Raw genomic sequence first — 51,192 nt, 5'->3', positions numbered from 1 at the left:
CTGTGAGGCGCATGCAGCCCGCCGACGACGCCGATCACACCGTCGATATGCCTCAATCCGCAAAAAGCTGCAGCCGACGGCACCAGATGCACCATGACATAACCGGGCAGCGCCGGCCCTGGAGTAAGATCGACGACACGTCCACGCCTGACGATCCGACCCCGTTCGACCAGCGGCAGATAGGCACTTATTTTTTCTTCCGCCAGTCGCTCATACACAGACTTTTCCCGCCGCTCGGCTGTGTGCACCACATACCAGTGCGCCTGTCCGGGCTGATTCGCCGAGGCCATCGACAGCATCGTCGCCTTGATGCGAGTGAGATTCGCCGCCCGCTCAAGCGCAGGGAAAGCCCGCGCCAGATCGACCTTGTCGCCCATCGTGATCTTACGCTGCATCGTCATCGCCCTTGCTCCGTTCCTTGAGGTAGTCCGAAATTGTCTCGGCAAACGCATCGACGGCATCGCGCACCGCGAGGTCGAGCCCATCGGCGTCGTTGGCGATCGCCGGAAAGTAGATCCATTCGGGCAGGCTGCCATTGTCCGGAAATGGCCAGTTGCGGCGCTTGTGCTCGCGCCGCCATGCCTGCATCAGGTCGCTGTCCCGATGCACCTGGGCAAAGCCGCTGGCCGCTGTTTCCAGGGTCAGTGGGCAGATCCAGCCTTGCCGGCTGCGCGCCCGCTCGTGCATCGTGTTGACGGAGGGATAGCCCATCTTGCGCCGCTTCTCGGCTATCACGCCATCGAGCGTCAGCTGGCCGGCATCGATCATGTGCTTTTCCGTCGCCGTCACCGCGCTGATCGGCCCTGTGACACCGATCAGCAACTCCGCCAGACGGCTCGCGCCCCACAGCTTGCCGAAGGCCGCCGCCATCGCATTCTTCGGCTTCGCCGCCTCCTGCATCGCCGGCACATCGCGCCAGAGCTTTTCGCCAAAATAGGTCGAGGGCGCCGGCGTGTGGTCCTTGCGCTGCGCCTTGAGCAGCGCCAGCCAGGCCGGAAAGCGTTCCGCCGCCTCGCCGCGCTCCAGCGCCGAGAGCTTGAACCAAGCGGTCATCGCCGGCTTCTTCGGCATGCCGTCGAACCCCGGCCAGTCCTTCACCAGCTTCCAGAAAGCCGCCTCGATCTTTTTCGGATCTTCCGCTTCCTCGCCCGCGCCCTCTCTCAAATTTACAGGTTCTCTTACTGGTTCCCTTACAGGGTTACTGTCCGGATTCCGGACTCGGCTATCGTCATTTTCCGGACACGGCTTTTCGTCATTTTCGGACACGGCGTCGGCGAAGCCGTGTCCGGTTTCCGGACACGGCTTTTGCGCCTTTTTCACCGCAAAATCAGGCTCGAACGGAAAGTGGTATTTCGTCCGCTCCTGCTGCCTGGAACCCGCCCTGCGGCTCTGGATGCGCAGGATCAGGCCGGAGCCCTCCAATGCGTCCAGATGCACGTTCAAGGTCGAGCGGGACATTTCGCAATCATTGGCAAGCGTGTCCTGGGAGGGAAAGCAGCCATGGTCGGGATGGAAGCGGTCGCAGAGGTGCCACAGCACGATCTTCGTCGCCGGCTTCATGCCGCGCTGCTTGATTGCCCAGTTGGTCGCATCGAAGCTCATTATGCCGCCTCCCGCCGTTCCACCAGGTGGTCGCAGTTCGCGGCAATGATCGCCGCCATGACCGGAGGCGATACGCTGTTGCCGACGCAGGAGACCTGGACCGATTTCGGGAATGGCAGCCATATCGGCCCACCATTGTGCCCGATGGCCGGCTCGGCCCAGACCCCGTCGATGACATAGTCTCCCGGAAAGCCTTGCGCGTTGTAGAGCTCCCGGGGCGTGAGCATCCGCATGCCGATATCAACGACGACAAAAACCTGCCCGCCGATCGTCAGCGTCACGAATTCGCGCTCGTCCCAGAAGCCGTGTGACCTTAGGAAGGCCGCGACCTGCCGCGCCCGGTCGGACTGGCTATCCGTGAACGGCGGAGCAACTATCGCCGCCTCGACATGGCCGAACCGGTCCTTGACAGTCACGGTATGGCCCGGCTCGTCATATCGGGAGCCATCACCGGTCCCGTAGTATTTCTGCAGGTAGGGCGCGACCAGCTGGGATTTGCCCGCGCCATCGGCCATGACAGTCGCGGACGGCTGATCGATGGCGTGCCCGGTAGAGGTGCCGAACTGGCGGGCGACGAAAGCCGAAACAAGACCCTGCTGGCTGCCGCTCTGTGTGACCGTCGAGAGAGGCTCGTCCGCGCCGCGCCCGGGATTGACCCCGCCTTCGCGCCGGCTGTCATTGTTGTGCTGGGCAAGGAAGGCCACCGCGGCGCAGGTATCAGCCTTGGCCGTCACCGTCGCGAGCGGCTCATCGCCGCCCCGAGGCCTGCTCTGCCCTGCCCGGCCGCCGCAGCCGATCAGCGTCGGCACGATGACCGCGTTCTGGTCTTTCTGGCTGGCGGTGATCGTGTGGTGCGGATCTTCGACGCTGTGCACCGAGCCGCCGTGTTGCGCGGCGGTCAGCACCGGCGCGACGATGGTGAGGCCAGCGCCACCGGCGGTGATCGTATGTGTCGGCTCGTCCGCGCCGTTGAACGGCTTTCCGGCGTTCCGCATGGTCATCAGATGCGGTGCGACGACCGCATGACGGTTTTCAGTCGTCACAACCCGCACAGGCTCGACCAGCGGAGCCGTTCGATCCTGCCCCCCTTTGCCCTTGCCGTAGAAGGCCGACAGGTGAGGCGCAACCAGAGCCTTCTCGCCACGGTTGGCGCCCGTGATCGTCCGGAACGGATCGGCCAGATCCTCTTCCCGCGCACCATGGGTGAGGTTGACAATAAACGGCCGCTCCGCATCGAGCACATAGCGCTTCATGCCGCGCGCAACACGCGACATCGTCGCATCCGCCAGCGGCCGTACGGCGCGCAACCCGTATTTTTCCATAATGTCGGCCGACGTGTCGAAGATCGACGGGCAAGCCAGCGACCAGTCGATGCACTCGGCCGCGGTGCGCCAGGGCAGCTTGCGGCCCGCCATCACGTCAGGATCGTCCGGCTTGCCATGCGTCGGTTCCGGCCAGACGATGGGCAGTCCGTCTCGGCGGGCAATGACGAACAGCCGCTTGCGGATTGTCGGCGCGCCATAATCGCAGGCGCGCAGTTCGCGCTTCTGGAGCTTGTATCCGTGCTTGCGCATGGCCTTGCACCATTTCTGATAGGTCTCGCCCTTGCGCTCCGGATCGGGCACCAGCCCCTTGTCCGTCTCGATCAGCGGCCCCCAGTCCTGCCACTCCTCGACGTTCTCCATCGTGATCACGTCCGGCTTTGCGCGCTCGGCCCACAACACGACGATCCAGGCGAGATCGCGGATATTCCGCTCAACCGGCTTGCCGCCCTTCGCCTTGCTGAAATGTTTGCAATCGGGACTGAAATGGGCGAGCCCGACATGGCGGCCCTTCACATAGTCGAGCGGATCGACCTGGTAGATGTTTTCCGAGACATGCAGCGTCTCCAGATGATTGGCCGCATGCAGCGCCAGCGCCGCGGCATTGTGGTTGATGGCGAGATCCGGCGAGCGGCCGAGCGCCATCTCGATGCCGGTGGACGCGCCGCCGCCGCCTGCAAAGCTGTCGACGATGAGCGGAAGGCCGCGGCTGTGCAACGAGACAGCCGGAGGAGCAGGAAAATCATCCAGAAAATTCGTTCTATACATGGCGCAATTCCCCCTGCCCCGCGCCTTCGCGCGCAATGATCGCAAGCCCAATCCGTGCATGTTCCCGGGCAAGGCGTGTTGTGATTGGAATGGAGCCGTCCGGCCGGCGCACCGCCGCCGAGGCTGCGACCTCCGCATTGAGAGCGGCAGTGCCTTCGCGAAACCCGACCGCTGCAAGCAGCTTGCCGATCACGACCTGGTCGCGCGAAAGCACATATTCGGGTGCGCGCAAGAGCCAGCGTGCCCGCGCAACGTGATCGGGCGCATCCGCCAGCTGTTCGATGATGGGCAGCATGTCGCTCACTCGGCCGCCTCCGCCATCTCGACCGGCTGGTATCGCTTCCAGTCGACGCGTCTGATCAGCGTCTGCGCGCCATAGCCGCCGTCCTCCTGCCGTTCCCAGACAAACCACGCCGTGTTCATCGAACTGCCGGCTTCCGGCCCGTCCCAGCCATCGCGGTGCATCATTGGAAGCCGGCGGGCAAACCAGTGGATGCGCGCTGGCGGATGTTCGTCGAGCGCGAAATTGCGATCGTCGTTTTCCGTGCCGCCGTAGAAATTGACGTTGAGCAGCAGCGCCATCTTGCGCGGCCGGTGGACACGCAGCGCATGCGCGACAAACCGGTTGAGCAGCGCTCCGTAGGGTGGATTGGTGATGATGGCACCGACAGCGGGAACATCGTCCGGCTGGCTTTCCAGAAAATCCCGGACCTGCTGCACTTCGCCGAACTGGTCGGACGTGGCGTAATCGACGAGGTCGGAAATGATGAGCTGATGCCCCGCGGCCTCAAGGATCCGCGAGATCGCCCCGCGTCCGCAGGCCGGCTCCCAGATAATCGGGGCGAACTCCTCCAGGGCCAGCAGCGTGTGGACCGCCTCGGCCGGCGTCTCGTAAAGATTGTGGCCGCGTTCTTCCTTTGTGGCGGTCTTGGTGCCGATCGAGGCGCGCAGATTGGCGCGGCTCGGTTCAAGTCCCGCCTCTATCCGCGCCGCGATGGCCCGCTCGACCAGGCCCGGCGCCTTTTCCTCGGCTTCGGCATAACGCCGGGCATCGTGAATTTCCTTCGCTGAAAGCCCCGCCTCCGCGAGCGTGAAAACATTCTCATCTGGAATGTTTTTCGGGCGACCACGACCTGCTGCCCTGCCCTCGGCCTGCGCCTTCTCCCATTCCGCCGCGATCCGGATCTTTGCCCTCGTCTCGATAAGCAGGGCATCCCCCTGCAGCTGGCGTGATTTTGCAACAAGCCGCTTGCCCGCAGCGCCGAATTCCGCCGCATAGCCGGCCTGGGCCTTCGCCTCGCGATAGGCACCGGAGGCCAGCAACCGCGCCGCGATCACATCGCCTTCGTCGAGCAAGGCCCGCGCCCGCTCCACCGTCGCCGCCAGGTCCGAGGAATCCCGGCGCTCGACGGGAAGGTCGGCCGGCGCATCAGTTGGAGCCTCGACTGGCCCAGCGTCCTGCCTTGGCCCTGCAAGCACGATCAGCGCCGCAGCGGTCGCCACCTTCTGCGCCCGTTCGGTCGGATACCAGATCGCGCCGTCCTTCGGATCGCGCGTCAGCATCCCCTTTCCGTTCAGTTTTCGCGCCGCCGCCTGCTCCGGTTCGGTTTCGGAACGGAATGACCCGTTCACGCAGGCCGATTGCAGGACATGCGCCTGCCGTTCTCCCAGCTGTCCGCTCATGCCGCACCCCGCAGTCGCGCCAGATAGGCGCGCCCCTTGGCGGAAATCGAAAGGCAGCGGCTGTCGGAGGGGTCGGCCGTGACCAGACCCTGGCGCAGGCATATCCGGGCCGCCGGCAGGTCATCGGCAATCCCGAGGAAAGACCGCCCGCCCGCAGCCTCTATTCCGCGCAGGAAGACGCGGCCGCGCCCGTCGAGGCGCACGTCGAGCGTCGAGGGAAAGACTTGCGGCGCAGAGATGCACCCCGGCATAGTGAGGTGACAGGTCATCAGTCGCGCACCATCCGAAGGGCGGCGGTCGCCCCGCCATCGGCCGCGATCTTCGTCAGCGTCGTCTTGACGTCGGGGATCTTGCGCTCCAGCGCCTCAAGGTCGCGCAGCGAACGCATAGCTTCTGCCGGTGTCACCACCAGGTCGGAAGCCGCAGAGGCAACGCCCGCCGAAAACTCGGCGCTGCGCATGGCGAGCTCCGCACTGTCGCGCAGAATGCAATGCCCGTTGGCCGGTCGCTCGGAAGGATCGGTCAGCGCGCAGCCGTGCAGCTCGGCCATGGCGCGCGTCACAACCGGGTCGCCGCATTCGGCTTCCAGGCGAATGATCGCCGTGATCGGCAAAAGCTCGGTGTCGGTCGTCGAGTTGCAGCGGCCGATCTGGCTTTTCGAGATCGAGGCGAGATCCGCGCTCGCCTCGATCCCGCCATTGAGCTTGATCAGCATCCGGTTTGCGGCCTTCAGCCGGTGAAACCAGGCATTCGTCATCGTATCGGACATGGACTGTCTCCCGCGCAGGCGCGCAAAAATGCTTTCCCGATCCGGGAAATCCGGTCGGGGTTTCCCGTAGTGGGAATGTCATCGAACTGCGAAAAGTCAGGGCATCAGATCACGGGGGACCTTGAGCCAATGCGAAACCGAAAATCAGATTGGCCCCGGCGGGGAGGAGGATCGCCGGGGCCAGCCGGCAAGGCCCGTGAAGGGAGGAGGTTTCACGGCTTCTCTGCCTTGCAGGGGAAAAACGGGAGGCGGTCATTCGGCCGCCTCCGAAACCAAGGCGACGAGTTCAGCCAGCCGGTCATCATCGGCGCCCATCGAAACCGAAACCGGCCGCACAACCTCTGCAGGCCATTCAGCGCCAGTTGGCCAATTCTCCGAAAGCCAGATGATTCCGCGCTCAAGTCGTCTAACACCGACGTCTTTGCCACTGCGTACCGCCGCGATCCGCTTTCCGTCATTGAAAATTTTCGACGACAACGTTGTTTCCGCAAGGCCAGTCGCCGAGCAGAACGCGTCCGATAGCATGAGCAGATCATCAATCATGACAGCTTTATGTGGTACATGTACCGAATTGTCAACGGTCCATGTACCCATCGCGCCATCATCCCCACTACGGTATATTTACCGCATGGACACCAGAATGACAGAAAACACGTTAGATCAAATCCTTAACCGCGTTAAGCGGCGCCTTGATGTTTTGGGAATATCCGAACATGCGGCCGAGCAATCCTCAGGAGCTAAGATCGGCACGATCCGCAACTGGCGTCGCGGAGCTATGCCGCGCATCGAGACATTGAAGGTTATAGCTCCCGCTTTGAAAACCACTCCGCAATGGCTGGCGTACGAGTCTGGCCCAGAAGATGAACATCAGGCAGCTCTCATCGCCACCCCGCGTCTAGTGCCGAAGATTTCATGGGTCAGTGCTGGCGCTTTTGCTTCGACAGACGCTGTATTGGAAACCGACGATTTCGACACTATCGCAGTCAACGGCCTGCCCGAGGGCGGCAAATATGCAGCGCTCGAAGTGATAGGCGATTCGATGGACAGGATCTCGCCGCCCGAGTCGGTGATTATTGTGAACCTGCGAGACAAGCGCCTCGTGACGAACGCCTGCTACATCATCCAGGACGGTGAAGGCGGAGCAACCTACAAAAGGTATAGGCAAAGCCCTGACCGGTTTGAACCGGTATCGACGAATGCGAAACACGAGCCAATTTTTCCGGAGAACGACTCCATGCCAGAGATTTTCGGCAGGGTCGTGCGGTCCTACATCGACATGTAGGACCGACAAGGTCGGCTATCAGCCGAGCACTAGGCGGAAACGGTCTCTTCGATGATTATCTTGCGGCCACGCGTGAGCAGCACAAAAAGACCAAGTATCACATCCCCCGCTGCCCATAGAAAAATCAGCATTCCAGACCCGATTGTACCACCAATCGCCTTCCCCGCTGCTTCTGCGTCACTCGCAGATGTCGTCGAGGCCAAGCTTGACCAGTAGGCAAGCAACCACCAGACCATCAGCAGGTTGAACAAAATAAACAGGATCAGGAAGATCCATCCGAAGAAACCGCGCTTGCGCGTTTCGCGGCGAACTATGGTTGCCATGTGACCCTCTACTTCAAACCGAACTGAGCTTTGCTCATCATTCGGCCGTTCTGAAACATCACGTTCATGTTTCCGCCGAAAGAGTTTCCGGTCCACATCAACATCACTGTCTTGAAACCCGCCATTTCGGTGCTGCTCAGTTCCTCGCCGTGACAACCGAGCACCGACACCACCTGGGAATAACTACTGTCGGATTGGAGCGCATCATATTGGGCCTTGGACACCCTGCATGACGTCTCGGCCACCGCCGGCAAAGCCCAGACGATGCCCAGCCCAAGCGCAAACGCTGCTTTAACTTTCGTTCTCATTGAAGTTCCCCCGCCCGTAACGATTGCAAGACGATATGCCCGCAATCCTTAAAGGACAATGACCTGATTCTGCTGGTGATTCGGTGAGGTTACCGAACAGCCTGCGGTCTTAATTCGGTACATATACCGATTTTGCCTTGACTAGGTACATATACCGAATTATCTTTGCCACACCTCCCAAAGGTGGCGCGGACAGGTTTCATGCGTACCGCGCCGCCGGGAGGATCTTTCAATCCTCACGGGAGACCGGACATGAACAAGTTTGAAAACGCCACACCCCGCCAGATCAGGGAGGCCATGGCCGAAGGCATGCGCCGCCAGGGCGACGGCTGCACCGCGCATCACCTGAAGCTGCTCGGCTTCAGCCAGGCGCAGCTCGACGCCCACGGCGATGCGGCCAGGGAATTGGCCGTGGCGAAAGCCGACGCCATCACCCGGGCCCGCGTCCCCGCCCGCAAGGCAGCCTGACACATGGATACGCGCTCCCCGATCCCCTCTGCGCCCCCGTCACGGGATCGGGGCGCCAACCCGGCTCTGCCCGCCCATCCCGCTCTGGCCGAAGTCACCACCATCGTCGATGCGGCGCTTGTCCGCGCCCATCGCGTCGGTTCCGTCATCGGCGCTCTCGTTGCGTCCGGCGTCTACATCATCGTCGAGATCGCGAGGGCCCTGTCATGACCCTCACGGATCTCGAAACACGGGCGGGCGTCACCGATCGCGCCGCCTTCTGGCTCCCCTATTCCGAACACCGCGACGGTTTCGACCTTGCCATCGACGAGCTGCGCCGCCGCGCCGGCCTCCCTGCGCTGAAACGCAACCTTCCAGCGCCGATCACGGGTCACAACCTCGCACGCCTGCAGGCCCGCCAGAATCGCTCCCTGCTCGCCATCGTCCTTTTTGGAATGCTGATGGCCCTGTTCATGGGGCTACTCCTGGCGCCCATCGGTCTCCATCGCCAGGCCGCCTTCCATTTCGCGGAGGCGCGCGTCTGATGAGCCAGTCTGTCACCGTCTTTGAAGCCGCAGCCCTTGCCGATTGCCGCCGCGATGGCACCGGCGGATACCGTGCCGGCACCTTTGCCGAAATTACCAGCCGCCACGGCGTCGAGCTCGATCGCCTCTGCGAACTCTGGGACGCCGAGCGCCGGCGCCGGCCGGCCGTGCCCAGCAACGTCATCCAGATGAAGGAAGCCCGCTGATGGGAAAGCCCAGATTGACCGGCACCCTGCCGCACGAATCCGTCATCTATCGCGAAGTCCAGCGCGGCGCCCGCGCCTCCGAACTGTCCGGAATGTTCAACGTGCCGGTAAAGGTGATGCAGGGTTTTATCGACTGCCGCCGCAACCGCTGGGCGGAAAGCCCGCCGCGCCTGCTGGAAAGCGACGACCGCAAGGTGGTGATCGAGGTCGAGGATTATCGCGACCACGCCTATCGCCGCGTCCGCATTTCGCTTCCGCGCAACAGCCTCTATGCGCCGGCCAACGAGGTGCGCCCATGAACCCGGCCGCAATCCGCCCCATCATGCCGTTCCGCGTCCACTTCGACGACGCCAGCATCACGCCTCTGGATATCGACGCATGCGATGCCGAGGAGGCCCGCAAGATCGCCAAACAGCGCCGCCCCGGCAAGCCGATCAACAAGATCAAGATCGTCCGGGAGAAAATCTGATGGCTGATGTCACCGTTGAAACCGGCGGGCTGACCGTTGTCCAGCAGCAGATCGCCCATGCGATCATGGCGCTTCTGGAAGGTTTTGAATTCACCGACGCGCTCACGGCCATCCTCGCCGTGCTGGCAGGCTGCATTGACGAGGGGTCCGAGGACGCCCGAGAGGCTGTTGCCCTTGCCGAAGCGCTCGGCGATGCCCTGGCCGATCTCGTCGGAAAGGCCGGCTGACATGCAGGAGCCAGCCGTCAGTGCCAACCAGAAACGCCTCGACGCCATCCGCAACCGCGCCGGTCTTGCCGCGAAGGATTGGGGGATCATGGCCGGCGAGCGCGGCCTGACGCTGACGGCGAACGGAGACGAAGGCCAGGAAGACGTGTCCGTCCTGCTCGACGACGCCAGCATCTTCAATCGCGAATTCGCCATCGCTGCGCCTGAGGATCTGCTCTGGCTGCTGGATCGATACACAAGCCTTGCCGACCGGTTCCGGCGCGTCATGGAAAAGCAGGAGCGCGACCGCCCGAAGCCGAAGCAATACGCGGCCGAATGCGCGATGAAGTGCAACGACCGCGCATTTCTCGACTTCCTGTTCACCTGCCACGGCGTCGATGTGGCGGACAAGGAACGCATCATTTCGCGCGTCCGCACCATGCTGCGCATCCAATCCCGCGCCGAACTGGACACCGACGAAGCCGCCGCATCCCGCTGGCGCCAACTCGTTAACGATTTTGAGAACTGGAGGAAGGCACGATGAACGAAACCCAATACCAGGGCACGGTCGCCATGACCGATCTTTCCGCCCACCACGTCACCCTGCCGTTGCGTGCCTCCGAAACCGACCTCGGCGTCATCGTAGATGCCACCGGCGCAGACATCATCACCATCGATGTCAACAACACCCGCCCCGACGACCAGGTCAGGGCACTGGCGCTTATCTTCGCCGATGCCATCAACTTTGCCGGCACACCCGCACCCCCACACCATGTGGAAATCCGCGTTGCTCAGCTTGAGGCCATACTCGCCGCCGAAGAGGCGCGCAGTGAGGAACTGCTGAAGCGTCTCGACAAGGCCCGCGAAGGTAAAGAGCCCGACTTTTGCTATGATCCCGACGAATGGGAGTTTACCTCCGACTGGGAAGATCGCGACCAGGTGCACGGTCATGGTGAGGCCCTCCATTCCGGCAAGGTCATGCAGGTTGCCACGCTCATTCGCGGCCCACGCAAATGGGTAGCGGAGGTTCCCGTAACTTGGACCGAAGCTGGCGATCCGGACGAAACTGAAATTCGCTGGTTCGACAGCGAGGAAGCCGCACTTGCCGCATTTGTAGCCCCGGCGTCGGAGGGCTCCGATGCCTGATATCACTCACGAGGATCATTGCAGCCGTTCGGGCGGCATACCCCAGGCCAAGCAAACCGAATTTACACGGCGAGCCGTTGGCCTTCTGGTCACAGCTTTCAGGACGGGTGTCTATAACCTGCCCGTGCTCTGGAAGCGCGTGGACTGGCGTTACGGCAATGGCGTGTCCTTTGTCCTTGGAAACCGGCCTGCGCTGGCTTCATGGGACTTTAATCAGCTCACCCGGCTGGTTATCGGCGCGCATGACGAGTGCATCCGCATTGAGGTCGAGCCTCACGGGTTCGGCTATCTTCGGATCAACATGTGGCCGCGCAAAGGCCGTGACGGGGCGGTGCACGAGCGTCACCCTTCCATCGAGCAAGCGATCACCGACTATCGTAACGATAACCCAGCCCCTGCGCCGAATGTGCTGCTGCGCACTCTGCGCCGCATCGCTGGCCAATCGCTGTCCTCCGAAATTGGCGATGGCCTGGTCGCCAACGATATCGAGGGCACGCACGATGCGATGATCCTTGAGGCCCGCGCCGCCCTCGCCGGGACGGAGGCCGACCATGGTTGATCCTTTCAACGCCGCTGACCCGTTTGACGCCACGGCCGAGCGCATCCGCACGATGCTGTGCGAGGCGGTGATTGCAGTCATCAACACTGCCGACTACAGCCGCCTGTCCCCGGAGAAGCAAATCGAGGCCGTAATTTGCGGCATCACGACTGGTCTGTTGTCGATCGCCTTTGCATGCATCGAGCCAGCCGGCCGCGACGACATCACCGCCTTTATCAAATCCTATATCGACCAGGCTCGCATTCAGGTCGAGGGTATCCAGTTTGCCGGAGGATCGACCCAATGAGCGACCATATTCACCGCTGCCCGATCTGCGCCGAGCCGCTCACGGCCGACGACATTTGCGCCTCCGATATCGAGATGAGCACTTGCCATGCCGCGTGCCTGGAGGGGTCTCCGGTTGTCGATCTGGACACAGGCGAGGAGACCGGCGGCAAGGTCGATACCTACCGTTACAGCGATGTCATGGACCCGCCCGCCCCCCAGGTAGATACGGAGGTGCTCCCGTGAACCTTACCCCTGACGAATTGGTCGCAATTCATGCCGAGCAGCGCGCCAAAGAGCGATACGCTATCAAACTCTCAGAAATCGATCGCGAGCAGATGGTTGATCAGGTGAAAAGCGCGCGCGGCCTCTTTTTCAAAAAGAAGGACGGTTCCAGCAAGGTTTCCATTTGGTTGGTTTGGTGGACCGCAGCGGCCCGGATCGTGCCGATATATTACAAATCTGGTCGTGTACTCACTGTGTTGCCGACTGATGCCTTCTTTGGCCCACCAGAGGCCACGCCAACGAACCAAGCGAAAAAGCTGACGTTTGACATCGAGAGCTATGCCACTCAGGAGACCGCCGTATATGCGGACTGGCTGCGAGGTGGCAACACAACTGGCGGACTGTCCGATCACGCGTTGGCCGGCCTTCAGTCGCACATTGCGCGCATCGTCCAGCACGTTCTATCGGTCGCGCCAGCGCCTGCAGACAGTCTGGAGGGCGGCCGATGACGACCGCCCTAACACTGTCTAGTTTCTCGGCAGATCCTCGGGATACAACACAGAGGCAAGTCGATCGAGCTCGGGCTGTATCACTTGCTGCCCGCTCTCTGTCAGTTGCCACTTCCCGTCGACCTTGTGGGCGTAGCCATCAGTGGCAAGCTCTTCCGGAGCCCATGACGGATGACGATGATGAATTTCTAATAGCTCATTCAGAAGGTTCATTTGCAGGCCTTTCTTTGTTAGCTGCGAATCAACCCTACAGCCGAATGGTTGGCACGAAATGTGTTCAAAAAGTGCACGCGTGGGCGGAGGGCTCTACCGATGGCTGACCTCCAGGCTCCGGCTGAGACGCCGATGATAACCCTCGTCAGGGCACTTGCCCGCCGGCAGGCACGGCTTGACGCCATGCCCCCGCCCGCCGCTAATGACGCGTCGAGAACGGAAGAGTCGAGAAAGCAATGAAACGTGCTGCGATTTACGCCCGGTATTCCACGGATCTGCAAAACGACCAGTCGGTCGAGGACCAGGTTCGTATCTGCCGCGTCCACGCCGAAAGGCTGGGCGCCGTAGTGGTCGCGGAATATTCCGATCGGGCGAAATCCGGCGCATCCATGTTCGGCCGCCCCGGCCTTTCAAATCTTATGCAGTCGGCCGAGCACTCTGCCTTTGACATCGTCATATCCGAGGCGACGGACCGCCTTTCGCGCGATATCGGCGATCTCGCGCACATCCATAAGAACCTGACCTTCCGATCCGTCGAGATCAACTGCGTCAACGGCGGTCGGATCGAGACTCTGCAAGTCGGCATGTATGGCGTGATCGGCCAGATGCAGCGCGAGGAAGGTGCGAAAAAGGTCCGCCGTGGAATGGTTGGCGTGGTGCGCTCCGGTCGCAGTGCCGGCGGCCGCGCCTATGGCTATCGGCCCCTGCCCGGCCAACCGGGGGCCCTGTTCATCGTCGAGGCCGAAGCGGCCGTCATCCGCCGGATCTTCCGCCTCTACGCATCGGGCACGGCCCCGCGGACGATTGCAGCCAGCCTGAATGCGGAAAACATCCCGGCGCCACGAGGGCCAAAATGGAATTCGTCGACGATCAACGGCAATGGTCAGCGCGGAAATGGCATCCTGCGCAATCCGCTCTACAATGGAGAATTCATCTGGAACCGCGTTCGCATGGTCAAGGACCCGTCGACCGGCCGCCGGATATCCCGCATCAATGACGACGATGCCTTCGAGCGGCGTGAGGCGCCGGAGCTCCGCATCGTCGATGCCGATCTCTTTGCGGCAGTCCAGCGCCGCAAGGAACTCACCGGCGGCGCTCAGAAGGTCAAGATGGCACGGTCACGCCGGCTTTTGTCCGGCTTGCTTCGCTGCGGTTGCTGCAACGGCGGCATGGCGCTAGTCGGGCCGGATCGTTCCGGAAATCGCATCCAATGCAGCACGTTTCGCGAATCCGGAAGTTGCGACAACACGCGTCGCTACTACATCGAACGGATCGAGGCTCAGGTGGTCGACAGCCTGAGGCTGCAATTCGCCGACACGCGCATCATCGAAGCTTATGTCGACGAATACAAAGCAGAACGGCGGCGCATCGCAAACGATGGCCGCCGGAACAGAGCTGCGATGGAGAAACAATACGCCGAGGCAAGGGACGGCGTCGCCAAGCTGGTCGAGAAGATTTCCAAGGGACTGATCGAAGATGAAGAAGCCGCCTTCCTCCTCACGCCGCTGCGCGCCGAGCGAGACAAGTTGAAGCGCAAGCTGGAAGCCCAGGACAAGCCATCAAACGTCATCGAACTTCATCCGCGAGCGATCACCCGCTTCCGCGAGAACATCGAGAGCCTGTCGCAGATCGTCGCCATGAAGGAAGGGGAGCCGGACGCCGATATCGTCAGCGCTTTCCGCGAGCTTGTCGCGGCCGTCATCGTCTACAAGACAGGGAAGGGAGAGCCCTACGCCTTGCAGGTCAAGGGCCATCTGACCAGCTTGCTCAATTCGGGAATTGTCGGTGATAGCAGTGGTAGCGGGAGAGGGACTCGAACCCCCGACACGCGGATTATGATTCCGCTGCTCTAACCACCTGAGCTACCCCGCCATCGGACTTCGACACCGGCCTTGGCCGCCGTCTTTGTCATCGGTGGGCGGCTTATAAGGTGCGGTTCATGCCGGTGTCAAGCCGAGCCGTTTCAAAAAGCCGCAAGTTTTCCAAAGCCGGTGAACAAGGAGGGGGATGCGCGCCACATGGCGCCCTGCCCTTGCCTGTTCAGGCCGCGACGATGCCGTGCAGCAGATCCTTCAGCGCCGCTTCGGCCGCAGCTTCCCGTTCGGAGCGCAGGATGAAGCCGCCGCCATAGACGCGGGCATCCTCGCCGATGCCGGAATAGAGAGCACAGGCCTGGCCGGGCGCCACGCCCGCCTCGCCTTCCAGGAGTTCGACCGAGATGCCGGAAGCATCGGCGCGCAGGATGGCCGGCGCTGGCTGACGGGTGGAGCGAACCTTGGCAAAACAGGCAAAGCCATCCTTCGCCACATCATGGATATCGCCATCGCCCAGCCAGTTGACGTCGCGCAGATGGACGCGGCGGGTTTCCAGCGCCTCCTTCGGACCGACGATGACGCGGCGCGAACGGGCGTCGAGATGGACGACATAGAGCGGCTCACCGGTGGCGACACCGATGCCGCGGCGCTGGCCGATCGTATAGTGCAGGATGCCGTCATGGCTGCCGAGCACGCGACCGTCGAGATGGACGATATCGCCCGCCAGCGACGCATTCGGCTTCAGCTTGTTGATGATATCGGCATATTTGCCCTGTGGCACGAAACAGATGTCCTGGCTATCGGCCTTCTTGGCGACGACAAGGCCCATGTCTTCGGCAAGCTGCCGGGTTTCCGCCTTGGTCAAATTGCCGAGCGGGAACCGCAGATAATCGATCTGGTCCTGCGTCGTCGCAAAGAGGAAATAACTCTGGTCGCGATCGGCATCGGTCGGGCGGAACAGCGCGCGGCGGCCGGGTACGCCAGCTTGAGGATTGGCCTTCGAGCGAATGTAATGGCCGGTCGCCAGCGCATCAGCGCCGAGATCGCGTGCGGTCGCCAAAAGGTCGGCGAACTTGACGGTCTGGTTGCAGGCAACGCAGGGGATCGGCGTTTCGCCCGCGACATAGCTTTCGGCAAAGGGATTGATCACGGTTTCGCGGAAGCGCTGCTCGTAGTCGAGCACGTAGTGCGGAATGCCCAGCACTTCGCAGACCCGGCGGGCATCGTCAATGTCCTGACCGGCGCAGCAGGAGCCGGCGCGGTGCACCGCGGCGCCATGATCGTAGAGCTGCAGGGTGATACCGAGGACATCGTAGCCCTCGCGTTTCAGGATACCGGCCACGACGGAAGAATCGACTCCGCCGGACATGGCAACGACGACGCGCGTATCTTCGGGCTTGCGATCAAAATCGAGACTGTTCACGGCATCCAATCCGGCATTCCGGTCCATCGGCGGGTTTTCGAGCATTTCGGCGCGACCATACCCTGTTTCCTGCAAACGGCCAACGCCGCAGCGATGCGGGCAAGCTTTTAGTGGGCGCCGCAAGGCCGCTATATAGAAAGTTGCATGGATGGGGACAAGAGCATCGTCAAAGCCGCGTTAAGATCGAAAATCGGGTTCAGATCAGCTTCATGCGCATGGCGCGGGCGATCGCCTGCATGCGGTTGACGGAATCGAGCTTGCGGGTCGCGGTCTTGAAATAGCTGGAGACCGTATAGACGGAAATACCGAGAATGATGGCGATCTCGTCGCTGCTCTTGCCAGCCGCCGCCCAGCGAAGACATTCGATTTCGCGGGTCGACAGCTTGTCTCGGGCGGACGAGCCGACCTCGAAGGTCCGCTCCAGCGTTTCGAAAAGCTGCAGCAAGGTGAAATAAAGGTCCGTGGTCTCTGCCCTCTCGGGCTCGGAGCGTGGACCGGAGAGGAGAATGGCGAAAGCCTCGCCGTAGGTGGTATGGAGCATCATCGCAAAGGTGTTGCGCATCGGATAATCGGCAAACAGCCCGGCGACGGCGCCACCGGAGACATCGTTGGCCGGTCCGCTCAGCAAGGCCGCCGTCTCGCCAAAGATCGGAAGCTTGGTATGGCACAGCCGCTCCACCAGCGTGCTGGCATGGAAGATGGTCGCCGTATCATACTGGCGCACCAGCTCGGACGGCCAGCTCGACAACACCAGGCGTTCGGCAAAACGCTGCTGCTCACCGAAAGGGATTCGCGCGATCATGAAGTGAGTGAAGCCGAACTGCGCCGTGCACTGGCGCATCAGATGAAGGACCTCGTACTCCGTCTGGACTGTCGAACTGGTCATACCGGAAAGAAAATCAGCATAAGCCTCGCTTCGCAAGGCCAGCTTGTCAGGGTCTTTCATATTTTTGATCACCAAATTGCCGGATCGGAAATTCCGGATCCTCAAAAAATTCTCATCCCGGAATTTTTTTCGGAAGCACCACGCTTAAATCTGCCATCACCCAAACTCCGAGAGTGCCCGAAAGGACGCAATCGAAGCAAAATGGCCGTGGCTTTGAAATAAAGTGGCGCAACGAGAGCATTCCGGAGCACCAATATGATGCTTATGCTCAATTACAGCGCGGATATAGCAACAGTTTTAGGAAAATTGAATCGTTATATTTGCATGGCTCCTATGCAGGCGCCCGCTCTACCATATCGGCAGTTGCAAAAATACGCACGGGATCAGGATGAGCCTCGCTCGGGACGATCTCGATGATGAAAAAGCCGCGGAATCGTCCGATGGTTCGTGCACATCCCGAAGTCTCTCAAATTATGAGCAAATTGTTACCGCGCGCTTAGGCAAATGTTAAATGTGGCAGGCTAAGTTGAGCGCACATGGTCTTGAGTATGTGTAGAGAGTCCAATGACCGAAATGATACGACCCCGCGTGAAATATGTCATCGGACCCGATGGCAGCCCTTTGACAATTGCAGATTTGCCCCCGGCCAATACCCGCCGCTGGGTTATCCGCCGCAAGGCTGAAGTCGTCGCCGCCGTTCGTGGCGGGCTTTTGAGCCTGGAAGAAGCCTGTGAACGCTATACCCTGACGGTCGAAGAATTCCTGTCCTGGCAGTCATCCATCAGCGACCACGGCCTTGCCGGTCTTCGCACGACCCGTATCCAGCAGTACCGCCACTAATCCGATTTCAGATTTGCAAGATCTTGCGCGGCCGCATTCAATGCGGCCGCAACCGCATCTGCAGAAGCCCGGTCAGGATCGCCGATCCCGCGTAGAACCACAGGCCCGGCTGCGTGAACGCCTCGGCCATGCCACTGGTCTTGGCCGCGAAGATGACCAGCGCCACCAGCATCACATCCATCATCGACCATTTTCCAAGGATCGGCAGAAGACGCGAAATCATGGTGTTCGCGGTGGCATCGTCCGCCGGCGCGGTCGCTTCGAAGGCGATGCCGATGAGTTTTGTAAGCGGAAACACCACCGAAAAAAGTCCGACGATGACCGCGAGAAGCGCATTGTCCTTCTCCCACAACGCCGACACGATCCCCAGAAGCGAGGGAGTCTCGTTGAAGAAGATGAGTTTCTCGAACCTGACGAGGGGCAGGACCAGGCCGAGCGCCAGGAAAAACGTGGAAAGGACCAGGAAAATCGGGGTGACGAGACGCATGAATCATGTCTTCTGTTGCAAGGCAGAACTACATACCACCTTCCCGGATGTTGCACAGTGATGGCGCATGTCCACAATGAAACAACAGACCCGCGCCGGCGGATGGAGAGATGCGATGAAGATCGAAAATTTGGAAACCGGTTCACACGGCCGCTACAGCGCTTCGCTCGAGGGCCATACCGGTGAAATGACCTATTCCCGGACATCGCCGCTGTTGATCATCATCGATCACACCAGCGTCCCGGATGCGCTGCGCGGAAAGGGAGTCGGCCAGGCGCTGGCCGCGCATGCCATCGAGGAAGCCCGCAAGGGGGGCTGGAAGATCATTCCACTCTGCCCGTTCATGCGGGCCCAGGCCCAGCGCCATCCCGACTGGCAGGATGTCATTCAAGCCTGACCACTCAAACGCACAAGGCCCATCTCACGGACTTGAGACAAAGTCCGTGAGATGGGCCTTTTGGCTTTTCGCAATTCCCAAACGCGCCTAGGCGCGCATGCGAATGCTGCTGTCACGCTCTTCGAGCGCCGCGGCCTTGGCGAATTCCGCCTGAACCTCTTCCAGCGCCAGTTCCGCCGCATCCTGTTGAATCTTCAGCTCCCGAACCGAGACCTGCAGATTGTCGGCCCGCTGCCGGGCAGCCTTGGCAAACGTCGGATAGGCGAAGTGGGCGGGATCGGAAATCCCAGACTTCTTTTCTTCGAACGTGATCTGGTTTTCCAATTCCTTGGTCATCCGCTCAAATTCGGACATCATCAGTTGAAGCTGGCTCAACTGACGCTGTTTCTCCTTCACCTGAAATTCCTTCAGGCGAACAAGGCTCTCACGTGACTTCATACGCAATACTCCCGTGATGCGAGACCCCGGTTACTGATTTGACCCGTCCAACCGACCTTACGGCGTCGGAAAATGAAAAAAATTACAGCGATCTTAACAAAATCCTACCGCTGGTAACCTTTCGTTTACGGGCATCGTTAATCATAGGGACGATCATTTAAGGGTCAGTAAATGCCGGACGTTAAATTTGAGGTTCGTCATAGGTTGAGTCAAATGAGTCAGATAACGGAATTTCTTAATGTTTTTCATTAAGGATTTCATTCCGGATTCATCTGTAAAAACAGAGGGCTGCTAAAAATATTTAACATTTCCGATACACCTTGCCAGAGTGAATCAGAATTTGTTAACCATTTCGTGGCAGCCTCCAAATCAGGCAACGACTGGATCCGTATCGCGTAAGGGGGCCATCAACACCTTTCGGCGGCGGAAAAGGGGACAATTATGCGGGTTCTACTCATCGAAGACGACAGCGCGACAGCGCAGAGCATCGAATTGATGCTCAAGTCGGAAAGCTTTAACGTTTATACCACCGATCTCGGTGAAGAGGGCGTCGATCTCGGCAAACTCTATGACTACGACATCATTCTGCTCGATCTCAACCTGCCCGACATGTCCGGCTATGAAGTCTTGAGAACGCTGCGCCTGTCCAAGGTCAAGACACCGATCCTCATCCTGTCCGGCATGGCCGGCATCGAGGACAAGGTTCGCGGCCTGGGCTTCGGCGCCGACGACTACATGACCAAGCCGTTCCACAAGGACGAACTGGTTGCCCGCATCCACGCCATCGTGCGCCGTTCCAAGGGACATGCGCAATCGGTCATCTCGACCGGCGAACTGATCGTCAACCTCGATGCCAAGACCGTCGAAGTCGGTGGCCAGCGTGTTCACCTGACGGGCAAGGAATACCAGATGCTGGAGCTGCTCTCGCTCCGCAAGGGCACGACCCTCACCAAGGAAATGTTCCTCAACCACCTCTATGGCGGCATGGACGAGCCCGAACTGAAGATCATCGACGTCTTCATCTGCAAGCTTCGCAAGAAGCTGGCCAATGCTGCCGGCGGCGCCAACTACATCGAAACCGTCTGGGGTCGCGGCTATGTGCTGCGCGAGCCGGAAGGCGATCTCGCGGAAAGCGCCTGATCCAGCTTCGGCATTCCAGCCGCTGGTGTTCCTCCATCCCGCATAATGCAGGGATGCCACGGCCGATACCGCCGAGAAATTTCGTCAAAGCCCGCCGATGTTGGCGGGCTTTCGCGTTTTCAGCCTATGCCCTGCCCTTCGTGTTCACGTCCGGTTTGACGGAACCTTGCCTTGGAACGCGAAAAAGCCGCGGCCCGGGAGGCAGCGGCTCATTGGTGAAATCCGGATGGGTATCGTGGGATCAGGCGGCGATCGACAGGGCGCCGAAGACGCTGGTCAGGATCTTGCGATCGAACGGCTTGAGCAGAAAGTCGTCGGCGCCGGCGCGCTTGCCGGCCATCATCTTCTTCAGGTCCGCTTCGACGACGCAATAATAGATGCGCACGGTCTTGCCGTTGGGCAGATTGCGAATGTTGGCGATGAGTTCGAGCGCGCCGTCGAGACCGGCATCGACGATGATGATGTTGGGGAGCTCGGCCTCGCAGCGCACCAGCGCTTCCAGGCCGTTGGCCGCCTCGGACACCAGAAAATTCAGCCCGGAGAGGATGCGCTTTCCGACCTTGCGTACGACATCTGAATCATCGGCAATCATCAAGCGTTGCATCCGAGGCTCCTTCTCTATACCTAGGCGGGAATTCACCCCCTATCAACAACCGTATGCCGGTTTGGCAAAGATTCAGTTACCGAGGGAACGAAAAATCGAATTATCTCCAGCTCAGGCCTCAGACATCTTCGCCGTAAAGAGAATTTCCTCGGACGTGGAGCTGACCTCCACTTCCATGCCGGCCTCTTCCGCGAGCAGCACGGTATAGTACGGCTGGATGGTGTGGGCATCGACCGCCTCTTCCAGCGTGCCGGACAGAAGCTCGACCAGCCTCGGCGGAACCCGCATCATCCGGCCCTTGCAGACCAGCTTGAAGACCGCGTCATATTCCGGGTTTTCCAGGATGACCTCGATCGAACCGCCGCGCGGGATGGCGCCGTAGGCGATCAGGAAGAGGTTGAGCAGCAGCTTGACGCGGTTCTTGGCGATGATGACGCGCGGACCGGTCCAGGTCACTTCGGTCTTCTTTTCGACCGATGCGAAGTCCTTGGCGGCCTTTTCGGCCTCGCCGGTATCGATCGAGGCGCCGACCGAACCGGACGCACCGAATGCCAGGCGGGCAAATTTCAGCCGGACCGAAGCGTTCAGTGCGCTGGTGCGGATCAGGTCCATCGCGTCGGCATCGGCGCCGCCCTCGTCCAGCAGTTCAAGTCCGTTGTTGATGGCGCCGACCGGCGAAATGACGTCGTGGCATACGCGGCTGCACAGAAGCGCTGCGAGATCGGGACCGGTCAAGGTCAGGTTCGGGTTCTTTCCCATGGTCGTTTCCTCAATAGCCTTTCATCCGGCTTCGGCTCATCCAGCGATATCAGGCAGCGTGCCGCGATCTTTGCCCAGCCTGCTGTAGCCCGCGAACATTGCGCGGACATAGCGTCAAGGCGAAGATCATAATGACACCACATTTGGTAAACCGATTGTTAAGATGATCGGTTCAAATTGCTCACAATCAGCCCAACCCGTGACAATCTGGTACGGGACAGGAAAACAGCCCGCGGACATCCATCCCGGCCGCTCCTGACTTTACGGAGACAAGTATGCAGCGGATTGCCTCAGCCGTGAAAACCACCTGCCTGCAAGCGTTCGTCATTGTTCTGGCCGCCCTCGGCCTGATGTCCAGCGCAAGCGCGCAGAGCGCCAACGGTACGCAGTACTCAATGCAGGAAATCGTCGACGCCGGCCACGGCTTTTTCGGATCGACATCCGGCGGCCTTGCCAAGGTCGTGGAGCGGGCTTTCCAGAATTACGGCCTGCCGAACGGCTATATCCTCGGGCAGGAGGGCTCCGGTGCCTTCGTGGCCGGCCTCACCTATGGCGAGGGCGACCTCTATACCAAGAACGCAGGCCAGCACAACGTGTTCTGGCAGGGCCCTTCGCTCGGCATCGACTGGGGAGGCCAGGGCAGCCGGACGATGATGCTGGTCTATAATCTGCCGTCCGTTCCTGCCCTGTACAAACGTTTCGGCGGTGTCTCCGGTTCGGCCTATGTGGTGGCCGGTATCGGCATGACGGTTCTGACCGACGAGCAAATCGTGCTGGTGCCGATCCGCACGGGCATCGGTGCACGGCTGGGCATCAATGTCGGCTATCTCAAGCTCACCCAGCAGCCGACCTGGAACCCTTTCTGATCGGGAAACGCCGCGTTATTCTGCTTCCAGGCCTTTTCGATGCCGCCGCGTCTTGCAAAAAAACCGCGTTCGCGAATACTTGAAGCATCTCCGCCGTCGGGCGGATGGAACCGAACCCCGACCAGAGCATGCCGCGTGCTTGGAAGTGAAATGGCCAGTCCGTGATTGAATTCGCACTTTTGTTTGCCCTGGGCTTCCTGACGGCGGTGATCCTTGGCCTGCTGGTCGCGCCCGCCGTGTACAAGCGCATCACGCGGTTCGCCGAGGACCGCCTCAAGGCAACCATGCCGCTGTCGCCGCAGGAAGTGCGCGCGCAGAAGGATGCCGCCCGCGCCGGTTATGCCGCCGAGAACGCCCGCACCAGCCAGGCGCTGAAACGCGAGCGCGACAAGAATGTCCATCTCCTTGTGCAGAACGGCGCGATCCAGAAGGAAGCGCAACGCGTCGCCGGCGAAAACGCCGATCTCCACACACAGTTGGCGGATATGAATGTCGAGGCCGCCGACCTGCGTTCCGCGGCACGCCAGCAGGAGCTGAATATCGAGCGCTTGAAGGCGACGCTGGCCGATCTCGAGCGCGACAATGTCAAGAAGGGCATCGACATCAAGACGCTGACGCGGCAGTTGGATCACGTCTCCGCCGAGACCGACAGCCTCCGGATCGATGTCGCTGCCTATGACGCGGAAGCGGAGAACCTGAAAAGCCGCATGGCCGGCCTGCGTGACGAACGCGAAAAACTGCGCGAGGAACTGAAGGCCGAAAACGCCAAGGGTCGGGAACTGGAAGCACGGCTTGCCCGCGACGGAACCCGCATTCGCCAGCTGGACGCCAAGCTTGGCAGGGAAATCGCCAGCAATGCCGACAAGGACAGTTTCCTCGAACGCCGGGCAGCTGAGATCGAGCGCCTGAAGGCCAAGATCAAGGAATCCGGCATGGACCTGCGCGACGCATCCAGGGCCTTGCGCGCCGCCGGACTGACAGTACCGACCCGTAGGGACAAGAAGCCGGCGCCGACCGACAGCTCGGCAGAACAGCAAGCAGCAACCGTGACACCCGACAGCACGAAGACAGACGAAACGAAAATACAGGCGGCGACTGTCGACCTGACGGTGCCGACCGAATATGTGCGCAATCGCGCCGCCGTCCTTGCCGACCGGCTGACCCATTCGACAAATGACGTGCATGATGATGCTATCCGCGAGGAGATTGCCGATATCGCCGCGACCATGGTGATGCTGACGGCAGCCCACGAAGGTTCTGGATCACCGATCCCCGCATTGCTGAAAATGGCGAAGGAGGCCAATGGTGGCGCCGGCATGAGCCTCGCCAGGCGCAGCCGCGACATGCTGCCGCCCGACCAGCGATAGGCGCTTGGCCGCTCAGATGTGCCCGTTGATCATCGCCACCTGATGCAGGGCGATGCCCGTCGCCGTCGCCACATTCAGGCTGTCGAGCCCGGGCTTCTGGCGAATGCGGGCGGTGCGGATCGACGACATTATATGCTGCGGCAGCCCCTCGCCTTCCGTGCCGACCAGTAGCGCCGTGCGCGGCGCCGGCGGAATGTCATGAAGATCGGTCTCGCCGCGCGGCGACAGGCCCCAGATCGCGAAGCCTTCGGCCTGCAGCCGCCCGACCAGCGCCGTCACAGAGCCCTCGCGGACGAAGGGAACCGAGAGCACGGAGCCGACCGAAACGCGGATCGCCTTGCGATACATCGGATCGCAACTGGTCTCGTCCATCAGCACTGCATCGACGCCGAAGGCGGCGGCATTGCGGAACATCGATCCCATATTGTCATGATTGGAGATGCCGCAGGCGGCAAGCACCAGGCTCTTTTCGGGCAGGCCGCCGACAAGTTCCTCCATTCGCGGCGCCTGATCCCGGCTCCCCAGCGCCAGCACGCCGCGATGCATGTTGAACCCCGCAATGGCGTCGAAGACCGCTGCACTGGCGACATAGACGGGAACGGAGGCCGGAAAATCCGCCAGGATGGCCGCAACGCCCTCGACGCGGTTTTCAAGCAGCAGGATCGCCTCCGCCCGGATACCCTGCCCTGCCCCATCCGCAGTCGCCAGCATGCGCAGCACGACGGTCCCTTCCGCGATAAAAAGACCGTGGCGTCCCGTCAGATCCCGCTCCCTGATCGAGACGAGACCCGCGATGCGCGGATCGGCTGGATCATCGATGCGGATGAGATCGCTCGCCACCGGGCAGACGTCTCAGTTCGTCTTGACGGCTACGTCGGCGACGACGCGGCCGGCGGCGATATCAAAGACGATCGCCTTGCGCTGGCCGCCGGCAATCGAACCGTAGAACAGGATCTGGCCGCCCGACAGGGCGACATCCGAGACCTCGAAACCGGCGGGCAGCGCGGCCGTTGCCGTCAAAGGTGCATCACTCGGCACTGCAACGGCAGTCGCTTGTGCCATCTCCGCCTTGCCTGGACGCGTTAGCTTGTAGACAATCGCCGAAAGCACGACCATAAGCATCACAACCATCACACCGGCCGAGACCATCTGCAGCTTGATCATCTTGCGGCGCACGTTCTCGATCACCGGATCGAGCGGCTTGTCTTCCTGTTCGACTGGCTTCTGATGAGACATGGCTGGCTTACCCGCGGAATGGAATGAGAATGAACGACCCCTTTAAACAAGCCCCGGCGATTAGGAAAGTCCTCACGGCAAATGAGGATGCGGCCGGTCGCATGGATGCGTTCCTGACTGAAGCACTCGGCGGCGAGTTTTCCCGTAACCGGATCAAGAGCCTGATCGAGCAGGGCGAGGTCTCCGTCAACGGCAAGATCGTCAAGGAAGGCAAGAAGAAGGTCCAGCCGGGTGATGTCTTCGAGATCGGCATGCCCGAACCTGAGGATCCAGAACCCAAGGGCGAGGACATTCCCCTCGACGTGCTCTACGAGGACGACGACGTCATCGTTCTCGTCAAGCCGCCGGGCCTTGTCGTGCATCCGGGCGCCGGCAACTGGACGGGCACGCTGGTCAACGCGCTGATTCACCATTGCGGCGACAGCCTCTCGGGCATCGGCGGCGTCAAGCGGCCCGGCATCGTCCACCGCTTGGACAAGGATACCAGCGGCGTCATGGTCGTTGCCAAGAACGATATCGCCCATCGCCACCTCTCCGACCAGTTCGCTGATCACGGCCGCACCGGTCCGCTGGAGCGCGCCTATATGGCGATCGTCTGGGGCCGCCCTCGTGGCCTCAAAGGCACGATCGACGCGCCGCTTGGCCGCGCCGGCGACCGGATCAAACGCGCCGTCAAGCGTGAGGGCGACGACGATGCGCGCGAGGCGATCACCCATTACCAGGTCATCGAGCGTTATCATGAAAAGCCGGATTCGACGGCGCTTGCCGCCATGGTCCGCTGCAACCTCGAAACCGGCCGCACCCACCAGATTCGCGTCCACATGGCCCATATCGGCCATCCACTGATCGGCGACACGGATTATGGTGCAGCCTTCCGGACCAAGGCCAATCTGCTGCCGGACGAAGCCAAGGCCGTCGTCAACCGGTTCCCACGGCAGGCCCTGCATGCCTTCATGCTGGCCTTCGAACATCCAGCGACCGGCGAGACCATGCATTTCGAGTCCCCCGTGCCGGCCGACATGCAGGAACTCGTCGAGGCGTTGCGTCGCGGCGACTGAAGCAGCATGGCGGACCGGCGCAAGCCCTGAGGGCCGATACCGCTGTTCGTATCGTTCAATCTTCTCTCCCGGGGGATGGCGGAGGCGACCACTTTGTACACCGCCGCAAATTCGGGAATTCCATGCATCCTTTCTTCGCCTTGTGCGTTGTGGAAGACAGGCAAGAGGAGAAAACCGATGATTGATGCTGCGCAGATCAGAGAACATGCCGAAATTATCAGCGCTGACGGTCTTCATGTCGGCACGGTCGATCACGTCGAAGGCGACCGGATCAAGCTGACCAGGAAGGACAGCGGTGCCGGTCACCAGGGCCACCATCATTTCATCGCTCTCGAGCTCGTGGCAAGCGTCGATGGCAATCGCGTGCGGCTGAGCGCCAACGGCGACGTCGCCGTCATGTTCGAGGAGGAAGGCGACGGATCGCCTCTTCACTAACTGCGACAAAAGCGGCACAAGTCCTGAACAGCGTTCTCCGCCCTTGATATTTCTTGGGCGGACACGATTTACAGATTGCAACCCAACCGAAGCAATTGCTTCTCCGGTCTCACTGAAGCGTGAAACCGGAATTCTTGAATCATGCTTTCGCCGCACTTATCTATGAGCATGTGGGGTCGGACAGACCCACATGCCCGGCCTGCCAGAAGGAAGCCGGAACGCGAAAGGGGGGTGCATCATGGCCCGCAGTACGTTGCCGTCTATTACCGCCGGAGAAGGCGGTCTCAATCGTTATCTCGACGAAATCCGCAAATTTCCCATGCTCGAACCGCAGGAAGAGTACATGCTCGCCAAGCGCTATCAGGAGCATGACGACCGCAAGGCGGCTCACCGACTCGTCACCAGCCATCTGCGCCTCGTGGCGAAGATCGCCATGGGCTATCGCGGTTACGGCCTGCCGATCGGCGAGGTCGTATCCGAGGGCAATGTCGGTCTTATGCAGGCCGTCAAGAAATTCGACCCGGAACGCGGTTTCCGTCTGGCGACCTATGCCATGTGGTGGATCAAGGCCTCGATCCAGGAATATATCCTGCGCTCGTGGTCGCTGGTCAAAATGGGCACGACCGCCAACCAGAAGCGGTTGTTCTTCAACCTGCGCCGGCTGAAGGGCAAGATTCAGGCTCTCGATGAGGGTGACCTGAAGCCCGAACAGGTCACGCAGATCGCAACCACCCTGAAGGTCTCGGAAGCCGAGGTCATTTCGATGAACCAGCGCCTGTCGGGCGATGCCTCGCTGAATGCGCCGATCAAGGCGGGCGAGGGCGAATCCGGCCAGTGGCAGGATTGGCTCGTTGATGATCACGACAGCCAGGAAGATATCCTGATCGAACAGGACGAACTGGAAAACCGACGCAGCCTTCTGTCGAATGCGATGAAGGTGCTGAACGACCGCGAACGCCGTATCTTCGAGGCGCGCCGTTTGACCGAGGATCCGGTGACGCTGGAAGACCTGTCGAGCGAATTCGACATCAGCCGCGAGCGGGTTCGTCAGATCGAGGTGCGCGCCTTCGAGAAGGTTCAGGATGCGGTCCGAAAGGCTGCCCAGGATCGCCTTAACGCGTTGCGCGTCGTTGAAGACGCCTGACGGCTGACCGCATCGGTTCTCACTAAAAAACCCGGCTGGATCGCTCCAGCCGGGTTTTTCGTGTCTGTTCCGGATTACTGAACGGCCGGCGTCGGCTTTGCTACAAGGCTCCAGGCCTGCATCGCCTTGGCGAAGGCTTCCGTTCCCGCCGGTCCCTTTTCAAGCGTCAGAAGCGCACGGCGGCCGTTGCGATAGGTCAGCGGAATGTCGATCCAACTGCGCGTGCGCAGGAGATCGGTATTGGTCGCCACCGCTTCCGGGAAGTCGTTGAGCGCGATCATGTGGAAGTCTTCGGTGATCTTGGCCGGGACAGCGATCAGCGCATCGCCGCGATCCTGCTCGTTCCGCTTCATCGCGACGCGTTGGACGCTGTCGATGCTGCCGCCTTCGAAATTTTCAGGCAGCGAGAAGACGAATTCGATGACATGGCTGGCTGGCAGCGACGCGTCTGCATTACGCTTGATCGTCATCAAGGCCGTCAGGCCGCGCTCGGGCACGTTGATCTGCGCCTGGATGGTCGGCTCCGGCTTTGCGTCGTCGCCCGGGGATTCCTCCTTCACCGACCAGACGACATTGCCTTCGATCGCCGTTGGAGCCGACTGGCCGAGCCGCTCCTCGTAAAGGAACATCTTCTGGGCACCGGCAGGGATCTGCTGGGTTGCCGGATCGGCCGTCGTCTGCTGACCCGGAACGGGCTGCACCGGCTGGCCATCGGCCGGCTGCGTGCCGGTCGCCTGACCGTCGGGTATCGCTGGCGTGACCTGTGCCGTCTCCTGGGGCGGCGTGCCGGCTTCAGTCTGGGCGGCGACCGACTTGCCTTCCTCGGCCGTGCTTTCGCCGGCCGGCACCGCAGCCGGACCTTCATCGATCTCCGTGCCGTTCTGCTGGAGGCGCTGCGTGAACTTGGTGCTGCTGTCGGCCGATGCCGCTTCGTTGGTCGCAGGCGTCTGCGTATCTGTCTGCGCCGGGTTCGAAACTTCCTTCGTGCCTTCGGCGGGCGTGGACGTGCCCGGCGTCGTCTGGATCGGAGCCTGCGACGTGACCGACGCGATCGTCTCCGTGACCCACGCATTCACGACCGTCTGGTTCTGCCAGTAGGCATAGGCGCCGCCGCCGAGAACGAGGACAAGACCGGCAGCCAGTCCAAGGGCCTTCAGGTTGAGGCGTGAACGCTTCGGCTCTACACGGTAGGACACCGGACGTGCCGGCACTTCCATTTCATCCTGGAGGGTCGCGGCTGTCTCGGCTCTTGTCATCTGTGCGGCAGCGCTAACCGCAGCATCGGCCCCGGCACCGGCAGCGGGCGCAGCGTTGCGGCCATGTTCCAGCAGTTCGTCTATATCGCCCCAGCCGTCATGGGCCGGCGCCGGTTTGTCCTGTTCCGGTTCAACCGCGGCAGCCGTCTTCTCGACAGGCCAGGACCAGTCGGAAATGGCCGGCTCGGAGCCTTCGACGGCCGCAGCCGGCGTTGCCTGCGCAAAGGGATCGCTGTCATCCCAAGCCCAGGAATGCGAGGGATCGCCCGGCGCGTGCTCCTTGCCCTCGGCATCGCTGCTGAGCGGCGTGATGGTTTCGACCGGTTCGTAATTGCTGAGGTCGGGTATCTCGTCGACGATCGCAGCGGAATCGACAGGCTCTTCCCTGACAGTTTCCGTATGGGCCGTGACAGCAACCGGATCGCTCCATTCCGGCAGTTCCCATTCCGATGCTGCCGACGGCATGAGCTTGGTTTCGACCGTCTCCCGGGCCGGCTCCTCGACAGGGTCCGGCGCGATCGATTCCGGTTCGGCTGGTTCGCGAGCAGCGTCGTCCTGGGCGGCTTCGTTGGCTGTCTCGACGACAGGTTCAGGATGATGGGCGACCTCCGGCTCGGCAACCACCTCGTGGTGTTGCTCTTCCGGTGCAGCATCATGTTCAGGCTCGGGCTCGGGCTGGGGTTCGTCAACATATGCCTGTTCAGGCTCGACGACCGCATCGGCCGCGACGTCATGCTGCGTATGATCTGCAGCCTCTTCGACAACAACCGGCTCGGACGCTTCCTCCGACGTATCGACGGCCGGTTCCTGGTATTGTTCGACGGATTCGTGACGCTCGACCGGCCCGGGCTGAGGCTCTTCCACCGGCTGCTCTTCGCCAACCGGGATTTCCTCGGCGACCGGAACTTCCTCGGCGACCGGAGCCCCTTCCTCAACGGGCGCCGCTTCCGGCTCAGCCGACGCATACTCCTCGGCAGCAACGGCCTCGACGGCCGAATCGACCGGCGGTTCGTCGAGAGCCGGCAACGCCTCGGCGTTATCGCTCTCGACTTCGTTGATCGCCGCCTCCAGCTTGACCATCTGGCGTTCGATCATTTCGTCCGACGGACGCGGCTTCATGTTTTCAAGCTGACGGCGAACGGCACCACGAGCCTTATCATAGACCTTGGCCCGCATCTCGGGAACATTTTCCGAGAGACCATCAACGGTCCTTCGAATAACAGCGACAAAATCTGCCATCAGAACTTTCTCATACCATCAGCGCGCGCACGCCAAACTGCCTAGTCTCAAGGTAGAAGACTAGTCCTCAAACGGGTCCGTCACAAGTATCGTGTCATCACGCTCCGGGCTGGTCGAAAGCAGGGCCACCGGCGCACCGATCAGTTCTTCGACCTGGCGGACATATTTGATCGCCTGCGCCGGCAGATCGGCCCAACTGCGGGCACCGACGGTCGACTCTTTCCAGCCCTCGAGCGTGATGTAGACCGGCTTCGCCTGGGCCTGCTGGGCCTGGCTCGCCGGCAGGTGATCGATCTCGACACCGTCGAGCGTATAGCCGACGCAGATCTTCAGTTCGTCGAGGCCATCGAGTACGTCGAGCTTGGTGAGCGCGATGCCGGTAATGCCGTTGGTCGCAACCGACTGGCGCACCAGCGCCGCGTCGAACCAGCCGCAACGGCGCTTGCGGCCCGTGACGGTGCCGAATTCATGGCCTTTTTCGCCGAGGAACTGGCCGATTTCGTCAAACAGTTCGGTCGGGAACGGACCTTCGCCGACGCGGGTCGTGTAGGCCTTGGTGATGCCGAGAATATAGCCGAGCGCACCCGGACCCATGCCGGAACCGGCCGCAGCCTGGCCGGCCACCGTGTTGGACGATGTAACGAAAGGATAGGTGCCGTGATCGATGTCCAGCAACGTGCCCTGCGCGCCTTCGAACAGGATGCGCGCGCCCTTGCGGCGCTGGCGGTCGAGCAGAAGCCAGATCGTCTCCATGAACGGCAGCACACGGGCGGCGACCGAGGACAGTTCCTCCATGATCGCCTCGTGGCTGACTTCGGCTTCGCCCAGGCCACGTCGCAGCGCGTTGTGATGCGTGAGCAATCGATCGACCTTGGCCGGCAGCGTATCGAGGTCTGCCAGGTCCATGACGCGGATGGCGCGGCGGCCGACCTTGTCTTCATAGGCCGGACCGATGCCGCGGCGGGTCGTACCGATCTTGGTGCCGCTGTTGGAGGCCGCGTCCTCGCGAATACCGTCAAGCTCGCGATGCAGCGACAGGATCAGCGTGGCATTATCGGCGATACGCAGGTTTTCCGGAGTAATAGTGACGCCCTGCTTGTCGAGCTTCTCGATCTCGGCGATCAGTGCATGCGGATCGATGACCACGCCATTGCCGATCACGGCCAGCTTGCCCGGACGCACGACGCCCGACGGCAGGAGAGAGAGCTTGTAGCTGGTGCCGTCGATCACGAGGGTGTGGCCGGCATTGTGGCCGCCCTGGAAGCGCACGACGATATCGGCACGCTCGGAGAGCCAGTCGACAATCTTGCCCTTGCCTTCATCACCCCATTGCGATCCGACCACCACGACATTCGTCATTTCAGATTTCCTGTTTCCTTGGCGCCAGTCATGCGCTGTCTTCAAACCCGCGCATCTATACTGTTTTGTTTTTTGGAAAGCGACCCTGTTTAGACCGGGTTTCCGGGTTTTTGCATGGGAAATGCCGCGTTTAAGCGGCAACAATGAGGTGGATCGGTGATTAAACAAGACAAGCGTTGAAGAGTCTCCCTCCCTTGAACGGGTCTGGGGCACGGACTATTCGGGACGCAGGTGCCTGATGGCGCAAGCCTGAGGGCATTCGGGAATAGCCGAAAGTCTCATGGGGTGTCCGCTGGACCATGTTCCCGGTAGTCCGATATAATATCCATTGCCATCTGCGCTTCAGATTGATTCAATGCGGTTCACGATGCGATGCCACGACGAATTGATGGGACCGCAAGAAACCATCTTCATCATCGGCTCAAGTGCCTCGCCCAGGAATGCAATCCCCGTGAACTTACAAGCCTACGTCATTCTCTGCATCACCACACTGATCTGGGGCGGCAACTCGGTCGCCGGCAAGATGGCCGTCGGCCATGTCAGCCCGATGATGCTGACCAGCCTGCGCTGGGTCGTCGCCTGCGTCGTGCTGTTGATCTTCGCCGCACCCCAGGTGCGCCGCGACTGGCCGGGCATCCGCAAGAACTGGCTGCTGCTGTTCGGCTATGGCATCGTCGGCTTCACGGCCTTCAACGCCTTTCTCTATTCGGCCCTGCAATATACCAGCGCCATCAATGCCGTCATCGAACAGGCCGGTATCCCGATGGTGATCTTCGTCATGAATTATGTGCTGTTCCGTACGGCGTTTTCAATGGCGCAGATCGCCGGTTTCACGCTGACGCTGTTCGGTGTGGCGCTGACTGCCTCGCATGGCGATCTCACGACGCTGCTGTCGCTGCAGCTCAACCAGGGCGATGTGCTGATGATATTCGCGGTGCTGGTCTATGCCGGCTACACCGTGGCGTTGCGCTTCAAGCCCAACATCCACTGGAAAAGCCTGATCGCCATTTCCGCCTTCGGCGCGCTGGTCAGCAGCCTGCCGCTGGTCGGCTGGGAGATGGCAACGGACCGGGTCATCTGGCCGGATGCGGAAGGCTGGGTGATCGTCGCCTATGCCGGCCTCTTGCCATCGCTGGTGTCGCAGATTCTTTACGTGCGCGGCGTCGAGCTGATCGGGCCCAACCGGGCCGGGCTTTTCATCAACACCATTCCGATATTTGGAACGCTGCTGTCGATCTTCCTCATCGGCGAGACGCTGCAGACATTCCACATCATCGCCATGGCGCTGGTACTCGGCGGCATTGCCGTTGCCGAACAGGGGCGGCCGAAAAGCTGAACGCGTGTGCGGTCAGAGAGACCGCTCCATGTAGGCTGCCTCGGCACCATAGGCGCGAAGCCGCGGTTCCAGCGCCTCGACGAACACCGGTGCAAAACCGAAGCGGCGCCAGAAAATGTCGGCGCCACCCACGGCGATCAGCCCCATCGTCGCGAAATTCGCCTTTCGGGCCACGGATGTCATGGCCTCGACCATCGCGACCGCAGCCCCTCGCCCGCGCATTTCCGGCAGAAGCGACAGGTCGTGAACGTAATAGGCGTCGCTATCCGGGGAAACCGACCCGATCAGCGTGTCGAGCGGCGGTGGGTTCAGGCGCTGAAACGGATAGGAGACCAGATATCCCTTGATAACGCCGTCTTCCTCGACGACGAAAAAACCATCCGGACAAAGCCGTAGCCGCTCCGAGAACGTCGCCCTACTTTCCTGAAACGCGGGAAAAACCACCGCTTGTACGGACAAGACGCCATCAAGGTCTTCCGGCTGGGCATTTCGGAATGTGAAACTGGTCATGAAAATGAACCGAAACCTGCTGGCTGGATCGCTCACAGCGAAAACGAGCAAAGGCTATGCCCTGCGAAAACACGGCATAGCCTTTGAATTGCGGTTTGCTTCGGGCGTCAGTCGACGTTGAACACCAGCGGCTTGGCGGCGCGGATGGCCGGGTTGGCACGCAGCTTGTCGAGCACCGTTTCCGACACCGCGCCATCGACGTAGAGAAGCGCAATGGCATCCGCACCGGCATTGTGGCGGCCGAGCTGGAAGTTGGCAATGTTGACGCCGGCCTCGCCAAGGGTCATGCCGATAAAGCCGATCATGCCGGGAACGTCGGTGTTGGTGATATAGACCATATGGTTGCCCACATCGGCATCGAGGTTGATGTCCTTGATCTGGATGAAGCGCGGCTTGCCGTCCGAGAACACCGTTCCGGCGACCGAACGCGTCTGGTTTTCAGTCGTCACCGTCAGCTTGATGTAGCCGTCGAAGACGCCGGACTTGTCGCGCTTGACCTCGGACAGGATGATGCCCTTTTCCTTGATCATCACCGGTGCCGAAACCATGTTGACGTCGGCCACCTGTGCGCGGATCAGGCCGGCGAGTGCCGCACTGGTCAAGGCCCGCGTGTTCATGCCGGCGGTCGCGCCGTCATAAAGGATTTCGATCTCCTTGATCGCGCTTTCTGTGACCTGACCGACGAAGGCGCCGAGAACGTCCGCAAGCTTGATGAAGGGCTTCAGGAGAGGTGCTTCCTCGGCGGTGATCGAGGGCATGTTGATGGCGTTGGATACCGCGCCCTTGATGAGATAATCCGACATCTGCTCGGCGACCTGGAGAGCGACGTTCTCCTGCGCTTCCGTGGTCGAGGCGCCGAGATGTGGCGTGCAGACGACGTTCGGCAGGCCGAACAGCGGGCTTTCCGTCGCAGGCTCGACCTCGAACACGTCGAAACCGGCGCCGGCGACATGGCCGGACTTGATGGCATCGGCCAGCGCCTGCTCATCGACCAGGCCACCACGGGCGCAGTTGATGATGCGCACGCCGGGCTTGGTCTTGGCGAGCGCTTCGCGGCTCAGGATGCCGCGCGTCTTGTCGGTCATCGGCACGTGAAGCGTGATGAAATCGGCCTGGGCCAGCAGTTCGTCGAGCTCGACCTTGACGACACCCATCTCCTCGGCACGCTCCTTCGACAGGAAGGGGTCATAGGCGACGACATGCATCTTGAGGCCAATGGCGCGGGCGCAGACGATGCCGCCGATATTGCCGGCGCCAATGACGCCAAGCGTCTTGCCGGTGATCTCGACACCCATGAACTTGGACTTCTCCCACTTGCCGGCCTGCGTCGAGGCATCGGCCTGCGGCAACTGGCGGGCGACGGCGAAGATCAGCGCAATGGCATGTTCGGCGGTGGTGATCGAGTTGCCGAACGGCGTGTTCATGACGATGATACCGCGGCGCGAAGCGGCCGGGATATCGACATTATCGACGCCGATGCCGGCGCGGCCGATGACCTTGAGATTGGTCGCGGCCGCGATCAGCTTTTCCGTCGCCTTGGTGGCGGAGCGAATGGCCAGGCCATCATAATTGCCGATGATTTCGGCAAGCTTGTCCTTGTCCTTGCCGAGTTTCGGCTGGAAATCGACCTCGACGCCGCGATCGCGAAAGATCTGGACAGCGGTTTCGGAGAGTTCATCGGATACGAGTACGCGAGGTGCCATGAGAGGCCTCCATGAGTTTCGTCAAAAATGGAAAGGGTGGGTAAACCGCGCCCTGCCGGCGCGGTCATAAGCCGATCAGGCCGCCGCCTGCGAAAGCGTTGCCTTTTGTGTCGAAAACGCCCAGTCGAACCAAGGCATCAGGGCCTTGATATCGGACGTTTCGATCGTCGCACCGGCCCAGATGCGGAAACCGGACGGGGCATCGCGATAGGCGCCGATATCATGGGCAACGCCCTGTTTTTCCAGCAGCGCGACCATGCCCTTGGCGAAGGCGTCCTGCCCTGCGGCGTCGAGTGCGGCGATGTCCTTGTCGACGATCTTCAGGCAGACCGAGGTGTTCGACTGCGTTGCCTGATCGACGGCGAGATTGGCGATCCAATCGGTCTTTGCAACGAAATCATGGATGGCCTGCGCATTGGCATCGGCACGGGCGATCAGGGCCTTCAGGCCGCCGAGCGACTTTGCCCAGGTGAGCGCATCGATATAATCCTCGACGCAGAGCATCGACGGCGTGTTGATCGTCTCGCCCTGGAAGATGCCTTCGATGATCTTGCCGCCCTTGGTCATGCGGAAAATCTTCGGCAGCGGCCAGGCTGGCTCGTAGCTTTCCAGGCGCTCGACGGCGCGGGGCGACAGGATGAGGATGCCATGCGCGCCCTCGCCGCCCAGAACCTTCTGCCAGGAGAAGGTGACGACATCGAGCTTGGCGAAATCGAGATCCTGCGCAAAGGCGGCGGATGTCGCATCGCAGATGGTCAGGCCCTTGCGGTCGGCCGGGATGAAATCGGCATTGGGAACACGGACGCCAGAGGTCGTGCCATTCCAGGTGAAGACGACGTCACGGTCGAAATCGACCTTTGTGAAATCGACGATCTTGCCGTAATCGGCAACGAACTTGCGGGTGTCGGGGAGTTTCAACTCCTTAACGACATCGGAAACCCAGCCGGAACCGAAGCTTTCCCAGGCCACCATGTCGACGCCGCGCGGGCCGAGCAGCGACCAGAGCGCCATTTCGACGGCGCCGGTATCGGACGCGGGCACGATGCCGATGCGGTAATCCGCCGGCACGTTCAGAACTTCACGGGTGAGATCGATGGCTTGCTTGAGCTTGCTCTTGCCAACCTTGGCGCGATGCGAGCGACCGAGGGCTGCATCGGAGAGCACTTCGAGCGACCAACCGGGACGCTTCGAGCAAGGACCAGAAGAAAAATGGGTGTTTTTCGGACGCAGGTCCGGTGTCGCAGGGGTCGTCATCTGAGCTATCCTTCCAGATAGAAAGCCTCTCGTTAGGGAGAGGTGGCCTGCCGCCGTGAATATGGCGGGACCGGAAGGAAGTCAAGAAACTTATGTCGCTGCTGACAAGATTTTTGGCGCTGAGAGTATTGTCGACCTGTGCCGTATGCGCTCCTGACAATCGCAATTGACAGCAAGGGGGGGCGGTCAAGTAGAAAGACCTTGTCTTTTCAGAGAAAACGCTACCGTGCATTCCAACGCCCCCAATCCCGATCACAGGATTCGCGCAGATATCCAGGCCCTGCGTGGCTTTGCGGTCCTCGTCGTGCTGTTTTATCACGGCGATATCGGCTTCATCCGCAGCGGGTTCCTCGGCGTCGACGTATTTTTCGTCATTTCCGGATTTCTCATCACCGGGTTGATCCGGAACGGAATTCAAAACGGCACCTTCAATTTATGGGCGTTCTATGTCCGACGTGCCAAGCGGTTGCTGCCGGCCGCCTTCGCGACATTTCTCGGAGCGGCCCTGCTTGCTCCGCTGTTCCTTGCGTCAAACGAAATGCGCGATTTCCAGCGTCAACTGGTCGGCGCTCTGACTTTCACTGCAAATTTCAGCCTACTGCGACAATCCGGTTATTTCGAAGGCGCGGCGGAACTCAAACCGCTGCTGCATATCTGGTCGCTGGCCATTGAGGAACAGTATTATTTCCTCCTTCCCATAACATTGTGGTGCCTGCCGCGGCGGCTCTGGGCCGTTACCACCTTTGGCGTCATTTTAGCCAGCTTGGGGCTCTGCTGGTGGCTCGTACGGGTGAACCCTGCCGAAGCCTTTTATTTGCTTCCCACGCGCGCCTGGGAACTCGGCATCGGTTCGCTTGGTGCCTTGCTCATCACAACAAACAGCTCATCGCAGAGATGGCTGCAATTTTCCTTCTGGCCAGCCGTCGTAAGCCTCATCGTCCTGCCGTTTACGCCGCAGTTCGGTCATCATCCAGGATTGAACGCACTCGCAATCTGCGTTGCGACCATCGTGATCATCCTCAGGAAACATCCGATTTTCAACGCATCCGGGATGGTCACCGCGATGGGAAAAATCGGAGACATTTCCTATTCCCTCTATCTCGTTCATTGGCCGCTTTTCGCATTCCTGAACAATTCATGGCTCGGACAGGCCGGTAGCGAGCGCCCACCCCTGGAATGGCGTGCCTCACTTTTGCTGCTGTCGTTCCTTCTCGCAGTGCTTCTGAACCGGACGATCGAGAAACCGCTGCGTTTCACCGCAGCATCAAAGCCTATCAAGGTTTTTGCTGGAAGCATTGCCGCGTCCCTTGCTGTTCTGGCGGTATCGACAGGTATTTCGCGTGCGACAGCGCCAACGGCGGATTATGCCGCGATGCGGCGTTCCAACCAGGGACTGAGCGAAAAATGCGAATTCACGACTGAATTCAGGCCGATTGCGGAGTGCCGAACCTCCGAAACACCGGACATAATAATCTGGGGCGACTCCTATGCAATGCATCTGGTGGCAGGCATCGCCAGTCAAGATCAGGCGGTCGGCATCGTTCAGGCGACCCGCAGCGCGTGCGGGCCTTTGCTCGGCATAGCGCCTGTCCGGCGAGATGCGGACAGCGGATACGACGTCAGTTGGGGGCGCGACTGCATCGCATTCAACGACTCGGTGATGACCTACCTGAAAGACAGTTCGGTCAAGACTATCGTGCTGTCGAGTCTGCTTTCTCAATATCTGGACGCGGTACGATATCAATTGCTTGAACGCAGAATCGATAGCGACGCCTATGTTTTGACCGCACCGCAGGAGCAGTTGGTTGCAGGTAAAATTGAAGCCACTATCAAAACCTTGCGAGCAGCGGGCAAGAAAGTTGTCATGATCGCTCCGCCACCTCAAAGTGGGCTGGATATAGGACGTTGTGTCGAAAGGCTTCATCGCCGCTTGCCCATGATAGGGCCCACCGAAGAGTGTCGAATCGACCAGATGGCTTATAAGCAGGCACGAAAGCCCGTACTGGATCTTCTCGACAGCATAAGCGCCCGCGGTACTGTCGACATCATCCGGTTCGATCCGGTTCTCTGCCATTCGGGCGGCTGCGATACCGTCGCCAAAGACACGGCCATATATCGTGACGCCGGGCATTTCTCGATCAAGGGCTCCGCTTGGATCGCTGAAAAAATGCAACTTCTAAACGAAATCAAAAAACATGCCCGATGATGACCGTCTCATCGGATGGCGCGCACCTACCAGAGCGACAATCGCAGGCCGGCGCGGATTTCATGACGCGACAGGCCATCGTCGAAACCCTTGATATCGGTGCCGCCGAACATACCGCCATCGTCGATCTGCGAATAACGATAGTTGACGTCGAATTTCAGACGTTCGGTGATATCGTAGGAAACGCCCGCCATCAGCGCGTAGGTGAACCGCCAACTGCTGTCACCATTCAGCGATTGCGTCGCGGCCGCAGCCCCGGAGCAGGCGATGGCACCCGGCACGCATTCGGTCGTCAGCGACACATCGCTCCAATCCAGACGCGTGACGCCAAGACCGGCGCCGAGATAGGGCGTGAAGCCGGCAAGCGTGGCCAGGTCGACATAACCGTTCGCCATGATGCCGATCGCCCTGTAGTCGGCACGCGCGTCACCGGCGCAGGAGGTGCCGATCGCTTCACCGGCGCAGGCAAAGTCCGCCTCGCCGGAAGCATCGAACCGGCCGCTGAAATAATCGCCGGTCAGATCGGCGCGAACCATGTCGTTGAACTGGTAGCCAACGCCCAGCGAGCCGGAAAACGGCCTGCCGAAGCGTACATCGTCGAAGGTCGCCGTGTCGGATGTTCCAGCAACCGGATCGAAGGCCTGCAGCGACGGATCGCCCTCGCCTGCCCAGCCGGAATAGCCCAGGTCGCCACGGATGTAGAAACCCGCATTGCCGGATTTGGCGGCGGAAATGGTGACTTCCGGCGCATCGAGCAATTCGTCATCGGCAGCCCTCGCTTGGCCGCCGGCAAGCAGCAGCGCGAACGCTGTTGCGTTGAGGAAGATATGCCGCCAGTTCATCCCGTCACCCTTGGAAAATCAACCAAAGCGAAGGGAATCACCCCGCATCGCCCGTGTTTACTCGCGTTAACTATTGCAGGGACTGGTTAACCGGCGGTTAACCATGCTTCTTAATCAAATGGGATACAGAGAACGCAAAAAAGCCGCCCGGAAACCGGACGGCCTTTGAAGAGGATGCTGTCTGACGGTTACTTGTAGACCGCAGGCTCGACCGGCGGAATATAGGCTTCCTGGCAGCCGCCGAAGGAATAACGCAGGCCGGCGCGGGCTTCGTGGACGTAAATGCCTTCGTCCGAACCCGGGCCGCTGTTGGCACGGTAGCCGAACATGTCGCCGCCGAGAACATGGCGGAAGCGATAACCGACGTCGGCCTTCAGGTTGCAGGTCAGATCGATCGCCGTACCGGCCATCAGGCCGTACGTGAAGCGCCACTTGCTGCGGCCATCATGATCGAAGGACGGGTCGCAATTTGAAGAATCGCCGGTTTCGCAGCTCGTGTTCTTCAGATTGTCCCAGCGAACCTGCGTGCCGCCGATGCCTGCGCCGACGTAGGGCGTGAAGGAGCCGTAGGTGCCGATGTCGACATAGGCGTTGGCCATCAGGCTCCATGCTGCCATTGCGGACACATCGCGCGAGGTACACGCGACAGCGACGCCGCAGGCGCCCGAAGTCGAACCTTCGAAATCGGCCTTGCCGAGATAATCGAGCGTCACGTCGGTACGCAGATAATTGTTGATCTGGTAACCGACACCAACACCGATCGAGTAGGTATCGTCGAGATCGACGTCATCGAAGTCCCGGACGTAGCGGCCCGGACCCTGGTAGAAATGCGCACCGCGCAGATTGGTAAATGCATAACCGACGTCACCGCGCAGGTACCAGCCGCTGGCTTCGGCAATCATCGGCTCGGCGATCGGCTGCTCGATCGGCGGCTCGTAGAGATCCGCTGCGAAAGTCGCGGTGCTGCCGAGAATAGCCGCAACAACGCCAATCAATATAGTCTTCATGGCCCCACTCCAATACTTCTTGTTGCTTGGCCAACCGCTCAAATGGCGACCAAAATCTGACGTTGAAGCCGAGCGTAAACAAGAATGGTTAAGGGCTGATTAACTACAAAAATTTACCGTAACTCTTAAGAATTCAATTTCCATTTGAAGCAACGTGATCTTTCGCTGCAGCAACACATGAAAAGGTCGAGCAATGCCCGACCTTTCCTTTAAACATCTGGAAACTTTTTGCTGATCAGGCGACGTTGCGAACGCCGCCGATAACGCCGATCAGTTCATCGACGATCCGCTCGACCTGGATACGATCATCGCCTTCCGCCATGACACGGATCAAAGGCTCCGTGCCGGAAGGACGGATCAGCAGTCGGCCATTCTTGGCAAGCTCAGCCTCCGCATCGGCAATGGCCTGGCGGACGGTGATATCTTCAAGCGGCGCGCCGGTCGAGATCCGGACATTCTTCAGGACCTGGGGCACGGGATCGAAGCGATGGCAGACTTCGCTCACCGTCTTGCCCTGGCGCTTGACGCAGGCGAGGATCTGCAGGGCGGCGACAAGACCGTCGCCGGTGGTGCCGAAATCCGACAGCACGATATGGCCGGACTGCTCACCGCCGACGTTGAAATCGCCCTTTCGCATCTGCTCGACGACATAACGGTCGCCGACCTTGGTGCGATGCAGGTCGAGCCCGCGGCCCTTCAGATAGCGTTCAAGGCCCAGATTGGACATGACGGTGGCAACCAGGCCGCCGCCACGCAGCATGCCGTCCGACGCCCAGCTGTCGGCAATCACCGCCATCAACTGGTCGCCATCGACGACCGTGCCGTTCTCGTCGACGATCAGGACACGGTCGGCGTCGCCATCGAGTGCGATACCGATATCGGCCCGCACTTCATGGACCTTCCGTGCCAACGTCTCCGGATGCGTGGAGCCGCATTCGAGATTGATGTTCGTGCCGTTCGGCTCGTTGCCGATGGTCACCACTTCGGCGCCGAGTTCCCACAGTGCCAGCGGGGCCACCTTGTAAGCCGCGCCATTGGCGCAGTCGATGGCGATGCGCAGGCCCTGCAACGTGACGTCGCGCGGCAGCGTGCGTTTGGCATGTTCGATATAGCGATAGATGTCGCCCTCGACGCGCTTGGCGCGGCCGATTTCGTGGGACTTGGCCAGTTGCGCCGTCATGTCCTTGTCGAGCAGATCCTCGATCTGGCTTTCGATCTCGTCGGACAGTTTGTAGCCGTCAGGTCCGAACAGCTTGATGCCGTTGTCCTCGAAAGGGTTATGCGAAGCGGAAATCATCACGCCAACGTCTGCGCGCAGCGAGCGCGTCAGCATGGCGACGCCGGGCGTAGGGATCGGGCCGAGAAGGAAGACGTCAAGTCCGGCGGCGGTAAAGCCGGCCACCATGGCATTTTCAAGCATGTAACCGGAGAGGCGCGTATCCTTGCCGATCACCACCCGATGACGGTGGGCGCCGTTGCGGAAGATCGTGCCGACAGCGATGCCGACGCGCATGGCAAGGTCGGGGGTCATCGGAAAGAGGTTCGACTGTCCGCGGATGCCATCCGTGCCGAAATATTTGCGCTTCATAAAAACTCCAGTTCTGGTCAAGGGTGCCGGCGTAAGACGATCGCGCTGCGCAGGAACGTCTTTCTGCAATGCCGGCATTTCCGGATCGCATGCCGATACGTTGCATCTGGCTGCGATCGCGGGGAAAACTGCGATGGTTCTTCTCTTGCCATAAAACCGGCGCGACAGCATCCCGTTTTATCATCAGAATTCATTACAGCACGTTACCAAGCAGGAACTGGCAACAAACGCATTTGTACTATGAATGCCAAAGAAAAACCGCCACACCTCTCGGCGCGGCGGTTCTATGGTGGTTTATTGTCACACACAAGCCTACTGCATAATGCGCTACAGCGAACCTGAATGCGTCATATATGACGCACGGCGCTGTAGGCGGCTGGCCTTATTGCGGCTGCGGCTCGAACCCGCCTTCGGCTTCGTCGCCCTTGTTGCCGACCGAACCGTCCTTCTTGGTGCCGGCCGAGGGAACAGCCGAACCGCGATGCGGCGTCGAATCGTCACCCAGGTCCCGGGCCGGCTTTTCGCCGCGGATCAGGGACTTGATCTCTTCGCCAGTCAAAGTTTCGTATTCAAGCAGGCCTTCGGCGATCGCGACAAACTCGCTGTGCATCTCGGTGATGATGCGTGTCGCTTCAACATAGGCTTCGTCGATCAGGCGGCGCACCTCGGTGTCGATCTTCTGCGCCGTCGATTCCGAGACGTTCTTGGACTGCGAGACGGAATGGCCGAGGAACACTTCCTGCTGGTTTTCACCATAGGCAACATGGCCGAGCACGTCGGAGAAGCCCCACTGCGTCACCATCGCACGCGCCAGCTTGGTCGCCTGTTCGATATCGGACGACGCGCCGGAGGTGATGTTTTCCTTGCCGAAGGTAATCTCTTCCGCGACACGGCCGCCCATCATGATGACGAGGCGCGACACCATCCACTTGTAGCTCATCGAATAACGGTCACCTTCCGGCAACTGCATGACCATGCCGAGCGCACGTCCGCGCGGAATGATCGTCGCCTTGTGCAGCGGGTCGGCAACCGGAACCTTTAGCGCCGTGATGGCATGGCCGGCTTCGTGGTAGGCCGTCAGCTTCTTTTCGGCCTCGGTCATGGCGGAAGAGCGGCGTTCCGCGCCCATCATGATCTTGTCCTTGGCATCCTCGAATTCCTGCATGGTGACGACGCGCTTGTTGCGGCGCGCGGCCATCAGGGCGGCTTCGTTGACAAGGTTCATCAGGTCGGCGCCGGAGAAACCGGGTGTACCACGAGCCAGGACCTTGAGGTCGACATTCGGCGCCAGCGGCACATTGCGGATATGGACCTTGAGGATGCGCTCGCGGCCGTTGATATCCGGGTTCGGCACGACGACCTGGCGGTCGAAGCGGCCCGGACGCAAAAGCGCCGGGTCGAGAACGTCGGGACGGTTGGTCGCAGCGATCAGGATGACGCCTTCATTGGCCTCGAAGCCATCCATTTCCACAAGCAACTGGTTGAGCGTCTGTTCGCGCTCGTCGTTACCGCCGCCGAGACCAGCGCCGCGATGGCGACCGACCGCGTCGATTTCGTCGATGAAGATGATGCAGGGCGCATTTTTCTTTGCCTGCTCGAACATGTCGCGGACACGGGACGCGCCAACGCCGACGAACATTTCAACGAAGTCCGAGCCGGAAATCGTAAAGAACGGCACATTGGCTTCGCCGGCGACAGAGCGTGCGAGCAGTGTCTTACCGGTACCGGGAGGACCAACGAGCAGGACACCGCGCGGAATACGACCACCAAGGCGCTGGAACTTTTGGGGATCGCGCAGGAACTCGACGATTTCCTCCAGGTCCTGCTTGGCTTCGTCAACACCGGCGACATCATCGAACGTGACGCGGCCATGCGCTTCGGTGAGAAGCTTTGCCTTGGACTTGCCGAACCCCATCGCGCCGCGCGAACCGCCCTGCATCTGCCGCATGAAGAACAGCCAGACACCGAGAATCAGCAGCATGGGAAGAAGCGTACCGACATAGCTCAGGAAACCGGACGAACCGTCGGTCTCGGGGCGAACCGTGACGGTGACGTTCTTGGCTTCCATGCGTTCGGTCAGCGCCGTATCGATCGCCGGCGCATAGGTCTGGAACGTCGCGCCGCTTTCGGTGTAGGAGCCGATCACCTTATTGCCGGTGATGAGCACTTCCTTGACCCGGCTGCCATCGACATCCTTCAGGAACTGGGAGAAGGGAATATCCTTCGAACCGGTGCGCTCCGTCGGCTGCTGGAACATGCTGAACAGCGCGATCAACAGCAGGGCAATGATCGCCCAAAGGGCGAAATTTCTGAAATTAGGGTTCATCGAACTCCCCGGAACCTCTGTAGCAACCCGCAATGATTTGTGGCTGCATTCTTGCGCCTAACATAGGGTTGCGTAACTGGCTTGCCAAGGCAAACTCAAGTCCAACCTGTCTTTTCCGTCAAACATCGTGAACCGGAGGTGCTACATAACGGTCACGGCCAAACAGCGCGGCTATGCTATCGGCCATAATCAGGTCGAAACGCGGCAAAAAGGTGTCGTAGAGGCCGATTACGGGTTCGATCGATACCCCCTGCGGCGCATCCCCGAGAAAGTCCGGGGCAGATGCGGCCGCGCGCTTGATGATCGCGTCCGGCAGTCCTGCGGCAATCGGTCCCGTCCTGAGAAGAACGGGATCGGCGCCGGCCCGCACCGTGAGCGGTTCCGGACTGGAATTTGAGACCAGAAATCGGCTGTCCCAGATGGCCTTGCTGGGAGCGGGCATGGTCACGACCGGCAGTCCCCTCCCCTCCCGATAGAGATAAAGGCCGGAGCGACGGCGGTTGAAAACGACGCGACCGGCCGTCATGCGACCGTCCTGTCCGGCGGCGAGAAAGGCGGCGACCCGCCCTGCCGTCTCACGTCCGGCCGGATGCGAGCGCCCGCCAATCACCGCTGCAATCGACAGGATCGCACGGCGCCCATCCGGGTCACCGATAGCTTCGACCAACGCCGGGTCGATCCGCACGGCCAAGCCGTAGAAACCGGGAACATGTCGGGCGAGAAGCTCCGCGACCCGCGTCCCGGACTGGTAGCGCATCGTGCCGGCTCTGGAGGACTGGCTCGGCACGATATCCGCACCCATGTCCTGACGGACCCGGACGCGCTCGAAGCTGCGGTTGCTGTTGCTGGGATCGTCGAACCAGTTTTCGTTCAGGCTGAGGAGGTAATCACGGATCTCGCCGCGACGCAGCCCGAGAAACGGTCGCAGCACCCAGATGCGTCGATCCACCAGCATGCCATCCGCCATGCCCGCCAGTCCAGGCGCATCCGGTTCTGAACGGCTCTGGCGCATGGCGATCGTTTCGGCCTGATCATCGAGCGTATGGCCGGTGACGACGCATTGCGCGTCCATCTCCTGCGCCACGTCGGCCAAAAGACCATAGCGGGCCAGACGCGCGGCGGCCTGGATGCCTGTTGCGGGCTTCTCGCCGTCCCATCGACGGGGAACATGGGGAATTGCAAGGCCGGAGCAGAAGGCTGCGACGGCGCGCGCCTCGTCAGCGGATTCAGGTCTGAGCGCGTGATCGATGGTGCAGGCCGCAAGGCGAAAGGCGGAAAACCCGCCCGTGGAGATCGCCGCGTGCAGGGCGAGCAGCAGACCTTTGGAATCGCTACCGCCGGAAATGGCGACGAGGATCAGGCCCGGCGTCTTGAAAGAGGAAAGAAATTGTTTTGCCGTTTCGACGACACGGTGCTGCGCGCTAACGGGCTGCGGCGCGGCACGATCAGCAGGCAAGGCGGCTCTGTTCGCTTGTCACCTTCGCCTTCACGGCGGTGGAGGCTTTCGGATAACGCTTGCTGACCTCGCGCAGCGTGGCGCAGGCAGTGTCCTTGTTGTCGAGGGCGGCAAGCGACATGCCGAGCTTCAACAGCATTTCGGGCGCCTTTGGCGACTTGCTGTAAGCCTGATGCGCATCGAGGAACGTCTTGGCGGAATCGTTGAACTTGCCTTGGGAATATTGCGCTTCGCCCATCCAGAAGCTGGCATCCGCGGCTTTGTCGCCCTTCGGGAATGCTTCGAGATAGTTGCGGAATTCGTTTTCGGCCGTGCTGTAGTCGCCCGTCAGCACATGCCCGTAGGCGGACTGGTAGAGATCGCCAGGATTGCTATCGAGCGCCGCCGACTGCTGCTGTGTTTCGGGGGTCTGGTTGATACCGGAATCGACGCCGGGCAGCGTCGCGCCGAGGCTCGACGTGTCCTGGTTTGCCGCGACTGGATTGCCGGCATCGTCGAAGATGATCTGGCCGAGTGTCGAAGGCGCCGCGCCGTTGTTTGCGCCGGCGGTGGCATCCGATCCCAAACCTGCGTTGGGATCGGATGTCGCTGCCTGGTCATCCGTGGCCGGTGCGGTCGCGGATGCCGTGTCGTCTGTCCGAGGTGTTTCCACCTGGCTCTTCTTGGTCGAGCCCGACTTGCCGCCTTCCAGGTCCTGAAAGCGGAATTCGTTGTCTTCCTGGAACTTGCGAATCTGCTCCTGCATCTGCAGAAGCTGGAAACTCATTTCCTCGATACGCCCGTTGAGCTGGCGAATCTGGTCCTCAAGCTGCCCGACGCGTCCAATCTCGTTCGACTGGACTTTCAGCAGCGGCGCCTTCTCGGGCGATTGGGTCTCGCCGTGAATGACGCGGTTGAATAGTGCGGAAAGCGGCATGGCGGTGGCTGCCTGCCCGAAGCCGGCGAAGGCAATGAGGCCGATCATCCCCGCCACGACAAAATGTTTCATGTCATGTGTCCTGTTTGAAGATTCCACTCTCGCCGAAAGCCGATGCAAATCAGGTTTTGGGCGATTGCCGCACAGTTTTCCAATCAGCCCCAAAAAGCAACGGAGTTCGGTTAAAGTGTGACAAAAAAGAAAGGCGGCCCGAAGACCGCCCTCTCTCGACGCTTTTTCCACTATCCGGCAATTACATGCCGGCGCCACCGAGCACCGTGACGGCGCGGCGGTTCTGCGACCAGCAGGAAATGTCGTCGCAGACGGCGACCGGCTTTTCCTTGCCGTAGGAGATCGTCTTGATCTTGGAAGCCGAGATGCCTTGCGATGCGAGGTAGTCGCGGGTCGCAGCAGCACGGCGTGCGCCGAGCGCAAGGTTGTATTCGCGAGTGCCGCGTTCGTCGGCATGGCCTTCGACCGTGATCGCATAGTTCGGATACTTGGCCAGCCACTGCGCCTGGCGGGAAAGCGTCTGCTGCGCATCGGCGCGGATCGAGGTGGAGTCGGTATCGAAGAAAATTCGGTCGCCGACATTGACTGTGAAGTCCTGGGCCGAACCCGGGGTCGCGGCGTTGAGGCCAAGGCCAGCGGCGTCGTTCGGCAGGTTGTTCTTCTTGTTGGCGCAGCCGGCAATGGCGAGCGTCATGAACAGGGCAACCATGACCGGGTTGCGGGCGAGGGTCTGCATGCGGCCTTCGGCCTGGGCGTGAATGCGGCTCATGGGCCGGTCTCCTTGGAAGTGTAAAATCAGGGTTGCCGAACTGTAACCGGAAGCGGTTAATCCACTTTCAACAGCTATGGTTAACAGAACATCAAAATGCGCATTAAGGCCTGCTAAATCAGCACTTTGCGGCAGGAAAGCGGCGCGTCGCCACATTTCCCGCCGCATTGTGACAAAGCTATTCGAGAAGCGGCGACCAGGCCGGGTCCGATGCGAAACCCTTGGTCTGGACCAGTTGTTCGTTATAGCCGGTGATGTCGATCGAATAGAGCTGCGGACCGCCGGCGCCGGCGCTCTGGCGGAAGAACATCAGGACGCGGCCGTTCGGTGCCCAGGTCGGGCCTTCATTGTGGAAGCCCGTGGTCAGGATGCGTTCGCCCGAACCGTCCGGCTTCATCACGCCGATCGAGAACTTGCCGCCCGACTGCTTGGTGAAGGCGATCAGGTCTCCACGCGGCGACCAGACCGGGGTCGAATAGGAACCGTCGCCGAAGGAAATGCGGTTCTGGCCACCACCGCCCGCACTCATGACATAGAGCTGCTGACGGCCGCCGCGATCGCTTTCGAACACGATCTGGCTACCGTCCGGCGAATAGGACGGCGAAGTGTCGATGGCGGCGGTCGATGTCAGGCGCGTCGTCGTGCGCGACCGCAGGTCCATCGTGTAGATGTTGGCATTGCCATCCTGCTGCAGGCTCATGATGACCCGCTGGCCATCCGGCGAGAAGCGCGGCGAAAACGTCATGCCGGGAAAATTGCCGACGACTTCGCGCTGTCCGGTTTCGAGTTGCAGCAGATAGACGCGCGGCTCGTTGCCCTCGAAGGACATGTAGGTGATTTCCTGCTTGTTCGGCGAGAAGCGCGGCGTCAGCACGATATCGTTGGAATTGGTGACGGCGCGGGCGTTGAAACCATCCTGATCCATGATCGCCAGCTGCCGCTTGCGCGCCGTCTTCGGGCCGCTTTCGGCGACATAGACGATACGCGTGTCGAAATAACCGTCTTCGCCGGTAATCTCCTTGTAGATAGCATCGGCGATGATATGGGCGACCCGGCGCCAGTTTTCCGGCTGGGTGAAGAACTGCTGGCCTGTCATCTGCGAGGCACCAAACGTATCCCACAGCCGAAATTCAGCCTTCAGGCGGCCATCGCCTTCCTGCGTGACGCGGCCGGTGACCAGCGCCTGCGCATTGATGACCTTCCAGTCCTCGAAGCGCGGTGCGGCGTCCGGGTTGGAAATCTTCTCGATGAAGGCGTTCTTGTCGATCGGCGCGAACAGGCCGGAGCGCTTCAGGTCGGCCGCCACGACGTCGGAGATCTTCTGCCCCAACTCTCCCTGCAGGAAATCGCTGATGGCGATCGGCATGGGCTCGACATTGCCCTTGTTGATATTGAGTTCAACGCGCGCCAACACGGGCGAGGTCGACAGCGCGACCACCGCCGCGAGCGCGACGAAGAAGCGGAAGAGATTGCGTTTCAGCATTTATCCAAGCCTTTCAGCCATTCATTGCGTGTCATTGGATCGACATGGAGCTCGGGTCGAAATTGACGACCATCTCTCTCCAGGAATCGTATTTGTCAGCCGGCAGCCCTTCGAACGGCAGCGACTTGAGGATGGCCCGGCGCACACTGCCAGCCATCGTCCGGCGCGCCGCTTCCGAGCCACCCTTGGTCTCGACTTCCGGTTGGCCGACGATATTGCCCTGCGGATCGAGCTCGAAGCTCACCGTCAGGATCATGCCGTCCAGACCCTCGATGCCGGCAAAGGAGCTCCAGTTCTTCTGGATCTGCCCGCGCAGTGCATCCATTTCGTTCTGCGACAGCGTGTTACCGGTCGTCTTGGACGCGCCGAACGCCTTTTCCGTCTTGCCGCGCTTGGCGCCGCCATTGGACGGGTCGGTCTTGTTGAGAAGGGCCGCGATCTCGTCCGCATTGAAATCGGAATCGTTGGCGGACGATGCCTTCTTCTTCTCTTTCTTGTTCTCTTCGTTCTTGCGGTCCGGGGTCTTCGCCGTCTGCGCTTTCTGCTCGACCTTCGGCTTGGCCATCGGTGTCGGCACCTTGTCAGGCAATGCTTCCGCTTCCGGGTTTTCGGCCGGCTTTTCTTCGGCAGGCTGTTCTTCCGGCTTCGGGTCCGGCTTCACTTCCTGTTTCGGCTCGGGAAGCGACGCAACCTCGGTCGCCGGTTCGGTCGCGGGCTTTTCCTCGACGACTTCCTTGGTTTCTTCCTTTGCCGGATCCGGCGTCGGCTCGACCTTCTCGGTCTTTTCGGGCGCTGCCGCCGCTTCAGTGTTGCTCGGCTTGGCATCCGGCACCGGGGCCGACTTCAGGTCGACATTGTTCTCCCCGACGTGTTCGGCATTCTCGACGGTATCGGGACGTTTGGTCGGCGTAACGGACGGAACTTCAGCCTTGGGCGCTTCCTTGTCGCCCTGCTGCAATTGCGTCAATTCTTCAATCGGAACCATATCGACAGGCAGCGCCTCGACATCGGCGACCTGGAAGTCCGCCGGGCTGCCGAGCGACACCAGCGCCCATGTGAGCACCAGCGCATGCAGAACAGCCGATGTGATGAGACTGGTCTTCATCGTACGCGCTCTACTGGCCCTTTTTCGGCTGGGTCACGAGGCCGATATTCTTGAAGCCGGCTTCCTGGATGCGGGACATGACGTCGGCGATCACGCCATAGGGAGACGTCGCGTCGCCGCGCACGAAGATGCGCTCGCTGTAGCCGGTGGTGGCGATGGCCTCGAGCTTGGCGGCGACTTCCTCGACCGGGATCGGGGTTTCCTGCAGGAAGACCTGGCCGTCGCTCTTGACCGAAATGGTGATCGGCTGCGTTTCGGAATTCAGCGCCTTGGCCTGCGTTTCCGGCAGGTCGATCGGAACGCCGACCGTCATCATCGGGGCCGCGACCATGAAGATGATCAGCAGAACCAGCATGACGTCGACGAACGGCGTGACGTTGATTTCGCTCATCACGGCCTTGCCGCCGCGTCCACTACGGCCGCCGCGACGCCGGCCACCGGAAGCCTTCGATCCACCTGCTGACATACCCATCGTCTATACCCTTGTCCTGCGAACCCGTGAGGTGCCGCGCAGCCTTATTGCGCGGCCTGGCGCGGCTGCAGCTTCTCATCGATCTGGCGCGAAAGAATGGCCGAGAATTCGTCGGCAAAACCTTCCATGCGGGAGGTCAGCTTGCCGGCATCGGCGGAGAACTTGTTGTAGGCGATAACCGCCGGGATAGCGGCGAGAAGGCCGATCGCGGTGGCGAGAAGCGCCTCGGCGATACCCGGCGCGACGACCGCGAGGTTGGTTGATTTCGAACCGGCGATGGCCTGGAACGAGGTCATGATACCGACGACCGTGCCGAACAGACCGACGAAGGGACCAGCCGAGCCGATGGTCGCCAGCGAACCCAGCCGGGACTCGAGCGCTTCGGCCTCACGCGACAGTGTCACGTCCATGGCGCGGTCGATACGCATCTGCAGGCCGATCGGCGACCGGGCGCCACGCTCGAAGGACTTCTTCCATTCACGCATCGCCGACACGAAGATCGCGCCCATGCCGGAGGTCGCCCGGTCGGACAGCGTCCGGTAGAGCTCTTCCAGCGACTGGCCGGACCAGAAGACCTGTTCGAAGGCGTCCAGCTGACGGCGGACCTTGCCGA

The 51,192-nt window shown here is 60.9% G+C and carries 59 protein-coding genes, 1 tRNA gene and 1 pseudogene; 25 read left to right on the top strand and 36 right to left on the bottom strand.

The genetic code is table 11. The annotated features are described in order from the left end of the window. From VL202_RS00420 to VL202_RS00385, 8 genes are all read right to left on the bottom strand, one after another. The coding region (locus VL202_RS00420; protein WP_325462233.1) for a transcription termination/antitermination NusG family protein at positions 1–401 on the bottom strand (401 nt) is incomplete at its 3' end. Next, positions 385–1,602, bottom strand: a complete 1,218-nt coding sequence (locus VL202_RS00415; RefSeq protein WP_325462232.1) for a helix-turn-helix domain-containing protein — start codon at positions 1,600–1,602, stop codon at positions 385–387. The genes VL202_RS00415 and VL202_RS00420, both read right to left, overlap by 17 nt. After that, positions 1,602–3,692 (bottom strand): DNA cytosine methyltransferase, encoded by a 2,091-nt coding sequence (locus VL202_RS00410; protein ID WP_325462231.1) that lies wholly within the window; start codon positions 3,690–3,692, stop codon positions 1,602–1,604. Before VL202_RS00410 ends, VL202_RS00415 begins: the two co-directional genes overlap by 1 nt. After that, entirely contained in the window at positions 3,685–3,996 is a 312-nt protein-coding gene (locus VL202_RS00405) for a hypothetical protein (RefSeq protein ID WP_325462230.1), read from the bottom strand. Before VL202_RS00405 ends, VL202_RS00410 begins: the two co-directional genes overlap by 8 nt. After that, positions 3,993–5,375, bottom strand: a complete 1,383-nt coding sequence (locus VL202_RS00400) for an SAM-dependent methyltransferase (RefSeq protein WP_325462229.1) — start codon at positions 5,373–5,375, stop codon at positions 3,993–3,995. Before VL202_RS00400 ends, VL202_RS00405 begins: the two co-directional genes overlap by 4 nt. Next, positions 5,372–5,644 (bottom strand): hypothetical protein, encoded by a 273-nt coding sequence (locus VL202_RS00395; RefSeq protein ID WP_325462228.1) that lies wholly within the window; start codon positions 5,642–5,644, stop codon positions 5,372–5,374. Before VL202_RS00395 ends, VL202_RS00400 begins: the two co-directional genes overlap by 4 nt. Beyond that, positions 5,644–6,144, bottom strand: a complete 501-nt coding sequence (locus tag VL202_RS00390; protein ID WP_325462227.1) for a hypothetical protein — start codon at positions 6,142–6,144, stop codon at positions 5,644–5,646. The genes VL202_RS00395 and VL202_RS00390 overlap by 1 nt, the downstream gene beginning before the upstream one ends. A 252-nt stretch (positions 6,145–6,396) precedes the next feature. Beyond that, positions 6,397–6,687 carry a hypothetical protein gene (locus VL202_RS00385; protein WP_325462226.1) on the bottom strand — a complete coding sequence of 97 codons (291 nt, stop codon included), beginning with the start codon at positions 6,685–6,687 and terminating at the stop codon, positions 6,397–6,399. 97 nt (positions 6,688–6,784) lie between these two features. Here VL202_RS00385 and VL202_RS00380 point away from each other — a divergent pair, with 97 nt between their 5' ends. Next, positions 6,785–7,426 carry a S24 family peptidase gene (locus VL202_RS00380; protein ID WP_325462225.1) on the top strand — a complete coding sequence of 214 codons (642 nt, stop codon included), beginning with the start codon at positions 6,785–6,787 and terminating at the stop codon, positions 7,424–7,426. 29 nt (positions 7,427–7,455) lie between these two features. Here VL202_RS00380 and VL202_RS00375 read toward each other — a convergent pair whose 3' ends face one another. Together VL202_RS00375 and VL202_RS00370 are read right to left on the bottom strand one after the other, a co-directional pair. Next, positions 7,456–7,749 carry a hypothetical protein gene (locus VL202_RS00375; RefSeq protein ID WP_325462224.1) on the bottom strand — a complete coding sequence of 98 codons (294 nt, stop codon included), beginning with the start codon at positions 7,747–7,749 and terminating at the stop codon, positions 7,456–7,458. Positions 7,750–7,757: 8 nt separating this feature from the next. Beyond that, positions 7,758–8,057 (bottom strand): hypothetical protein, encoded by a 300-nt coding sequence (locus VL202_RS00370; protein WP_325462223.1) that lies wholly within the window; start codon positions 8,055–8,057, stop codon positions 7,758–7,760. Positions 8,058–8,309: 252 nt separating this feature from the next. Here VL202_RS00370 and VL202_RS00365 point away from each other — a divergent pair, with 252 nt between their 5' ends. The 14 genes and pseudogenes from VL202_RS00365 to VL202_RS00300 form a co-directional block, all read left to right on the top strand. Then, the gene (locus VL202_RS00365; protein WP_325462222.1) at positions 8,310–8,525 is read left to right on the top strand and encodes a hypothetical protein; all 216 of its coding nucleotides are present in this window, start codon (positions 8,310–8,312) and stop codon (positions 8,523–8,525) included. Positions 8,526–8,528: 3 nt separating this feature from the next. Next, complete coding sequence (locus tag VL202_RS00360) at positions 8,529–8,735, top strand: hypothetical protein (protein WP_325462221.1); 207 nt, start codon at positions 8,529–8,531, stop codon at positions 8,733–8,735. Beyond that, positions 8,732–9,049: a hypothetical protein gene (locus VL202_RS00355; RefSeq protein ID WP_325462220.1), complete on the top strand. Its 318-nt coding sequence runs from the start codon at positions 8,732–8,734 to the stop codon at positions 9,047–9,049. The genes VL202_RS00360 and VL202_RS00355 overlap by 4 nt, the downstream gene beginning before the upstream one ends. Beyond that, positions 9,049–9,255 carry a hypothetical protein gene (locus VL202_RS00350; protein ID WP_325462219.1) on the top strand — a complete coding sequence of 69 codons (207 nt, stop codon included), beginning with the start codon at positions 9,049–9,051 and terminating at the stop codon, positions 9,253–9,255. The genes VL202_RS00355 and VL202_RS00350 overlap by 1 nt, the downstream gene beginning before the upstream one ends. Then, positions 9,255–9,554, top strand: coding sequence for a hypothetical protein (locus tag VL202_RS00345; RefSeq protein ID WP_325462218.1), 300 nt, complete (start codon positions 9,255–9,257; stop codon positions 9,552–9,554). The genes VL202_RS00350 and VL202_RS00345 overlap by 1 nt, the downstream gene beginning before the upstream one ends. Next, positions 9,551–9,724: a hypothetical protein gene (locus VL202_RS00340; protein ID WP_325462217.1), complete on the top strand. Its 174-nt coding sequence runs from the start codon at positions 9,551–9,553 to the stop codon at positions 9,722–9,724. Before VL202_RS00345 ends, VL202_RS00340 begins: the two co-directional genes overlap by 4 nt. Beyond that, the gene (locus tag VL202_RS00335) at positions 9,724–9,951 is read left to right on the top strand and encodes a hypothetical protein (RefSeq protein WP_325462216.1); all 228 of its coding nucleotides are present in this window, start codon (positions 9,724–9,726) and stop codon (positions 9,949–9,951) included. Before VL202_RS00340 ends, VL202_RS00335 begins: the two co-directional genes overlap by 1 nt. 1 nt (position 9,952) lies before the next feature. Next, on the top strand, positions 9,953–10,474 hold the full coding sequence (locus tag VL202_RS00330; RefSeq protein ID WP_325462215.1) for a hypothetical protein: 522 nt from the start codon (positions 9,953–9,955) through the stop codon (positions 10,472–10,474). Then, on the top strand, positions 10,471–11,076 hold the full coding sequence (locus tag VL202_RS00325) for a hypothetical protein (protein WP_325462214.1): 606 nt from the start codon (positions 10,471–10,473) through the stop codon (positions 11,074–11,076). The genes VL202_RS00330 and VL202_RS00325 overlap by 4 nt, the downstream gene beginning before the upstream one ends. After that, positions 11,069–11,635 (top strand): hypothetical protein, encoded by a 567-nt coding sequence (locus VL202_RS00320; RefSeq protein ID WP_325462213.1) that lies wholly within the window; start codon positions 11,069–11,071, stop codon positions 11,633–11,635. Before VL202_RS00325 ends, VL202_RS00320 begins: the two co-directional genes overlap by 8 nt. Next, a complete protein-coding gene (locus VL202_RS00315) occupies positions 11,628–11,921 on the top strand; it encodes a hypothetical protein (RefSeq protein ID WP_325462212.1) in 294 nt (97 codons plus the stop codon). Before VL202_RS00320 ends, VL202_RS00315 begins: the two co-directional genes overlap by 8 nt. Next, positions 11,918–12,145, top strand: a complete 228-nt coding sequence (locus tag VL202_RS00310; protein WP_325462211.1) for a hypothetical protein — start codon at positions 11,918–11,920, stop codon at positions 12,143–12,145. The genes VL202_RS00315 and VL202_RS00310 overlap by 4 nt, the downstream gene beginning before the upstream one ends. Beyond that, positions 12,142–12,633, top strand: a complete 492-nt coding sequence (locus VL202_RS00305) for a hypothetical protein (RefSeq protein WP_325462210.1) — start codon at positions 12,142–12,144, stop codon at positions 12,631–12,633. Before VL202_RS00310 ends, VL202_RS00305 begins: the two co-directional genes overlap by 4 nt. A 449-nt stretch (positions 12,634–13,082) precedes the next feature. Then, positions 13,083–14,087, top strand: a pseudogene (locus VL202_RS00300) (recombinase family protein); the annotation flags it as partial. A gap of 318 nt (positions 14,088–14,405) precedes the next feature. Here VL202_RS00300 and VL202_RS00295 read toward each other — a convergent pair. The 4 genes from VL202_RS00295 to VL202_RS00280 all read right to left on the bottom strand — a co-directional run bounded on the left by VL202_RS00295 (position 14,406) and on the right by VL202_RS00280 (position 17,029). Then, positions 14,406–14,600 carry a hypothetical protein gene (locus VL202_RS00295; RefSeq protein ID WP_325462209.1) on the bottom strand — a complete coding sequence of 65 codons (195 nt, stop codon included), beginning with the start codon at positions 14,598–14,600 and terminating at the stop codon, positions 14,406–14,408. 41 nt (positions 14,601–14,641) lie between these two features. Then, positions 14,642–14,718, bottom strand: a tRNA-Met gene (locus VL202_RS00290). Positions 14,719–14,886: 168 nt separating this feature from the next. Beyond that, positions 14,887–16,083, bottom strand: coding sequence for a tRNA 2-thiouridine(34) synthase MnmA (gene mnmA / locus VL202_RS00285; protein ID WP_325462208.1), 1,197 nt, complete (start codon positions 16,081–16,083; stop codon positions 14,887–14,889). A gap of 196 nt (positions 16,084–16,279) precedes the next feature. After that, positions 16,280–17,029, bottom strand: a complete 750-nt coding sequence (locus tag VL202_RS00280; RefSeq protein ID WP_325462207.1) for a helix-turn-helix transcriptional regulator — start codon at positions 17,027–17,029, stop codon at positions 16,280–16,282. A 504-nt stretch (positions 17,030–17,533) separates the two neighbouring features. Between VL202_RS00280 and VL202_RS00275 the strand changes: the two genes are divergently transcribed. Continuing rightward, complete coding sequence (locus tag VL202_RS00275; protein ID WP_004430042.1) at positions 17,534–17,809, top strand: DUF1153 domain-containing protein; 276 nt, start codon at positions 17,534–17,536, stop codon at positions 17,807–17,809. A gap of 37 nt (positions 17,810–17,846) precedes the next feature. Here VL202_RS00275 and VL202_RS00270 read toward each other — a convergent pair whose 3' ends face one another. After that, positions 17,847–18,296 (bottom strand): paraquat-inducible protein A, encoded by a 450-nt coding sequence (locus VL202_RS00270; RefSeq protein ID WP_325462206.1) that lies wholly within the window; start codon positions 18,294–18,296, stop codon positions 17,847–17,849. A 115-nt stretch (positions 18,297–18,411) separates the two neighbouring features. On the opposite strand from VL202_RS00270, the gene VL202_RS00265 reads away from it, so the two are divergent. Continuing rightward, a complete protein-coding gene (locus VL202_RS00265) occupies positions 18,412–18,693 on the top strand; it encodes a GNAT family N-acetyltransferase (protein ID WP_325462205.1) in 282 nt (93 codons plus the stop codon). Positions 18,694–18,780: 87 nt separating this feature from the next. On the opposite strand, the gene VL202_RS00260 is transcribed toward VL202_RS00265, so the two are convergent. After that, positions 18,781–19,131, bottom strand: coding sequence for a flagellar export protein FliJ (locus tag VL202_RS00260; protein WP_325462204.1), 351 nt, complete (start codon positions 19,129–19,131; stop codon positions 18,781–18,783). Between the two features lie 441 nt (positions 19,132–19,572). Here VL202_RS00260 and ctrA point away from each other — a divergent pair, with 441 nt between their 5' ends. Beyond that, positions 19,573–20,271, top strand: a complete 699-nt coding sequence (gene ctrA / locus VL202_RS00255; protein WP_056339603.1) for a response regulator transcription factor CtrA — start codon at positions 19,573–19,575, stop codon at positions 20,269–20,271. 241 nt (positions 20,272–20,512) lie between these two features. On the opposite strand, the gene VL202_RS00250 is transcribed toward ctrA, so the two are convergent. Then, positions 20,513–20,875 carry a response regulator gene (locus tag VL202_RS00250; RefSeq protein WP_325462203.1) on the bottom strand — a complete coding sequence of 121 codons (363 nt, stop codon included), beginning with the start codon at positions 20,873–20,875 and terminating at the stop codon, positions 20,513–20,515. 111 nt (positions 20,876–20,986) lie between these two features. Beyond that, the gene (gene chpT / locus VL202_RS00245; RefSeq protein ID WP_325462202.1) at positions 20,987–21,634 is read right to left on the bottom strand and encodes a histidine phosphotransferase ChpT; all 648 of its coding nucleotides are present in this window, start codon (positions 21,632–21,634) and stop codon (positions 20,987–20,989) included. A gap of 275 nt (positions 21,635–21,909) precedes the next feature. Here chpT and VL202_RS00240 point away from each other — a divergent pair, with 275 nt between their 5' ends. Together VL202_RS00240 and VL202_RS00235 are read left to right on the top strand one after the other, a co-directional pair. Beyond that, positions 21,910–22,500, top strand: coding sequence for a DUF1134 domain-containing protein (locus VL202_RS00240; RefSeq protein ID WP_325462201.1), 591 nt, complete (start codon positions 21,910–21,912; stop codon positions 22,498–22,500). A 161-nt stretch (positions 22,501–22,661) separates the two neighbouring features. Beyond that, positions 22,662–23,867 carry a hypothetical protein gene (locus tag VL202_RS00235; RefSeq protein WP_325462200.1) on the top strand — a complete coding sequence of 402 codons (1,206 nt, stop codon included), beginning with the start codon at positions 22,662–22,664 and terminating at the stop codon, positions 23,865–23,867. A gap of 12 nt (positions 23,868–23,879) precedes the next feature. Here the strand turns inward: VL202_RS00235 and VL202_RS00230 are convergent, their stop codons facing one another. Beyond that, positions 23,880–24,707, bottom strand: coding sequence for an RNA methyltransferase (locus VL202_RS00230; RefSeq protein ID WP_325462199.1), 828 nt, complete (start codon positions 24,705–24,707; stop codon positions 23,880–23,882). Positions 24,708–24,719: 12 nt separating this feature from the next. Then, complete coding sequence (locus VL202_RS00225) at positions 24,720–25,103, bottom strand: hypothetical protein (RefSeq protein WP_325462198.1); 384 nt, start codon at positions 25,101–25,103, stop codon at positions 24,720–24,722. Positions 25,104–25,132: 29 nt separating this feature from the next. On the opposite strand from VL202_RS00225, the gene VL202_RS00220 reads away from it, so the two are divergent. The 3 genes from VL202_RS00220 to rpoH all read left to right on the top strand — a co-directional run bounded on the left by VL202_RS00220 (position 25,133) and on the right by rpoH (position 27,740). Then, positions 25,133–26,161 (top strand): RluA family pseudouridine synthase, encoded by a 1,029-nt coding sequence (locus tag VL202_RS00220; protein WP_325462197.1) that lies wholly within the window; start codon positions 25,133–25,135, stop codon positions 26,159–26,161. 177 nt (positions 26,162–26,338) lie between these two features. Further along, entirely contained in the window at positions 26,339–26,596 is a 258-nt protein-coding gene (locus tag VL202_RS00215) for a DUF2171 domain-containing protein (protein WP_325462196.1), read from the top strand. 238 nt (positions 26,597–26,834) lie between these two features. Next, positions 26,835–27,740, top strand: a complete 906-nt coding sequence (rpoH, locus tag VL202_RS00210) for an RNA polymerase sigma factor RpoH (protein WP_325462195.1) — start codon at positions 26,835–26,837, stop codon at positions 27,738–27,740. A gap of 74 nt (positions 27,741–27,814) precedes the next feature. Here the strand turns inward: rpoH and VL202_RS00205 are convergent, their stop codons facing one another. Then, positions 27,815–30,235, bottom strand: coding sequence for a hypothetical protein (locus VL202_RS00205; protein WP_325462194.1), 2,421 nt, complete (start codon positions 30,233–30,235; stop codon positions 27,815–27,817). 60 nt (positions 30,236–30,295) lie between these two features. Then, on the bottom strand, positions 30,296–31,594 hold the full coding sequence (locus VL202_RS00200; protein WP_325462193.1) for an adenylosuccinate synthase: 1,299 nt from the start codon (positions 31,592–31,594) through the stop codon (positions 30,296–30,298). Positions 31,595–32,045: 451 nt separating this feature from the next. On the opposite strand from VL202_RS00200, the gene VL202_RS00195 reads away from it, so the two are divergent. Further along, positions 32,046–32,930, top strand: a complete 885-nt coding sequence (locus VL202_RS00195) for a DMT family transporter (RefSeq protein WP_325462192.1) — start codon at positions 32,046–32,048, stop codon at positions 32,928–32,930. Between the two features lie 12 nt (positions 32,931–32,942). On the opposite strand, the gene VL202_RS00190 is transcribed toward VL202_RS00195, so the two are convergent. The 3 genes from VL202_RS00190 to VL202_RS00180 form a co-directional block, all read right to left on the bottom strand. Continuing rightward, complete coding sequence (locus tag VL202_RS00190) at positions 32,943–33,440, bottom strand: GNAT family N-acetyltransferase (protein ID WP_325462191.1); 498 nt, start codon at positions 33,438–33,440, stop codon at positions 32,943–32,945. Positions 33,441–33,547: 107 nt separating this feature from the next. Further along, positions 33,548–35,143 (bottom strand): phosphoglycerate dehydrogenase, encoded by a 1,596-nt coding sequence (serA, locus tag VL202_RS00185; protein ID WP_325462190.1) that lies wholly within the window; start codon positions 35,141–35,143, stop codon positions 33,548–33,550. A 75-nt stretch (positions 35,144–35,218) separates the two neighbouring features. Then, a complete protein-coding gene (locus VL202_RS00180) occupies positions 35,219–36,397 on the bottom strand; it encodes a phosphoserine transaminase (RefSeq protein ID WP_325462189.1) in 1,179 nt (392 codons plus the stop codon). 226 nt (positions 36,398–36,623) lie between these two features. On the opposite strand from VL202_RS00180, the gene VL202_RS00175 reads away from it, so the two are divergent. Next, positions 36,624–38,603, top strand: coding sequence for an acyltransferase family protein (locus VL202_RS00175; RefSeq protein WP_325462188.1), 1,980 nt, complete (start codon positions 36,624–36,626; stop codon positions 38,601–38,603). Positions 38,604–38,629: 26 nt separating this feature from the next. Here VL202_RS00175 and VL202_RS00170 read toward each other — a convergent pair whose 3' ends face one another. The 11 genes from VL202_RS00170 to tolQ form a co-directional block, all read right to left on the bottom strand. After that, entirely contained in the window at positions 38,630–39,445 is an 816-nt protein-coding gene (locus VL202_RS00170; protein ID WP_325462187.1) for an outer membrane protein, read from the bottom strand. 188 nt (positions 39,446–39,633) lie between these two features. Next, positions 39,634–40,452, bottom strand: coding sequence for an outer membrane protein (locus VL202_RS00165; protein WP_325462186.1), 819 nt, complete (start codon positions 40,450–40,452; stop codon positions 39,634–39,636). A gap of 235 nt (positions 40,453–40,687) precedes the next feature. Then, the gene (gene glmM, locus VL202_RS00160) at positions 40,688–42,040 is read right to left on the bottom strand and encodes a phosphoglucosamine mutase (RefSeq protein WP_325462185.1); all 1,353 of its coding nucleotides are present in this window, start codon (positions 42,038–42,040) and stop codon (positions 40,688–40,690) included. 382 nt (positions 42,041–42,422) lie between these two features. Further along, entirely contained in the window at positions 42,423–44,366 is a 1,944-nt protein-coding gene (gene ftsH / locus VL202_RS00155; RefSeq protein ID WP_325462184.1) for an ATP-dependent zinc metalloprotease FtsH, read from the bottom strand. Between the two features lie 118 nt (positions 44,367–44,484). Further along, positions 44,485–45,822, bottom strand: a complete 1,338-nt coding sequence (gene tilS, locus VL202_RS00150; RefSeq protein WP_325462183.1) for a tRNA lysidine(34) synthetase TilS — start codon at positions 45,820–45,822, stop codon at positions 44,485–44,487. Next, the gene (ybgF, locus tag VL202_RS00145; protein WP_325462182.1) at positions 45,812–46,810 is read right to left on the bottom strand and encodes a tol-pal system protein YbgF; all 999 of its coding nucleotides are present in this window, start codon (positions 46,808–46,810) and stop codon (positions 45,812–45,814) included. Before ybgF ends, tilS begins: the two co-directional genes overlap by 11 nt. A 181-nt stretch (positions 46,811–46,991) precedes the next feature. Continuing rightward, positions 46,992–47,519 carry a peptidoglycan-associated lipoprotein Pal gene (pal, locus tag VL202_RS00140; RefSeq protein ID WP_325462181.1) on the bottom strand — a complete coding sequence of 176 codons (528 nt, stop codon included), beginning with the start codon at positions 47,517–47,519 and terminating at the stop codon, positions 46,992–46,994. A 178-nt stretch (positions 47,520–47,697) separates the two neighbouring features. Continuing rightward, entirely contained in the window at positions 47,698–49,002 is a 1,305-nt protein-coding gene (gene tolB / locus VL202_RS00135) for a Tol-Pal system beta propeller repeat protein TolB (protein WP_325462180.1), read from the bottom strand. Between the two features lie 31 nt (positions 49,003–49,033). Next, positions 49,034–50,107: a cell envelope integrity protein TolA gene (gene tolA / locus VL202_RS00130; RefSeq protein WP_325462179.1), complete on the bottom strand. Its 1,074-nt coding sequence runs from the start codon at positions 50,105–50,107 to the stop codon at positions 49,034–49,036. Positions 50,108–50,117: 10 nt separating this feature from the next. Next, positions 50,118–50,579, bottom strand: a complete 462-nt coding sequence (gene tolR, locus VL202_RS00125; protein ID WP_325462178.1) for a protein TolR — start codon at positions 50,577–50,579, stop codon at positions 50,118–50,120. Between the two features lie 44 nt (positions 50,580–50,623). Beyond that, positions 50,624–51,192, bottom strand: a 569-nt coding sequence (gene tolQ, locus VL202_RS00120) for a protein TolQ (RefSeq protein WP_325462177.1), incomplete at its 5' end; no start/stop codon positions are given.

It is taken from the genome of Pararhizobium sp., from assembly GCF_035497515.1.
GTDB lineage: Bacteria > Pseudomonadota > Alphaproteobacteria > Rhizobiales > Rhizobiaceae > Pararhizobium.
Note: the sequence above shows the minus strand (reverse complement) of the source record. Positions and strands in the feature narration are given on the sequence as shown.

Bases quoted from the DNA above. Each gene is read 5' to 3' on its own strand.
- ybgF (WP_325462182.1), bottom strand. From the start codon at position 46,810: ATGAAACATTTTGTCGTGGCGGGGATGATCGGCCTCATTGCCTTCGCC.
- VL202_RS00390 (WP_325462227.1), bottom strand. From the start codon at position 6,144: ATGTCCGATACGATGACGAATGCCTGGTTTCACCGGCTGAAGGCCGCA.
- VL202_RS00350 (WP_325462219.1), top strand. From the start codon at position 9,049: ATGAGCCAGTCTGTCACCGTCTTTGAAGCCGCAGCCCTTGCCGATTGC.
- VL202_RS00375 (WP_325462224.1), bottom strand. From the start codon at position 7,749: ATGGCAACCATAGTTCGCCGCGAAACGCGCAAGCGCGGTTTCTTCGGA.
- VL202_RS00180 (WP_325462189.1), bottom strand. From the start codon at position 36,397: ATGACGACCCCTGCGACACCGGACCTGCGTCCGAAAAACACCCATTTT.
- serA (WP_325462190.1), bottom strand. From the start codon at position 35,143: ATGGCACCTCGCGTACTCGTATCCGATGAACTCTCCGAAACCGCTGTC.
- tolA (WP_325462179.1), bottom strand. From the start codon at position 50,107: ATGAAGACCAGTCTCATCACATCGGCTGTTCTGCATGCGCTGGTGCTC.
- VL202_RS00240 (WP_325462201.1), top strand. From the start codon at position 21,910: ATGCAGCGGATTGCCTCAGCCGTGAAAACCACCTGCCTGCAAGCGTTC.
- VL202_RS00320 (WP_325462213.1), top strand. From the start codon at position 11,069: ATGCCTGATATCACTCACGAGGATCATTGCAGCCGTTCGGGCGGCATA.
- VL202_RS00260 (WP_325462204.1), bottom strand. From the start codon at position 19,131: ATGAAGTCACGTGAGAGCCTTGTTCGCCTGAAGGAATTTCAGGTGAAG.
- VL202_RS00270 (WP_325462206.1), bottom strand. From the start codon at position 18,296: ATGCGTCTCGTCACCCCGATTTTCCTGGTCCTTTCCACGTTTTTCCTG.
- glmM (WP_325462185.1), bottom strand. From the start codon at position 42,040: ATGAAGCGCAAATATTTCGGCACGGATGGCATCCGCGGACAGTCGAAC.
- VL202_RS00335 (WP_325462216.1), top strand. From the start codon at position 9,724: ATGGCTGATGTCACCGTTGAAACCGGCGGGCTGACCGTTGTCCAGCAG.
- VL202_RS00410 (WP_325462231.1), bottom strand. From the start codon at position 3,692: ATGTATAGAACGAATTTTCTGGATGATTTTCCTGCTCCTCCGGCTGTC.
- VL202_RS00190 (WP_325462191.1), bottom strand. From the start codon at position 33,440: ATGACCAGTTTCACATTCCGAAATGCCCAGCCGGAAGACCTTGATGGC.
- VL202_RS00310 (WP_325462211.1), top strand. From the start codon at position 11,918: ATGAGCGACCATATTCACCGCTGCCCGATCTGCGCCGAGCCGCTCACG.
- VL202_RS00315 (WP_325462212.1), top strand. From the start codon at position 11,628: ATGGTTGATCCTTTCAACGCCGCTGACCCGTTTGACGCCACGGCCGAG.
- VL202_RS00220 (WP_325462197.1), top strand. From the start codon at position 25,133: ATGAACGACCCCTTTAAACAAGCCCCGGCGATTAGGAAAGTCCTCACG.
- rpoH (WP_325462195.1), top strand. From the start codon at position 26,835: ATGGCCCGCAGTACGTTGCCGTCTATTACCGCCGGAGAAGGCGGTCTC.
- tolB (WP_325462180.1), bottom strand. From the start codon at position 49,002: ATGCTGAAACGCAATCTCTTCCGCTTCTTCGTCGCGCTCGCGGCGGTG.
- VL202_RS00275 (WP_004430042.1), top strand. From the start codon at position 17,534: ATGACCGAAATGATACGACCCCGCGTGAAATATGTCATCGGACCCGAT.
- VL202_RS00380 (WP_325462225.1), top strand. From the start codon at position 6,785: ATGACAGAAAACACGTTAGATCAAATCCTTAACCGCGTTAAGCGGCGC.
- VL202_RS00345 (WP_325462218.1), top strand. From the start codon at position 9,255: ATGGGAAAGCCCAGATTGACCGGCACCCTGCCGCACGAATCCGTCATC.
- VL202_RS00340 (WP_325462217.1), top strand. From the start codon at position 9,551: ATGAACCCGGCCGCAATCCGCCCCATCATGCCGTTCCGCGTCCACTTC.
- VL202_RS00415 (WP_325462232.1), bottom strand. From the start codon at position 1,602: ATGAGCTTCGATGCGACCAACTGGGCAATCAAGCAGCGCGGCATGAAG.
- VL202_RS00360 (WP_325462221.1), top strand. From the start codon at position 8,529: ATGGATACGCGCTCCCCGATCCCCTCTGCGCCCCCGTCACGGGATCGG.
- chpT (WP_325462202.1), bottom strand. From the start codon at position 21,634: ATGGGAAAGAACCCGAACCTGACCTTGACCGGTCCCGATCTCGCAGCG.
- VL202_RS00250 (WP_325462203.1), bottom strand. From the start codon at position 20,875: ATGCAACGCTTGATGATTGCCGATGATTCAGATGTCGTACGCAAGGTC.
- VL202_RS00295 (WP_325462209.1), bottom strand. From the start codon at position 14,600: ATGGCCCTTGACCTGCAAGGCGTAGGGCTCTCCCTTCCCTGTCTTGTA.
- VL202_RS00330 (WP_325462215.1), top strand. From the start codon at position 9,953: ATGCAGGAGCCAGCCGTCAGTGCCAACCAGAAACGCCTCGACGCCATC.
- VL202_RS00385 (WP_325462226.1), bottom strand. From the start codon at position 6,687: ATGATTGATGATCTGCTCATGCTATCGGACGCGTTCTGCTCGGCGACT.
- VL202_RS00280 (WP_325462207.1), bottom strand. From the start codon at position 17,029: ATGAAAGACCCTGACAAGCTGGCCTTGCGAAGCGAGGCTTATGCTGAT.
- VL202_RS00215 (WP_325462196.1), top strand. From the start codon at position 26,339: ATGATTGATGCTGCGCAGATCAGAGAACATGCCGAAATTATCAGCGCT.
- VL202_RS00355 (WP_325462220.1), top strand. From the start codon at position 8,732: ATGACCCTCACGGATCTCGAAACACGGGCGGGCGTCACCGATCGCGCC.
- VL202_RS00395 (WP_325462228.1), bottom strand. From the start codon at position 5,644: ATGACCTGTCACCTCACTATGCCGGGGTGCATCTCTGCGCCGCAAGTC.
- ctrA (WP_056339603.1), top strand. From the start codon at position 19,573: ATGCGGGTTCTACTCATCGAAGACGACAGCGCGACAGCGCAGAGCATC.
- VL202_RS00325 (WP_325462214.1), top strand. From the start codon at position 10,471: ATGAACGAAACCCAATACCAGGGCACGGTCGCCATGACCGATCTTTCC.
- pal (WP_325462181.1), bottom strand. From the start codon at position 47,519: ATGAGCCGCATTCACGCCCAGGCCGAAGGCCGCATGCAGACCCTCGCC.
- ftsH (WP_325462184.1), bottom strand. From the start codon at position 44,366: ATGAACCCTAATTTCAGAAATTTCGCCCTTTGGGCGATCATTGCCCTG.
- VL202_RS00365 (WP_325462222.1), top strand. From the start codon at position 8,310: ATGAACAAGTTTGAAAACGCCACACCCCGCCAGATCAGGGAGGCCATG.
- VL202_RS00205 (WP_325462194.1), bottom strand. From the start codon at position 30,235: ATGGCAGATTTTGTCGCTGTTATTCGAAGGACCGTTGATGGTCTCTCG.
- VL202_RS00265 (WP_325462205.1), top strand. From the start codon at position 18,412: ATGAAGATCGAAAATTTGGAAACCGGTTCACACGGCCGCTACAGCGCT.
- VL202_RS00200 (WP_325462193.1), bottom strand. From the start codon at position 31,594: ATGACGAATGTCGTGGTGGTCGGATCGCAATGGGGTGATGAAGGCAAG.
- tolR (WP_325462178.1), bottom strand. From the start codon at position 50,579: ATGGGTATGTCAGCAGGTGGATCGAAGGCTTCCGGTGGCCGGCGTCGC.
- VL202_RS00165 (WP_325462186.1), bottom strand. From the start codon at position 40,452: ATGAAGACTATATTGATTGGCGTTGTTGCGGCTATTCTCGGCAGCACC.
- VL202_RS00400 (WP_325462229.1), bottom strand. From the start codon at position 5,375: ATGAGCGGACAGCTGGGAGAACGGCAGGCGCATGTCCTGCAATCGGCC.
- VL202_RS00370 (WP_325462223.1), bottom strand. From the start codon at position 8,057: ATGAGAACGAAAGTTAAAGCAGCGTTTGCGCTTGGGCTGGGCATCGTC.
- VL202_RS00170 (WP_325462187.1), bottom strand. From the start codon at position 39,445: ATGAACTGGCGGCATATCTTCCTCAACGCAACAGCGTTCGCGCTGCTG.
- VL202_RS00225 (WP_325462198.1), bottom strand. From the start codon at position 25,103: ATGTCTCATCAGAAGCCAGTCGAACAGGAAGACAAGCCGCTCGATCCG.